This window comes from Bradyrhizobium sp. BRP19, assembly GCF_020194195.1.
GTDB lineage: Bacteria > Pseudomonadota > Alphaproteobacteria > Rhizobiales > Xanthobacteraceae > Bradyrhizobium > Bradyrhizobium yuanmingense.
Map to the genome: position 1 here is coordinate 169,360 of NZ_JADYVZ010000003.1, position 55,592 is coordinate 224,951.

At 65.2% G+C, this 55,592-nt stretch carries 58 protein-coding genes and 1 pseudogene (1 of these 59 running past the window's edge); 12 read left to right on the top strand and 47 right to left on the bottom strand.

Going from position 1 to position 55,592, the window contains the following annotated elements:
• The first annotated feature begins 125 nt into the window (after positions 1–125).
• Positions 126–1,610, top strand: coding sequence for a mannitol dehydrogenase family protein (locus I6F36_RS11025; RefSeq protein WP_225139183.1), 1,485 nt, complete (start codon positions 126–128; stop codon positions 1,608–1,610).
• A 95-nt stretch (positions 1,611–1,705) separates the two neighbouring features.
• Positions 1,706–2,113: a nuclear transport factor 2 family protein gene (locus I6F36_RS11030; protein WP_036007097.1), complete on the top strand. Its 408-nt coding sequence runs from the start codon at positions 1,706–1,708 to the stop codon at positions 2,111–2,113.
• A 24-nt stretch (positions 2,114–2,137) separates the two neighbouring features.
• On the opposite strand, the gene I6F36_RS11035 is transcribed toward I6F36_RS11030, so the two are convergent.
• The gene (locus I6F36_RS11035; RefSeq protein WP_225126149.1) at positions 2,138–2,893 is read right to left on the bottom strand and encodes an HAD family hydrolase; all 756 of its coding nucleotides are present in this window, start codon (positions 2,891–2,893) and stop codon (positions 2,138–2,140) included.
• Positions 2,894–3,048: 155 nt separating this feature from the next.
• Here I6F36_RS11035 and I6F36_RS11040 point away from each other — a divergent pair, with 155 nt between their 5' ends.
• The gene (locus I6F36_RS11040; protein ID WP_225126151.1) at positions 3,049–3,897 is read left to right on the top strand and encodes an SDR family oxidoreductase; all 849 of its coding nucleotides are present in this window, start codon (positions 3,049–3,051) and stop codon (positions 3,895–3,897) included.
• Between the two features lie 122 nt (positions 3,898–4,019).
• Positions 4,020–5,287, top strand: a pseudogene (locus I6F36_RS11045) (serine hydrolase domain-containing protein).
• Between the two features lie 55 nt (positions 5,288–5,342).
• On the opposite strand, the gene I6F36_RS11050 reads toward I6F36_RS11045, so the two are convergent.
• A complete protein-coding gene (locus I6F36_RS11050; RefSeq protein ID WP_225126155.1) occupies positions 5,343–6,230 on the bottom strand; it encodes a dienelactone hydrolase family protein in 888 nt (295 codons plus the stop codon).
• A gap of 616 nt (positions 6,231–6,846) precedes the next feature.
• Between I6F36_RS11050 and I6F36_RS11055 the strand changes: the two genes are divergently transcribed.
• On the top strand, positions 6,847–7,425 hold the full coding sequence (locus tag I6F36_RS11055) for a MarR family winged helix-turn-helix transcriptional regulator (protein ID WP_036007089.1): 579 nt from the start codon (positions 6,847–6,849) through the stop codon (positions 7,423–7,425).
• 12 nt (positions 7,426–7,437) lie between these two features.
• Here I6F36_RS11055 and I6F36_RS11060 read toward each other — a convergent pair whose 3' ends face one another.
• The gene (locus tag I6F36_RS11060; protein ID WP_036027405.1) at positions 7,438–8,394 is read right to left on the bottom strand and encodes a hypothetical protein; all 957 of its coding nucleotides are present in this window, start codon (positions 8,392–8,394) and stop codon (positions 7,438–7,440) included.
• Positions 8,395–9,207: 813 nt separating this feature from the next.
• On the opposite strand from I6F36_RS11060, the gene I6F36_RS11065 reads away from it, so the two are divergent.
• On the top strand, positions 9,208–9,978 hold the full coding sequence (locus I6F36_RS11065; protein WP_225171431.1) for a response regulator transcription factor: 771 nt from the start codon (positions 9,208–9,210) through the stop codon (positions 9,976–9,978).
• Between the two features lie 233 nt (positions 9,979–10,211).
• Here I6F36_RS11065 and I6F36_RS11070 read toward each other — a convergent pair whose 3' ends face one another.
• The 37 genes from I6F36_RS11070 to motA form a co-directional block, all read right to left on the bottom strand.
• Positions 10,212–10,670: a hypothetical protein gene (locus I6F36_RS11070; protein ID WP_036007081.1), complete on the bottom strand. Its 459-nt coding sequence runs from the start codon at positions 10,668–10,670 to the stop codon at positions 10,212–10,214.
• Positions 10,667–11,179, bottom strand: coding sequence for a hypothetical protein (locus I6F36_RS11075; protein WP_036027408.1), 513 nt, complete (start codon positions 11,177–11,179; stop codon positions 10,667–10,669). Before I6F36_RS11075 ends, I6F36_RS11070 begins: the two co-directional genes overlap by 4 nt.
• Positions 11,180–11,218: 39 nt before the next feature.
• Entirely contained in the window at positions 11,219–11,698 is a 480-nt protein-coding gene (locus I6F36_RS11080; protein WP_036027409.1) for a rod-binding protein, read from the bottom strand.
• On the bottom strand, positions 11,695–12,114 hold the full coding sequence (locus tag I6F36_RS11085; RefSeq protein WP_036007058.1) for a hypothetical protein: 420 nt from the start codon (positions 12,112–12,114) through the stop codon (positions 11,695–11,697). The genes I6F36_RS11080 and I6F36_RS11085 overlap by 4 nt, the downstream gene beginning before the upstream one ends.
• A 7-nt stretch (positions 12,115–12,121) precedes the next feature.
• Complete coding sequence (gene fliR, locus I6F36_RS11090; protein WP_036007054.1) at positions 12,122–12,874, bottom strand: flagellar biosynthesis protein FliR; 753 nt, start codon at positions 12,872–12,874, stop codon at positions 12,122–12,124.
• A complete protein-coding gene (flhA, locus tag I6F36_RS11095; protein ID WP_036027411.1) occupies positions 12,871–14,952 on the bottom strand; it encodes a flagellar biosynthesis protein FlhA in 2,082 nt (693 codons plus the stop codon). Before flhA ends, fliR begins: the two co-directional genes overlap by 4 nt.
• Before the next feature lie 75 nt (positions 14,953–15,027).
• Positions 15,028–15,294 (bottom strand): flagellar biosynthesis protein FliQ, encoded by a 267-nt coding sequence (fliQ, locus tag I6F36_RS11100; RefSeq protein WP_025034323.1) that lies wholly within the window; start codon positions 15,292–15,294, stop codon positions 15,028–15,030.
• Complete coding sequence (flgD, locus tag I6F36_RS11105; RefSeq protein WP_036007048.1) at positions 15,291–15,710, bottom strand: flagellar hook assembly protein FlgD; 420 nt, start codon at positions 15,708–15,710, stop codon at positions 15,291–15,293. Before flgD ends, fliQ begins: the two co-directional genes overlap by 4 nt.
• Positions 15,711–15,725: 15 nt before the next feature.
• On the bottom strand, positions 15,726–16,136 hold the full coding sequence (gene flbT, locus I6F36_RS11110; protein ID WP_036027412.1) for a flagellar biosynthesis repressor FlbT: 411 nt from the start codon (positions 16,134–16,136) through the stop codon (positions 15,726–15,728).
• The gene (flaF, locus tag I6F36_RS11115) at positions 16,136–16,480 is read right to left on the bottom strand and encodes a flagellar biosynthesis regulator FlaF (protein ID WP_036007043.1); all 345 of its coding nucleotides are present in this window, start codon (positions 16,478–16,480) and stop codon (positions 16,136–16,138) included. Before flaF ends, flbT begins: the two co-directional genes overlap by 1 nt.
• Positions 16,481–16,548: 68 nt before the next feature.
• Entirely contained in the window at positions 16,549–17,595 is a 1,047-nt protein-coding gene (locus I6F36_RS11120; protein WP_057030132.1) for a flagellar hook-associated family protein, read from the bottom strand.
• A 3-nt stretch (positions 17,596–17,598) separates the two neighbouring features.
• Positions 17,599–19,074, bottom strand: a complete 1,476-nt coding sequence (gene flgK / locus I6F36_RS11125) for a flagellar hook-associated protein FlgK (protein ID WP_225171432.1) — start codon at positions 19,072–19,074, stop codon at positions 17,599–17,601.
• Positions 19,075–19,108: 34 nt separating this feature from the next.
• On the bottom strand, positions 19,109–20,341 hold the full coding sequence (locus I6F36_RS11130; protein ID WP_225171433.1) for a flagellar hook protein FlgE: 1,233 nt from the start codon (positions 20,339–20,341) through the stop codon (positions 19,109–19,111).
• 106 nt (positions 20,342–20,447) lie between these two features.
• Positions 20,448–21,029, bottom strand: a complete 582-nt coding sequence (locus tag I6F36_RS11135) for a transglycosylase SLT domain-containing protein (protein WP_057030130.1) — start codon at positions 21,027–21,029, stop codon at positions 20,448–20,450.
• Positions 20,980–22,323, bottom strand: a complete 1,344-nt coding sequence (locus tag I6F36_RS11140; protein WP_225171434.1) for a flagellar hook-length control protein FliK — start codon at positions 22,321–22,323, stop codon at positions 20,980–20,982. The genes I6F36_RS11135 and I6F36_RS11140 overlap by 50 nt, the downstream gene beginning before the upstream one ends.
• Complete coding sequence (locus I6F36_RS11145; RefSeq protein ID WP_036007028.1) at positions 22,320–23,495, bottom strand: chemotaxis protein; 1,176 nt, start codon at positions 23,493–23,495, stop codon at positions 22,320–22,322. The genes I6F36_RS11140 and I6F36_RS11145 overlap by 4 nt, the downstream gene beginning before the upstream one ends.
• On the bottom strand, positions 23,492–24,805 hold the full coding sequence (locus tag I6F36_RS11150) for a MotB family protein (protein WP_225171435.1): 1,314 nt from the start codon (positions 24,803–24,805) through the stop codon (positions 23,492–23,494). Before I6F36_RS11150 ends, I6F36_RS11145 begins: the two co-directional genes overlap by 4 nt.
• A gap of 6 nt (positions 24,806–24,811) precedes the next feature.
• Positions 24,812–25,507, bottom strand: coding sequence for a hypothetical protein (locus tag I6F36_RS11155; protein WP_036027422.1), 696 nt, complete (start codon positions 25,505–25,507; stop codon positions 24,812–24,814).
• Positions 25,504–27,129 carry a flagellar basal-body MS-ring/collar protein FliF gene (gene fliF / locus I6F36_RS11160; protein ID WP_036046274.1) on the bottom strand — a complete coding sequence of 542 codons (1,626 nt, stop codon included), beginning with the start codon at positions 27,127–27,129 and terminating at the stop codon, positions 25,504–25,506. The genes I6F36_RS11155 and fliF overlap by 4 nt, the downstream gene beginning before the upstream one ends.
• Positions 27,130–27,425: 296 nt before the next feature.
• A complete protein-coding gene (locus tag I6F36_RS11165; RefSeq protein ID WP_036007019.1) occupies positions 27,426–28,340 on the bottom strand; it encodes a flagellin in 915 nt (304 codons plus the stop codon).
• A gap of 268 nt (positions 28,341–28,608) precedes the next feature.
• Complete coding sequence (locus tag I6F36_RS11170) at positions 28,609–29,517, bottom strand: flagellin (protein WP_057030125.1); 909 nt, start codon at positions 29,515–29,517, stop codon at positions 28,609–28,611.
• Positions 29,518–29,781: 264 nt separating this feature from the next.
• Positions 29,782–30,522 (bottom strand): flagellar type III secretion system pore protein FliP, encoded by a 741-nt coding sequence (gene fliP, locus I6F36_RS11175; RefSeq protein WP_225112060.1) that lies wholly within the window; start codon positions 30,520–30,522, stop codon positions 29,782–29,784.
• Entirely contained in the window at positions 30,519–30,962 is a 444-nt protein-coding gene (locus I6F36_RS11180; RefSeq protein ID WP_036027480.1) for a flagellar basal body-associated FliL family protein, read from the bottom strand. The genes fliP and I6F36_RS11180 overlap by 4 nt, the downstream gene beginning before the upstream one ends.
• A gap of 42 nt (positions 30,963–31,004) precedes the next feature.
• Entirely contained in the window at positions 31,005–31,712 is a 708-nt protein-coding gene (gene flgH / locus I6F36_RS11185) for a flagellar basal body L-ring protein FlgH (RefSeq protein ID WP_225126168.1), read from the bottom strand.
• The gene (locus I6F36_RS11190) at positions 31,713–32,459 is read right to left on the bottom strand and encodes a MotE family protein (RefSeq protein WP_225126169.1); all 747 of its coding nucleotides are present in this window, start codon (positions 32,457–32,459) and stop codon (positions 31,713–31,715) included. It abuts the gene before it with no gap.
• A gap of 67 nt (positions 32,460–32,526) precedes the next feature.
• Positions 32,527–33,657 (bottom strand): flagellar basal body P-ring protein FlgI, encoded by a 1,131-nt coding sequence (flgI, locus tag I6F36_RS11195; protein ID WP_036007006.1) that lies wholly within the window; start codon positions 33,655–33,657, stop codon positions 32,527–32,529.
• Complete coding sequence (gene flgA / locus I6F36_RS11200) at positions 33,654–34,130, bottom strand: flagellar basal body P-ring formation chaperone FlgA (protein WP_225126170.1); 477 nt, start codon at positions 34,128–34,130, stop codon at positions 33,654–33,656. Before flgA ends, flgI begins: the two co-directional genes overlap by 4 nt.
• Positions 34,131–34,143: 13 nt before the next feature.
• Positions 34,144–34,932 (bottom strand): flagellar basal-body rod protein FlgG, encoded by a 789-nt coding sequence (gene flgG, locus I6F36_RS11205; protein ID WP_036006992.1) that lies wholly within the window; start codon positions 34,930–34,932, stop codon positions 34,144–34,146.
• A gap of 18 nt (positions 34,933–34,950) precedes the next feature.
• Entirely contained in the window at positions 34,951–35,280 is a 330-nt protein-coding gene (locus I6F36_RS11210) for a flagellar hook-basal body complex protein FliE (protein ID WP_036006990.1), read from the bottom strand.
• A gap of 2 nt (positions 35,281–35,282) precedes the next feature.
• On the bottom strand, positions 35,283–35,699 hold the full coding sequence (flgC, locus tag I6F36_RS11215; RefSeq protein ID WP_036006988.1) for a flagellar basal body rod protein FlgC: 417 nt from the start codon (positions 35,697–35,699) through the stop codon (positions 35,283–35,285).
• Positions 35,700–35,710: 11 nt separating this feature from the next.
• Entirely contained in the window at positions 35,711–36,112 is a 402-nt protein-coding gene (flgB, locus tag I6F36_RS11220; protein WP_036027427.1) for a flagellar basal body rod protein FlgB, read from the bottom strand.
• A 64-nt stretch (positions 36,113–36,176) separates the two neighbouring features.
• The gene (gene flhB / locus I6F36_RS11225; RefSeq protein WP_225126171.1) at positions 36,177–37,262 is read right to left on the bottom strand and encodes a flagellar biosynthesis protein FlhB; all 1,086 of its coding nucleotides are present in this window, start codon (positions 37,260–37,262) and stop codon (positions 36,177–36,179) included.
• A gap of 13 nt (positions 37,263–37,275) precedes the next feature.
• Positions 37,276–38,316, bottom strand: a complete 1,041-nt coding sequence (locus I6F36_RS11230) for a flagellar motor switch protein FliG (protein WP_036027431.1) — start codon at positions 38,314–38,316, stop codon at positions 37,276–37,278.
• A 2-nt stretch (positions 38,317–38,318) separates the two neighbouring features.
• The gene (gene fliN / locus I6F36_RS11235; RefSeq protein ID WP_036006979.1) at positions 38,319–38,693 is read right to left on the bottom strand and encodes a flagellar motor switch protein FliN; all 375 of its coding nucleotides are present in this window, start codon (positions 38,691–38,693) and stop codon (positions 38,319–38,321) included.
• A gap of 76 nt (positions 38,694–38,769) precedes the next feature.
• Complete coding sequence (locus tag I6F36_RS11240; protein ID WP_036006976.1) at positions 38,770–39,084, bottom strand: hypothetical protein; 315 nt, start codon at positions 39,082–39,084, stop codon at positions 38,770–38,772.
• Positions 39,065–40,006, bottom strand: a complete 942-nt coding sequence (locus I6F36_RS11245; protein WP_036006973.1) for a flagellar motor switch protein FliM — start codon at positions 40,004–40,006, stop codon at positions 39,065–39,067. The genes I6F36_RS11240 and I6F36_RS11245 overlap by 20 nt, the downstream gene beginning before the upstream one ends.
• The gene (gene motA, locus I6F36_RS11250) at positions 40,003–40,899 is read right to left on the bottom strand and encodes a flagellar motor stator protein MotA (protein WP_225171437.1); all 897 of its coding nucleotides are present in this window, start codon (positions 40,897–40,899) and stop codon (positions 40,003–40,005) included. The genes I6F36_RS11245 and motA overlap by 4 nt, the downstream gene beginning before the upstream one ends.
• Positions 40,900–41,042: 143 nt before the next feature.
• Between motA and I6F36_RS11255 the strand changes: the two genes are divergently transcribed.
• The 5 genes from I6F36_RS11255 (at position 41,043) to I6F36_RS11275 (ending at position 47,467) form a co-directional block, all read left to right on the top strand.
• Positions 41,043–41,831, top strand: coding sequence for a DUF1217 domain-containing protein (locus I6F36_RS11255; protein WP_036006968.1), 789 nt, complete (start codon positions 41,043–41,045; stop codon positions 41,829–41,831).
• Between the two features lie 3 nt (positions 41,832–41,834).
• The gene (gene flgF, locus I6F36_RS11260) at positions 41,835–42,563 is read left to right on the top strand and encodes a flagellar basal-body rod protein FlgF (RefSeq protein ID WP_036027436.1); all 729 of its coding nucleotides are present in this window, start codon (positions 41,835–41,837) and stop codon (positions 42,561–42,563) included.
• Between the two features lie 40 nt (positions 42,564–42,603).
• Complete coding sequence (gene fliI, locus I6F36_RS11265) at positions 42,604–43,929, top strand: flagellar protein export ATPase FliI (RefSeq protein ID WP_225139202.1); 1,326 nt, start codon at positions 42,604–42,606, stop codon at positions 43,927–43,929.
• Between the two features lie 814 nt (positions 43,930–44,743).
• Positions 44,744–45,379, top strand: coding sequence for a MarR family winged helix-turn-helix transcriptional regulator (locus I6F36_RS11270; RefSeq protein WP_057030112.1), 636 nt, complete (start codon positions 44,744–44,746; stop codon positions 45,377–45,379).
• Between the two features lie 1,023 nt (positions 45,380–46,402).
• The gene (locus tag I6F36_RS11275; protein WP_036006955.1) at positions 46,403–47,467 is read left to right on the top strand and encodes a ketopantoate reductase family protein; all 1,065 of its coding nucleotides are present in this window, start codon (positions 46,403–46,405) and stop codon (positions 47,465–47,467) included.
• Between the two features lie 27 nt (positions 47,468–47,494).
• Here the strand turns inward: I6F36_RS11275 and I6F36_RS11280 are convergent, their stop codons facing one another.
• Complete coding sequence (locus tag I6F36_RS11280; RefSeq protein WP_225171438.1) at positions 47,495–48,079, bottom strand: LysE family translocator; 585 nt, start codon at positions 48,077–48,079, stop codon at positions 47,495–47,497.
• Positions 48,080–48,319: 240 nt separating this feature from the next.
• Between I6F36_RS11280 and I6F36_RS11285 the strand changes: the two genes are divergently transcribed.
• Positions 48,320–49,834: an ATP-binding protein gene (locus tag I6F36_RS11285; protein ID WP_225149181.1), complete on the top strand. Its 1,515-nt coding sequence runs from the start codon at positions 48,320–48,322 to the stop codon at positions 49,832–49,834.
• A 3-nt stretch (positions 49,835–49,837) separates the two neighbouring features.
• Here I6F36_RS11285 and I6F36_RS11290 read toward each other — a convergent pair whose 3' ends face one another.
• The 6 genes in view from I6F36_RS11290 to I6F36_RS11315 are tightly spaced (at most 58 nt apart) and all read right to left on the bottom strand, a layout consistent with a single transcriptional unit that may run on beyond the window.
• Positions 49,838–50,575, bottom strand: coding sequence for an ABC transporter ATP-binding protein (locus I6F36_RS11290; protein WP_036006942.1), 738 nt, complete (start codon positions 50,573–50,575; stop codon positions 49,838–49,840).
• Entirely contained in the window at positions 50,572–51,420 is an 849-nt protein-coding gene (locus I6F36_RS11295) for an ABC transporter ATP-binding protein (RefSeq protein WP_225171439.1), read from the bottom strand. The genes I6F36_RS11290 and I6F36_RS11295 overlap by 4 nt, the downstream gene beginning before the upstream one ends.
• Positions 51,420–53,243 carry an ABC transporter permease gene (locus I6F36_RS11300; protein WP_225171440.1) on the bottom strand — a complete coding sequence of 608 codons (1,824 nt, stop codon included), beginning with the start codon at positions 53,241–53,243 and terminating at the stop codon, positions 51,420–51,422. Before I6F36_RS11300 ends, I6F36_RS11295 begins: the two co-directional genes overlap by 1 nt.
• Before the next feature lie 54 nt (positions 53,244–53,297).
• Positions 53,298–54,455 (bottom strand): ABC transporter substrate-binding protein, encoded by a 1,158-nt coding sequence (locus tag I6F36_RS11305; protein WP_036027466.1) that lies wholly within the window; start codon positions 54,453–54,455, stop codon positions 53,298–53,300.
• Positions 54,456–54,513: 58 nt separating this feature from the next.
• Positions 54,514–55,089: an alkylhydroperoxidase domain protein gene (locus tag I6F36_RS11310; RefSeq protein ID WP_036006929.1), complete on the bottom strand. Its 576-nt coding sequence runs from the start codon at positions 55,087–55,089 to the stop codon at positions 54,514–54,516.
• Between the two features lie 11 nt (positions 55,090–55,100).
• On the bottom strand, positions 55,101–55,592 hold the 3' portion of the coding sequence (locus I6F36_RS11315) for a CMD domain protein (RefSeq protein WP_225171633.1). Its footprint extends 108 nt past the window's final position; the window shows 492 of its 600 coding nt (coding positions 109–600); the start codon falls outside the window, past its right edge — the gene reads right to left on this strand; its stop codon occupies positions 55,101–55,103.

Here is a 55,592-nt window from a genome sequence, read left to right on the forward strand (position 1 = left end):
GTCTCGCGCGGCGCCTCCGGCGCCCGCGACCCGCCAATTTTGGAGAATTGGTCTTACCAATTGACCGGAGCATTGACCTGATACGGACGCCATGTCAAGCAGCGGCAAAGCAAGGGGAGACGTCCATGCGCCAGAGCTCGATGCGCCTTGGTCGCGCCAATCTCGACCGCCTGGCACCTGCCATCCGCCGTCCGGCCTATGACCGATCGCGCGTCACGCCCGGCATCGTGCATCTCGGGCTCGGGGCGTTTCATCGTGCCCATCAGGCCGTCGTCATCGACGATTGCCTTGCTAGGGGCAGCATGTCCTGGGGCATCATCGGCGCGAGCCTGCGCAGCCCGGAGACGCGCGACGCCCTCGCCCCGCAGGACCATCTCTACACCGTCGCTGTGCGCGCCGCCGAAGGTACCGAGCACCGCGTGATCGGCGCCCTGCTCGACAGCGTCGTGGCGCGCGAGAAGCCGGCAGCCCTGGTCGAGCGGATGGCCGATCCCGCCATCCGCATCGTCTCGCTCACGGTGACCGAGAAGGGCTATTGCCACACGCCGCAGACCGGCGATCTCGACGAGCGGCATCCTGATGTCGTGCACGACCTCAACAATTTCGACGCGCCGCGCTCGGCGCCGGGCTTCATCGTCGCCGCGCTGGCACGCCGGCGGGCGCAGGGTCTTTCGCCCTTCACCGTGCTGTGCTGCGACAACCTCGCCGCCAACGGCCACACCGTGCAGCGGATCGTCACGCAGTTCGCCGCGCTGCGGTCCAGGGAACTTGGCAAGTGGATCGCCGACACGGTTGCGTTCCCCTCGACTATGGTCGACCGCATCGTGCCGGAGACGACGGATGCCGACCGCGATGCGGTCGCATCCGCGCTGGGCATGCGCGACGCTTGGCCTGTCATGACCGAGCCGTTCACGCAATGGGTGGTCGAGGACCGCTTCACCGCGGGCCGGCCGGACCTTGCCGCAGCGGGTATCGAGCTCGTCGGCGACGTCAAGCCGTTCGAGCTGATGAAGCTGCGGCTGCTCAACGCCAGCCATTCCGCGCTGGCCTATCTCGGCTATCTCTCCGGCTACGAGACCATCGCCGACACGATGCAGGATCCGCATTTTGCGCGCCTCGCCGCGCAGGTGATGGAAGAGGCCGCGGTGACGCTGACCATGCCATCAGGCACGGATCTCGCCGCCTATCGCGCCTCGCTGCTCAAGCGCTTCGCCAATCCGGCGCTGCACCATCGCACTTGGCAGATTGCCATGGACGGCTCGCAAAAGCTGCCGCAGCGGCTGCTCGGCGCGATGCAGGATCGCCTTGCCAGAGGCCTGCCCATCGCAACGCATGCGCTGGCGGTGGCCGGCTGGATCCGCTACGTCAGCGGCGTCGACGAGCAGGGACGGCCGATCGACGTGCGCGATCCATTCGCCGCCGAGTTCGCCGCGCTGGCGCGCGAGGCAGGACCCGTTGCCGAGCGCCTCGCGCCGGCACTGCTCGGGGTGGCGAAGGTGTTCGGGCCGCTCGGCGCCGAGCCGCGCCTGCGCGAGGCTGTCACCGCGGCGCTCGGCCGCCTCTATGCCGACGGCGCGCGGCGGGCCGTGGCAACGCACGTTTCAGCGTGACCACGACGCGGGCAGCATCCTGAATGCTGCACTGCGGCCAAAGTCGACGGAAAGTCGCGCTTGATTTTTGCCTGTCCTTGCCCCACCCGAGAGCGATGGGAAACGACACCAAGGTCATCGCCGCCAACGCGGCCTTTTACGCGGCATTCTCGACCGGCGACTTCGCCGGCATGGAACGGATGTGGGCGGATGACGACGGCATCTCCTGCATCCATCCCGGCTGGCCGGCCATCATCGGCCGCGCCACCGTGATCGGAAGCTGGCGCGACATCCTGCAAAACCCGCAGCGGCCGCAGATCGTCTGCGCCGAGCCGCAGGCCATCGTCGACGGCGACAGCGCCCGCGTGCTCTGCATCGAGATCGTCGACGGCACCGCGCTGGCTGCGGCGAACCATTTTCGCCGCGTCGGCGACGACTGGCGCCTGGTGCACCATCAGTCCAGTCCGATCGCACAGATTGTCGAGCAGGCCGAGGACGATAGAGCAAGTCACCGCGTCCACTGAGCACGGCGATCACGGCGCCGTGATCTACTGTGCATGGGGTTGTTTTTCAGCTTTTGTTTGGCGGGCCGAAAGTTCCGACAGATCGTCGAGCACGACATGCGCGCCGGTGAAGTCGTCGTCCCCGAAGAACGTGCTGCGGGTGATCAGAACCGGGACGCCGGCGCGCGAGGCCGCGATCAGACCGTTGGCGGAATCCTCAATCGCAACGCAATCGGATGCCTCGAGCTTCAGCCGCGCCAGAATCTCGAGATAGACGTCGGGCGCCGGCTTCTTGTGCCTGACGTCGTCGCCGGCGACGATCGCATCGAAATCCGCGGCCCAGCGTTTGCCCAGCGCCTGCGACAGCAGCGCATCGATATTGCCGTGCGATGTGGTGGTCGCAATCGCAAGCCGCTGGCCGCGCTCCTTCGCGGCCCTGAGCAAATCCGTCACGCCTGGCCGCAAGGGACAGCGGCCGGCCTCGACAAATTCGGCATAATGCGCGGTCTTGATGCGGTGAAGTTCTGCGATGTCCCCGTCCGACAAGGGCGGAGCGGTCACTAGCCTCTCGTGGTAGGCGCGCATGCGCTCCTTGCCGCCCGTCACCCGCAACAGGTCCTTGTAGACGGCGCGGTCCCACTGCCAGTCGAGACCGAGGCGGGCGAAGGCGAGATTGAAGGCCTGCCGATGCAGCTCCTCGGTTTCGGCCAGGGTGCCGTCGACGTCGAAGATCAGCGCGGCCGCGCGCCGGATCAGATCGGCGGCGTCCGCTGGCGACTGAACCAACGCTTCGGCCTGCATGATCGATGCCTCCCTTCCGGCGCTGCGTAAAGCGATCATCGGCCGAGCCGGAGGGCGAGACAAATCGCAATATCTTTTGCCGGACCCAAAAATCTCTTATGAGCGAACGGTGCGCGACGGCGCGAACGGGAACTTTCGATCTGCACAGGAGACGCATGCGGCTCTTCATCCTCGGCCTCGGCTACAGCGCGCGGCATTTCGTTCGCAAGCACGGCGGCAGCTTCTCGCATGTCGCCGGCACCGTGCGCGATCCCGCGCAGCGGAATGACCTCGCCGGGATCGAGGTGCATCCGTTTTCCGGCAGCCTTCCGTCGCCCGAGACGGTTGAACGGGTTCGCGACGCCGACGTCCTCCTGGTGTCGATCCCGCCCGGCAGCACCGGCGATCCCGCGATCGCGGCGTTTGGCGGCGTGCTGCAGGGAAGCCGCCGCAAGGTCGTCTATCTCTCCACCATCGGGGTGTACGGTGATCACGGCGGAGCGTGGGTCGACGAGAGCACGCCGCCGCAGGCCATCCTCGACCGCACGCGGATGCGGATCGCGGCGGAGCAAGCCTGGACGGATGCGGCGGGCGGCGATGCCGCGATCCTGCGGCTTGCGGGCATCTACGGTCCCGGCCGCAACGCGCTGGCGACACTGCGCGCGGGAACGGCGAGGCGCATCATCAAGCCGGGACAGGTGTTCAACCGCATCCACGTCGATGACATCGCGAGCGCGATCATCGCCGCTATTCATCACCAGGGCGGCGGCGTTTGGAACGTCTGCGACGACGAGCCGGCGCCGCCGCAGGACGTGATCGGCTATGCCGCGCAGCTGATGGGCGTGGCGCCGCCGCCGGAAGAAGCGTTCGCCACCGCCGAAATGTCGGCGATGGCGCGCAGCTTCTATGCCAGCAGCGCCCGCGTCTCCAACGAGAAACTGAAGCGCGAGCTCGGCGTCACGCTGGCCTGCCCCACCTATCGGCACGGCCTCGACGCTCTCTGGCGCGCAGGCGAAGGACGTTAGGGTTCCTGCGCTTCGATGCGTCCCAGACATGCCGCGCCCGCGCTTGACTTCCTGCCGGCGCGGTCGTGATCTAACCTTCGAGCGAGCCACCGCACAACGAGCTCGCCTCTTGGGAGAATGCAATGAACAAGACGATCGCCATGATCGCGGCAACGATTGCTGTCGTCACGCTCGGCGCCGCGCGCGCTGCGCCGCTGCCCGAAGCCAATCCCGACGATGTCGGATTTTCGAAGCAAGGCCTTGCACGCCTCGATAATTTCTTCGCGCGCGAGATCGCGGCCAAGCGCGTTCCCGGCGCAGTGGTCGCCATCGCGCGCGACGGCAAGCTCGTCCACTACAAGGCCTATGGCCTGCTCGATCCGGCCAAGGGCACGCCGATGCCGCTCGATGCGATCTTCGCGCTGGCCTCGATGACCAAGCCGATGGCCGCGGTCGCCGGCCTGACGCTGATGGAACAGGGTCGGCTGCCGCTCCAGGCCAAGCTGTCCGAATACTATCCGGGCTTCGCCGACATGAAGGTCGGCGTGCCTCAGGCGGACGGATCACTCAAGCTCGAACCGCAGGCCTCGCCGATCTTCATCCACGATCTCTACCGGCATACGTGGGGTTGATGTATGGCGGCCGCCCGGACTCATCGAGCCCCGTGGCGCGGCAATATCCTGATGGCATTGCGCCGGCGATCGACGGCGACACCCAGGCTTTTATCGATCGCATCACCAAGCTGCCGCTGGCGCAGCAGCCCTCGACCGCGTTCGAATACGGCTTTTCGATCGACGTGCTCGGCGCTGTCGTCGAGAAGGTGAGCGAGCAGAAGCTTGGCGACTATCTCGCTGCCAATGTCTGGCATCCGCTCGGCATGAAGGATGCGACCTTTCATCCGACCGAGGCGCAGCGCCCGCGCCTCGCCCGCCCCTTCCCGAACGATCCGCTGACGGGCAAGCCGCAGGCCATCAAGCTCCTGGACACCACAACCAAGTTCGATTGCGGCGGCGCCTGCTCGTTCGCGACGGTCGGCGACTACATCCGCTTCGGACAGATGTTGCTCAACGGCGGCGAGCTCGACGGGCAGCGCATTCTCGGTCCGAAGACCGTCCGTCACATGACGGCGAACCATCTCGGCCCCGAGATCAAGAACAACGTCGCCAATGTCGAGCCGCATCGCGGCGGCTTCGGCTTCGGCCTTTCGGTGGCGGTCCGGACCAGCGAAGGATTGTCGTCGGTCCCCGGCAATCCGGGCGAGTTCACCTGGAACGGAGCCTACGGGACGCAGTTCTTCTGCGATCCCAAGGACCGTCTCGTCGTCGTGGTGGGAACGGCGGCACCGGGTGAGCTCAGGAAGTATTATCGCGAGCAGGTCCAGGACATCGTCTACGGCGCGATGACGAAGTGAGACCGTCACATGAAAGAGAAAGGGCGGCCACTTGGGCCGCCCTCTTGATTGACCGTCAGCTCAACACGCCGTATTTCCTGAACCAGGCCTCTGCCTGCTTCCAGGCATCTTCCGCGGCGTCCTTGCGGTAGCTGCCGCGATAGTCGGCATGGAAGCCGTGCGGCGCTTCGGGGTAGATCTTGAAGTCGGCCGTCTTCTTGCTCTGCTCGAGCGCGGCCTTCATCTGCTCGACCTGCGCGGCGGGAATGCCGGTATCGGCGCCACCATAGAGGCCGAGCACCGGCGCCTTCATCTCGGGCGCGAGCTGCAGCGGGCTCTTCGGCCATAACGGGTTGGCTGGATCGACCAAGGTCCCGTAGAAGGCAACGCCCGCCTTGAGCGCACCGCTGTGGGCGGCATACTCCCAGACCGTGCGGCCACCCCGGCAGAAGCCGATGATGCCGAGCTTCGTCGTGTCGCCGCCTTTCGATCCTGCCCAGGCGACCGTCGCGTCCAGATCCGACAACAGCTCTGCGTCCGGCTTCGCATTCACCACCGGCAGCAGCTCCTTGATATCCGTGACCTTGGTCAGGTCGATGCCCTTGCGGAAATAATAGTCGGGCGCCACTGCGAACGCGCCGAGCTTGGCAAGGCGGCGCGTCACGTCCCGGATGTATTCGTGCAGCCCAAAGATTTCCATCGCCACGATGACCACCGGCGCCTTGGCGTTGCCGGCCGGGCGGGCGAAATAGGCGGGCATTTCCTCAGAGCCGACCTTGATCTTGGCATCGCCGGCCTGGAGGCCGCTGGTATCCGTCGTGATGATGTCGGCCCGGACCGGACCGGCCGCGAGCGTGTAGCCAGCGGCGACGGCAGCGGTGGCGCTCATGAATCCGCGGCGCGAGAGCGGGGCAACTTTCGTCAGTCCAACGACGTCGGATGTCATGGTGGTTTCAAAGCTCATCGATCTTCCCATTCCTGATTCCCATGCTGATGCCCCTCGGGCGCCGCATTCGCCAGTAATTGCCGGATAAACGCAAGTCACCAGCCTGCGAGCACGCGGCTCACCACTTCATCCCTTCGTTAGCGAGCGCCGGTGTCCGCTGCCCGCCGGAGCGTGGGCCGTGTACCGGACTTAACCGCCTGGCTGCACTGCACCGCAACATCCATTAACCGAAAGGAATGGTTCTTTGCCTGCCGGCCAGGCCGCTTGGCGCTGCGCAGAATGCGCCTGAGCGCAGACCCGACGGGCTCTGCCGCAACAAATAGCAATCGCAGCGACGATGGTGACACATCATGTTGCTTACGCATCGCTCATCATCACCAAATCACGTGCGAACCGCCGTCATTTGATTGAAATTTTCGGAGGATCTTGGCCGCGCGATTTACCCGGTCTTTCTTTGTGACACCCTAGTTCCACGGCCGGAAGTTCCATCTTCGGAAACGTAGAGGCTTCTTCCCGCGACGCGCGATGCTCGCCCGCAACGGACGGCGGAGCGCGAGCGGGTCTCATTCTCGTCCGCCCCGATTGCGCTACCCGAGGCCCAATTGAATAAACGTTTATGCGACCTGGAACTGAAATGAATTTGGCTCGTGAATCGATTGAACTGTTGGAGCAGGCCGCACGCATCCTGTGGTTCGAAGGCACCAAGCACGGTTTGCGCGACCGCGAATGGATGGCGCTGCGCTTCCTCTCCCGCGCCAACCGATTTTCCCGAACCCCCTCGGCGCTGGCGAGCTACGTCGGCACCACGCGCGGCACCGCCTCGTTCATCATCGGCGAGCTCGAGCGGCTCGGTTATCTCGAGCGGAAGCGCTCGGCCACGGACAAGCGTTCGGTGACGTTGAGCGTGACCCAGCAGGGCAAGAAGTTCCTGGTGCGCGATCCCGTCAACGTCCTCATCGAAGCGATTGGCGTTCTGGACGACGAGGTCAAGATCCGCTTCCGCGACACGTTCCGGCACGTGCTGGACCACTCCGATGCCGCCGAGCAGCGGCACCACACCGACGTCTGCAAGCGGTGCATCTTCCTGCGGGAGGATCGCGCCAATACCGACAGCAAGACGACGGCCGAGTTCAGCTGCCGCCTGTTTCGCGCACCGATCGCCGAAGCGGAGGTCGATCTGCTGTGCACCAGCTTCGAGCATCACCGCCAATAAAAGGCGGCTCGTTCAGGGCGTTGCCTTGCGCGACGAATAGATGACGCCGCCGCTTGATTCCACCACCAGGCGCCCGTTCTCGTTCCTGATCTCTTCGATGCGGCCAAGACCGGGCACCTGTTGTCCCAGCACGGCTTCGATGACACCGTTCGGGCCCTGCAGGATCGCAATTCCCTCATAGGCCTGACGGACCGACCAGCCCTTGATCGCCTTGCGCGGCGCCAATGCACGCTCGGGTGCAGGCACCGATCCCGTGAATTCGGGCGCGGCGACCGCGGCCATCATCGGCCCTTGCGCTGACACCGGCTGCGTCTGCACCGTCGCCGGCGCGGGAGCTTGGGCTTGGGCTTGCACCTGAGCGAGCTTGTCGAGCTTCACCGTAGAGGACGAGCTCACCCGCTCGATCCGGTCGAGATTCTCGGCAAACCGGCCGAAGCGATCGTTCGTGACCTTGCTGGATTGATCGACCGCGGTCCGCAAGCCATCGAGGTTTTCAGACACGCCCGACACTTGCTTGCGCAGTTGCGCGACGGTCTCGCGCAGAATCCTGATCTCCGCATTGGCCGCAACGTTGTTTGGCGCGGGCTGGGTGGTGAGATAGGCGATCACGCCGGTGCAGGCGCAGACCACCAGCATGGCAGCGACCGCCAGAGTTGCGAGCGGCGCGACCCAGGTCGGACGGGGTGGCGGCGGCTTCGCCACGATCACGGCCGGCTTGATCACGACCGGCGCCGGCTTCGGGATCGCCATCTTGTCGAGGCGGGCCTTGGCACGAATCCGCTTCAAGCCGTCGAGTGCCTCCTTTGCGAGAGCCTCGTCGCTCGCCGTCGCCGATACGCGCTTTGCACTCGCGGCAGGCTTGGTCGTCCGCGCCGCGTTGTCCATTGAATCGCTCGCCTCCGGCGCTGGCTTCGCCGCCGCGGAAGCGTCCGCGGTCGCGTTGGGACGAGCTTGTCCATCGGACAACATATGCTCCGTTCGGTTCGGTCTGTCGAGCGACGACGTTATCTGTCGAAGCTTGCCTGAAACGTGCGGGTCGAAAGCCGTTCATCGCGCGTGATGCGACGTCGCATGAGTCGATTGCGCCATACACGTGGCGATAGTGCGACTCGAAAGACACACACTCGCCAAGATTTCATCAAGCTGGAGGCGCGGCGCAGACGTGAGTCGAACTTCCGCATGCGGAAAAGCGAGTTCCAGAGTCAATCCGGGGTTGAAAACCCATCAATGTGCGTGCCTCGGAGCACCACCCGAAATAGCTGTAATTGTACGGGGATGCGGAACTATACAACCATCACAATGCAAAACTAGTTCAGTATCAAAATCAACTGATACGTTTCGATGCATCAAGAAACAACCAGAAACAAATCAACAGCATCAAGTGCGTGTAGCAATCGCTTTCTTTCGCACGCTTGATCGGGAATCGGCAATCGCTACGGTTCTACTCAAGTGATTCTCGCCAGTTGGCGAGGAGATCGACATGGTTCAGCAGTGTTCGGACGCGATGAGCAACTTGGCGCAACTGTTCTAGGTCGTTTCTCAATCTGCTCCGCGAGGTGATCAGTAAGACACCCGCCGAGCCTCACGCAGTAAGCGTTTCAGTATCGAGTTGAAGTAACAGGCCTGCGAGACGCAGGCACTGAACGCGTAGGGCTGCCCGCGAATATCGAAACCACAACAACGGTTCGCGGGATGGAATGTCGTCAAACAGCATCGTTGCCGAGCCGGCGCATCACAACAACCAACCGGCCGCAACAAGTGCGAAACAGGGGCGAAAGACTGATGTATATTATCGTTGATGATCGTGAGAGCGTCGCGAACAGCTATGTCGGAGGGCTCGTTCGCGAAGGCGTATCGTCGATCGGCTTCTCCTCCGGAGAATTCTGGGACTGGCTGCAATCTGCGAGCGAGTCCGATCTGGCGGCGGTGGACGCTTTTCTCCTCGGCGATTGCGATGCCCGCGGAAGCCTGCCGCGGGCGATGCGCAAGCGCTCCTCGGCTCCCATCATTGCCATGAGCGGCCAGAAGATGCTCAAGAACACGCTGGAGCTGTTCGAATCGGGCGTGGACGACGTCGTGCACGTGCCGATCCACCTGCGCGAGATCCTGGCACGAACGGCCGCGATCGCGCGCCGCCGGGTGGGCGAGCTGCCGAGGCCCTGCGAGAGCAGGATCCAGGTCTTCTTCAACGGCCGTGATCCCGAAATCGCGGGCCACGCCCTCACCCTGCCCCGCCGCGAACTGCGCATTCTCGAATATATGGTGGCCAACCACGGCAAGTGGATCACCAAGACGCAGATCTTCAATGCGGTCTACGGCATCTTCGAGTCCACCTTCGACGAGAGCGTGATCGAGAGCCACGTCAGCAAGCTGCGCAAGAAGCTCCGCGACCGCCTCGGCTTCGACGCGATCGTGGCAAGGCGTTACGTCGGCTACCGCCTCAACATCCCGGCGCGCGAAACTCTCGACGAGCCGGTGCAGGAGCTCGAGGACGTCGGCATCCTACTGAACAGGACGCAGGCCGCCCCCGCGGCATACCCGGCCGGCAACTGACACGGCAGGACAGCGCCACGAACCGGCAACGGCCTCTGCGAAGCAGCTTCGCGGAGGCCGTTACACTTTTGGCGGCGAGCTGAGCGCACGCCTCGTCCTTCGAGACGGCGCTGACGCGCCTCCTCAGGATGAGGCTAATCGGCCGCGGTGCGCGCTGAGACTGGCGCCGCGCATTCCGTCCTCATCCTGAGGAGCCGCGTAGCGGCCTCTCGAAGGATGGCCGCAGAAAAGAGCTACGGCTTCTGCTGGAATTCTTCCTTGGAGACGTAGTTGAAGTCCTCGACCAGGACGTCCTGGACAATGTCACCCTGCATCCGTTCGTTGACGCGCTGCTTGATGGCCGTCGTCAGGATGGCGAGGTCGTAACGGGCGAGCTTCCTGAAGTCGAGACGATCGTCGGCATAGATCCTGCGGAAGGCCTCGTCGACGACGAACGGCTCCGGCGGGACGTTCAGCTGGTGCATGGTCCGCGCCTCCATGGTGTAGACGAAGCGCGCGACGATGTAGCCCTGGACATTGCCGTTCTCGACCATCGGCACGCTCAGCGCCCGCGTCTTGTGATATTGCAACCCTTCGAGATATTCGTCCTTCGCCGGCAGCAGGCTGCCCTTCTCCTTCCAATAGGCGACGGCATAGCTCGTGCCCGCCGTGAGGATGCATACCCAGAGCCCGGCCAGCACCAGCCTGATCATTTTCCGTCCTGCGCCGTGCGACCGGTATAGGTGCCGTCGGACTCGGCGTCCTTGACCGCCTTGACGATGATGCTCGCGACTTCGCGGACCGCGTCGTAGTGCATCTCCAGAATGGACCGATTCCGCTCGAGCTTCTCGCGCAGCCGCTGAATCTCCTCGGTGATCTCGACCTCGCCGCCGAGGTGCATCCGCGCCCGCATCAGGCGGACGAACTCGAGCATGCTCCGGCTCTTCCGCGCGCTGAAATCGTCGAAATCGATCTTTTGGCCGGTCGCGAGCGCTGTCGTCTCCTCCTCGACGATACCTGCGAGCCGGCGGATTGCGGCCAGCAGGCCACGCATCTCGTCCGATCTCACCCTGTCCGCGGCGTCGACCCTTGCCTCGTCACCCCCGATCGGCAGCAGCACGGGCAGCAGCGCATCGCTCGCTGCGGCTTCCGTCGTCACCATCTCGGTGTCCGCGACCGCCTGGTCCATCGCCACGGCCACCGCGCCTTCTTGTGCCTGCATTGGAAATTCACCTCTCAACTTCTGTCACCCGTTCGCGGATCATGATTTGGCCTTCGCTGCGTCCGGTCCAGCCGGATGCGCGGCGGCGAGCTGCCGGGCGATGCCGACACCGTTGCCCTTTGCCAGCTGACTGCCGAGCTGCTCTGCAAGCATCGACTTCCAGACGCCGCCAGCCGTGCCCTTGCCAAAGACCTCCTCCGACTCCTTCGGCAACATCGTCTCGACGAAGGTCTGGAGGATGAAGGCCTCGAACTTCCGGTAAATCTCGCCGGATGCCGGCGCCTTGATCACCTGCACCGGCGCGCCATTCACGGCACCCGACTGCGCTTCCGCGTCTTTCGCCGCGGCTTGATCGGCGGTCGCCGCTTTGGCCTTGCCGACTTCCGCCTCCATCGTGGCGGCGAAATCGGCGTCCGACGATTTCAGCGCGTCGAGCTTCGCGGTCGCGGCGCGCTGCGTCGCGGGGTCCGCGGCTTCGAGGACGTCGAGGACGAGGTCGGGCGTCGCTGTCACGATCATGTCTTGTTCCGGTTGGCTGGCTGTGGCGTCCAGGCGTGCACGGTAAGGCTCGTTCCCGTCATGTCCTCGAGCGAGCGCTTCTCGGCATCGCGGAGCTTGTCTGCGAGTGCGGCCTTGGCGACCTCCTCCAGCTGTTTCACGCGGCGGGTCTCCCGGCGAACCTGGTCGAGCTGCTGCGCGGCCTGCGCCTGCACCGCACGGGCGCCGACGCTCGCCCTGTTGAGACGCCGCGCGATCGATTCGTTCGACGATCCCGCCGGCGGCTTTCCATCGTTCAAGGCTCCGACCAGCCATTCCTGCTCGTCCTGCAGGCTGCGCTCCTGCTGCCGCAATTGCGCGAGCTGCCATTCGGAGAGCCGGAGCTGCAGCTTCACCAGCGAGACCATCCGGCCGAGCTTGTCCGCGCGCGATGTCATGACCCGGTCACTCCGCCAGCCACGACGACACGCCCAGCATGAACTGCGTCAGCAGCTCGTCGCTGGTGAGGTAGAGCAGCAGGAAGCCGCCGAACAGCACGAAGGGCACCGAGATGAAATAGACCGGAATGGCCGGCGTCAGCTTGTTGATCAGGCCGACCGCCAGGTTGACGATGACCGAATAGACGATGAAAGGGCTCGAGATCCGCAGCGTCAGCACGAACGCTTCCGAAAGGCGGCCGACGAGCAGCTCGAGCGCGACGCTGCCGCCCAGCCTGCTGCCGGGCTTCCAGACGTCGTAGGAGTTCATCAGCCCGCGCAGCACCTGCCAGTGCTGGTCGGTCATGAAGAACAGCGTGGTGACGGCCGCCATGATCAGCGGCACCAGGGCCGGCGCCGGATCGGTGTCGGCGATCGGTGTGCCCGGGATGTTGCTCAGCCCGATCGCGCTCGCCATCATGGTCGCCATGGTCTGGAGGGCGAGGAAGAACACGCGCCCGCCGAGCCCGATGACGCTGCCGACCACGAGCTCGGAGCAGATCAGGAGCGCGAGCGTCAGGGGAGCCGCGTTGTCCGTGAGCGGCTTCAGGACGGCAATCAGGATCGGCGTCAGTGCAAACGTCGTGACCAGTGCGACGAACAGGCGCACCTGGGGCGGAACGTTGACGCTGGAATAGCCGGGCACCAGCATCAGGCAGGCGCCGATGCGGCAAAACACGATGAACGTCACCAGCACGCTGTCGGCGAGCCCTGAGATCACGATATGGCTCCGAGCGCCCTGATCTCGGCGCTGCGCGCGACTTCGACATGCGACAGGATCGGCAAAGTCGGGAACACCCGCTCCAGGATCATCCGGACATAGGGGCGCGCTTCCGGCGTCACTGCCAGCACCACGCTGGTGCCGCTCTCGGTGAATTTCCGGATCGCGGCGCTGGCTTCGGTCGCGAACTGCTCGATCAGGCGCGGGTCTGCGTCGAACTCGACGACGTCCCCCTTGGCATCGCGCTTCAGGCTCTGGTGGAAAGCGAGGTCCCAGCGGTTACCGAGACGAACCACGTTGAGCACGCCATTGTCGGAGAGATCGCCGCAGATCTGCTGGGCGAGCCGGGTCCGAACGTGCTCCGCCACCTGCTCGGAGCGCCGCACATGGGGCGCGATCTCGGCGATCGCCTCGAGGATCAGGTGAAGATTGCGAATGGAGACTCGCTCGGCAAGCAGGATCTTCAGGATCGCCAGCAGGCCCGAATAGGAGATCTGCGACGGGCAGAGATCCTCGACCAGGCGCTTGTATTCGGGATCGAGCCGGTCGAGCAGGGCACGCATGTCCTTGTAGGACAGCAGCTGGGCAAGGTTCGCCCTGATCACTTCGCTCAAATGCGTGAGCAGCACGGACAGATTGTCGACCGGCTTGCAGCCCTGCCGCTTGACTTCGTCGGTGAAGGCTTCCGTCACCCACAGCGCCTTCATGCCGAACGCAGGCTCGATCACCTCGTCGCCCGGCACGTCGGGCTTGCCGTCCTTATCGACCAGCACCAGCACCTCGCCGAGCCTGAGCTCGCCATGGGCAACGCGCGTGTCGTGAATCCTTATCTGGTAGCTCTTAGGATCGATCGACAGATTGTCCGTGAGCTTGATCTCGGGAATGACGAAGCCGTACTGCTTGGCGAATTTCTTGCGGATCTTGGCCACGCGGTGGGCAAGCTCGGTGCGCGAGCCCAACAGATGGATTGAAAGGTGGCCGCCGAGCGCCAGCTCGATCTCGGCGGTCTTGAGCTGCTCCTTGACGGACTCCTTGGCCTCAGCCTGCGCGCGCTCGTCGGCCTTGCGGGCCTCCTCCTTCTGCTTCAGCGCAGCCTGCCGCTTCGGCAACGAATAGCCGACGAAGGCCATGACACCCCCAAGCAGCACAAACGGCGCCATCGGCAGTCCCGGCATCAAAGCGAGCACGAACATCATCAGCGCGGCGGCCGACACCGCGCGCGGATAGCCGCCGAGCTGCCGCAGCACCGCCTGCTCCGCCGAGCCCGTGGTGCCGCCCTTGGAGACCAGGAGGCCCGCCGACAGCGACACGATCAGCGCCGGCATCTGCGACACCAGACCATCGCCGACGGAGAGCTTGGTGTAGACGTCGGCCGCGCGGGACAGAGTCAATCCGTGATGGGTGACGCCGATGACGATGCCGCCGAAGATGTTGATCGCGGTGATGATGAGACCGGCAATGGCGTCGCCACGGACGAATTTCGAGGCGCCGTCCATGGCGCCGAAGAACGCGCTCTCCTCTTCGAGCTCGCGGCGCCGTCGCTGCGCTTCCTTGTCGTCGATCAAGCCGGCGGACAGGTCCGCATCGATCGCCATCTGCTTGCCCGGGATGGCGTCCAGGGTGAAACGGGCGCCGACTTCGGCGATACGCGTCGCGCCCTTGGTGATCACGACGAAATTCACCGTCACCAGGATCGCGAAGATGATGAGACCGATCACGAAGTCGCCGCCCATGACGAACTTCGAGAAGCCTGCAACGACATGGCCCGCCGCATGTTCACCCTCCCCGCCCCGTGACAGGATCAGGCGCGTCGTCGCGATGTTCAGCGCCAGGCGCAGGATCGTCGCGATCAGCAGAACGGTCGGGAAAGCAGAGAAGTCGAGCGGGCGCTGAATCCACAGCGCCACCATCAGGATCAGGGCCGAAAGCGCGATCGAGAACGCGAGGCCGAGGTCGATCAGGATCGGAGGAATCGGCAGGAACAGGATCGTGAGCATGGTCACGATGCCGGCGGCGAAAAAGGCATCCGTTCCGAGGCGGCGCTGATTGGGCGGGCTAGCAGCTAACGTATCGGCCATTGGGTCACCGGCAGAGGGGTCCGCCCGCAATCTGCCGCGCAAAGCTTACGCGGGGATGGTGCCGGGCCGTCCGGATCAGAAGCCGCGCTCGATCCTGGAATAGACCATCTCAGTGAAGGTCGACAGATGCGCGCCGATGAAGGAGCCGGAGACGGCAACGACCAGGAGAATGACGATGATCTTCGGAACAAAGGTCAGCGTCACCTCCTGGATCTGGGTCAGCGCCTGGATCAGCGCGATGACGGTGCCGACCAGCATGGCTGCGCCGACCGCAGGCCCGGAGGCGACGATGATGGTCCAGATCGCCGCCTGGACGATATCGAGGGCGTCCCGCTCGTTCATGACTGGCTGATCGTGAGGCCCGGTCCGACCGCGACCTTGGTGCCGTCCTGAAGCGTCGCGATGGAGCCGTCGCTGTTGATGGAGACCGAGACGACCTTGCCGCTGAAGGTCGCGCCGGTCGAGTCGGTGAAGCTGACCGTCTTCCCGATCAGCCCGTTGGCCTGCGACAAGGACTGCGAGGACAGCAGCGCGTCCAGCTTCGCATTCGTCTGCATCGCCTGCTCGACCGTCGAGAGCTGGGCGAACTGGCTCATATACTGCGCGGTGTCCATGGGATTGGTCGGATCCTGGTTCTTCATCTGGGCGATGAGGAGCTGGAGAAACGTGTTGTAGTCCACGCTGTTGCTCGACGTCGTCGAGTTGGTGTCGGTCGAACTGGATCTGCTGGTGCTGTCGGTCGCGCTGGTGACGTTCATCTTGTCTCTCCGCTGTCAGGCAGCTTCGACTGGGGAAACGGCGGCGGCGCCGGCCAGGATGGCCTGCTCCACCGGAAACAACGCGCGAATCCGCTTGAGCGCCTCGAAATAGCGGGTCGCCCCAACCAGTTCGTGGATCGCGCCGAGCCCACCGAGCATCTCGCGGTTCTCGCAAACGGCACACAGGGCCGCGTGATGCTGGGCGTAGAGCGCCGCAGCGTCGCGAACGTCCGTCGGGTTCATCAGCATGAGCTGGACGATGAAATAGAGCTGCCGCAGGGCCGTGGTGGCGTCGGACGCCTGCATGACCTGCCCTTCGAGCAGGAACATCACGTCGTTGACGAGCTCGACGGAGACCTTGCGGTCGACGCGGAGCACCGCGCCGTTGATGTAGACCCGTTCGCCCGCGCGCAAGGAAATCTTCATTAAAGCGCGTCTCGGATCAGGCGGTTGATTTCGATGAGCTGCACCACGTCGCTGGACCGCTGCTCGCGGAGACGATCGGCTTCCTTGACCACCCACAGGCCGATCGAGATGATGTCGGCACGCAGCTTGTCCGGCAGGCCGTTGTCCGGGTGCGCGAGATCCTCGATGAAGATCGTCCACAGCCGCCGCACATAGAGCAGGCTCTCGACCTGATCCTCGGGGCTGAAACGTCCCTTCTGGATCCGCTCGAGCCGGTCGATGCCAAGGCTGAGTGCCTGCCGCTCACGGCTGCGCGCCTCATAGCCACTATCGTCAACGACCGCTTCATAGGCTTCAAACGTCATCAGGACCACTCTTCGCAGAAAACCGAACAACTGGACAAAGGTTACGAGCCTGACAGCGCAGCCTTGGCTCAGAGATAATTGATGAGGCTGATCTTCTGGAGCTGCGAGGTGAGCGCCAGCGCGGTCTGGATCTGTGTCTGCAGCGTATTGACGCGGACCGAGGCTTCGGTCGGGTCGACCGCTTCCATTCCGACGATCTGATTGTTCAGAATGTCCTGCTGCGTCTTGAGCTTGGCGGTTGCGGTGGTGACCCGTTGCTGAACCGTGCCGACGCTGCCGCCGAGCGCAGCGAGATCGTTGATGGCGTTGCCGACCAGCCCGATGGCCTTGTCCACGACGACCTGGAACGTCTCCTGGCTCAGCTTCACGTTCCCGAGATCGGCCATCATGGTGTAGGCCTCGGCGAGCCTGCGGAAGCCGATCTCGTTGGCGCTCACTGACGTGTCCGCGATCTCGGTGGTGGAGATTCGGCTTTGCATGGTCTGGTCCGTCGCCGAGGACCAGTTGGTGTTCCAGGCCGGGCTCGCGAACCCGGCATCGAAGGTGGTGTCCAGGAAGGTCTGCATCTGGGCCGGCGTAATGGTGGCCACGGCGGGCGAGGATTGCGGGAAGCCGAAGGCCGCGAGAAAATCGGCATCGACCTGGTTCTTGCTGGCCGAGCCCGCGGCGTACGGCGTGATGGGCGCGTTCTGCGTGTTGATGCCCGAGAACAGCGACGAGCCGTTATAGGAGACATTCAACGCGCCGATCAGGTCCTGGAGATTGGAGGATGCAGGCGGCAGGATGACGCGCCCGCCGCCGTCGGTGCTGCGGGCCGCGATCAGATCCTTGAGGAAGTCGGTCGCGGTCTTGTTGAGCTGGGTGATCCTGTTCTGCGTCACGTCCAGGCGTCCCGAGACGAGACCGTTGGTGTCGACGAGCTGGTCGGCAAAGCTCCAGTCCGCCCGCAGCGTGAGGTCGCTTCCCGTCGTCGCACCGAGTTCCAGACCAACGTCGTAGAAGCGGCCGGTGGTCGCTTCGGTCGAGGCCTTGCTCAGCGCCGCCTGGTTGTTCGTGATCGAATACCTCAACGACGAGGACAGCATCAGGGTGGAAACGTAATTCGCGCTCATCATGGCTCAGTTCCCCACGGCGGCCAGCAGGCTCTGCAGCATTTCATCGACGGTCGAGATGATCTTCGACGAGGCCGAATAGGTTCGCTCGACCTGGAGCATCAAGGCCATTTCGTCGTCCATGTTGACGCCGTTGACGTTTGACAACGCCGTGATGCTGCGGTTGAGCAATGTGCTCTGGTACTCGGAGTTGGCGTCGGCGGTCTTGCGCTGGTTTTCGATCCAGCTCGCCGATGATGATGCGAAGTCGATCAGGCTGCCGCTCGGCTTGCCTTGCGTCGTTGCATCGAACGGCTGCGCGGCATCCATGCCGCCGATGAGCTGCTGCAGTCGGGCCGAATAGCCGCCGTTGCCGGCGGTGTTGTATTGGTAGGCGGGGTTGCCGCTGATCGCGCCGTCGCGTAGCAAATTCGGGTTGCCGCCCAGGCTCGGATCGACCGAGGCCGCGACCGAGATCGTGCCGGCGAGGCCCACCGAGACGGTCGCGCTCGCCGGCATCGCCGGCGCGCCCGGATAGGTGAAGAGACCGGGAACGTCGGGCAGCGCCGCGGCGGTCTGATCGCTTTCCCTGAACGTATTGATCAGGCCGCGCGCGATTTCGTCGAGCTGGCCCTGATAGGTGACGGTGTCCTGGTCGCGCAGCTGGGCGAGGCCTGCGAGCTTGCCCGACTTCAGCGGCATCACCGAATTGGCGCCGGTCACCGGGACCCCGTCGATGTAGACGGCGTTGCCCGTGGTGCCGGCGGTGTAGGCATTCGTCGGCGCAAAGCTCACCGTCCGCGCCGTCTTGTCGAACAGCACCACGCCGCTGTCAGCGTAGAGCGCCGCGTCGCCGTTGGGGCGGATCGACATGTTGACGCCGACCTCCTGCGACAGTTGCGAGACGATGCTGTCGCGCTGATCGAGATAGTCGGTGATGTCGTCGCCGGAGATCGTGCCTTTCACGATCGCGGTGTTCACGGTCTCGAACCGGGAGAGCAACTGGTTGATATTCTGAACCGACGTCTTCATGTCGGCATCGGCGCTTTCGCGGACCGACTGCACGGTCCGGGTCGCCTGGTTGAGCGCGGTCGCCATGTCCTTGGCGGACGCGACGGCCGCCTGCGCCAGGGTGGCGTTGTCAGGGGCGTTGGCATATTTCTGCAACGCCTGCTTCAGCGCGTTGAGCTGCGCCGTCGGCGACTGGTCGAGCTCCGGATCGTCCACCGTCGCGGTGGCGATCTTCTGCAGGCCGTCATAGATCGCGGTCTGCTTGGCGGACGACGAGGTCGCGATCAGGACGTTGTTGTAGAGGCCCGAGCTGGCGGCGCGCTGGATCGCCGCGACATAGACGCCGGCGCCGGGCAGATTGTCCAGCACGGTGAGCTTGCGCGAATAGCCGGCGGCGCTGGCACCGGCGATGTTGCGCGAGATGACCGACGACTGAACGCTCGACGCCATGAGCGAGGAGCGAGCCGAGTTGAGAGCGGCGGTAAGCGACATGGCGTGCTCTTGCCCGAAACGAGCGCCGAGGAATTCAGCGCTTCAAGTTGACGACGACATCCAGCAGATCCGAGCCGGTCTGGAACGATTTCGAGTTCGCCGTGAAGCCGCGCTGGGCCTCGATCATGCCGGTGAGTTCGTCCGCAAGGTCGACGTTGGAGTCCTCCAGGGCACTGGACTGGATCGTGCCGAGCCCACCCGTGCCGGCATTTCCGACCTGCGCGTTGCCGGAATTCATGTTGGTCGAATAGACGTTGCCGGGCTCGGGCGTCAGATTGTCGGGGCTCGCGACGTCGGCGAGCATGATGGTGTAGAGCGTCAGCTGCTGCCCGTTCTTGAGGATCGCCGTCACATGGCCGGCATCGTCGATATCGACCTTGTCGATCGCCGAGGGAACGCTGCCATTGACAGTGGCCTTGAAGCTGAAGTCGGTGCCGACCTGGGTCAAGTTCGACAGGTCAAAGGTCATCGCCGCACCTCCGGGAACGGTGAAGGCGAGACCGGTCGGGCTCGCCGCGGCGAGCGCGCCCCTGCCGGCCGCCGTGGTGTCGAAGGTGAAAGTGGTGGCGCCGCCGAGCGAGGTGCCCGTCGCGGAGTCGTAGACCCCGATCTGCCAGGTATCCGAGCCGGCAGCCGTCGCCGTGTGGGACATATAGACGTCGAGCGTAACGGCCTGGCCGATATTGTTGTAGGCCACGATCGAGCTCTTCGATGAATATGACGCCGGGCCGGGCGGACCAGCAATGACAGCCGCTTTCGGATCCAAATTGCCGGTCGTGAGCGTTCCCGCCGTTGACGGCACCGGCACCTGCGAGACCTGGGCGATGTTGACGATCTGCATGCCGGACAGGCTGTTCTGCGAGAAATTGCTCACGTTCCCGGGCTGGCCGAGAAGATAAAAGCCGGCCCCGTTGACCAGATTGCCCTGGCTGTCGGGCACGAACGAGCCGGCCCGCGTCAGATATTGCTGCGTGTTGTTGGCGTTCGACACCACGAAGAAGCCATTGCCCTGGACGCGGAGGTCCGTGGTCGACGTGGTATACTGCGTATTGCCCCCGTCGCTGATGGCATAGCGGACCTTGGTTTCGACAGCGCCGGAATCGTAATTGCCGGAGCCACTCTTCAGGATCAGCGAGGAGAACTCCGTCGAAGCCCGCTTGTAGCCCGTCGTGTTGACGTTGGCGATGTTGTCCGAGACGGTCGACAGCTTGTTGGACTGCGCGTTCATCCCGGAAACGCCGGTGCGCATAACACCATACAGGCTCATGAATTGGGCTCCTTTGGTAGGTTGCAGCTACAATGGGGGTTCTTGCTTGCGCGGGGCTGATGATTGGGCGCGATGCACAACTTGTCGTGGTCCGGTCAGCTCTGCTTCAGCTCGTCTTCGGCTGGCAGAACGAGCGCGCCTTGTCCGTCCACGCGCCGAAACCGCTCGAGACGAGATGCGCAACGATGTGACAGACATAGCGCTTCTGCGCCGGCTGATTGTTGGGACCCGCGTTGTAGCGCGCGACAGCCATGGTCCAGCTGCCCTCGCGCTGCTTCAACTCCTTCAGGAACCGCGCGGCGTATTCGACGTTCCCCGCGGGATCGAACATCGCCCGGACCGAAGCGAACTTGTCGCCGTGATAATAATGGTTGATCTGCATGCAGCCGAGATCGATCAGCTTGATGCCTTTGCTGCGCATCGCCTCGAAATTCGCGATTGCATCGTTGATGTCCTTGGCGAACACGGTCTGGCCGTCGGCCCCGAGCGCGTAAGGATGGAGCGCGCCGCGCCGGCCGGTCTCGGTGAGGCCCACCGCATAGAGAATGCCGAGCGGAATCCCATGCTGCCGGGCCGCGCGCGTCATCTCGCGCTCGCAGGGGCGCGCAGTCTCGGCGGCGGCTTCCGAAGCGCTCGCGTTACAGATAAACAGGGCCGCGACGGTGATGCGGCGCCACGTCCTGCTCATGACGCGTCTCCTGGTTGAACTGGCGCTCCTGGCGAGCCTGTTTCGCGCCGCCGTCGGATTGCCCCGACGACGTGCCGGCACCGCCGAACGCGCCTTGCGACTGCGGCGAGGATTGTTGCTGGCCCGAGAGCTGGGGCTGGGACTGGCCGGAGCCGCTCTGGAATCCGTCCAGCGAGCCGTGCTGGACCGGCGCGACGTCGGCGACGTAGCCGGCCGACTGCATGAGCTCGCGGATCTGGTCGCGCTGCTGGTCGAGCATCTGGCTCGTGTCCTTGCGCTCGGCCGCGAGCTGGACGGACACTTCGGTGCCGACGAGACGCAGGCGCACCGTGACGTTGCCGAGCGCGGGCGGTTCGAGATTGACCGTCAGGATTCTGAGCGGCTGATCCGGTGCGTTGGTCTGGGATGCGGCGAGATCGGGTGCCGCCGACGCAGCCGGTGCCGAGGACTCCTTCAGTTCGGCGACGACGGCATTGGCAACCTGCTGCGGGGCGTTGAACTGCGCCGGTGGCAGATGGGTTTCCTGCTGGACCACGGTGACCTTGGTCGTCTCGGGTAGCGCGGCGCGCGCCGAAGCCTTGGCAGCGCGCTCGACATCGGCCGTGACCGCCTCGAAGCCGGGTGATGCCGGCCTTGCGCTCGAGGCTTCCGCACCTTGCGTCAGCGCAGATTGCGACGCCGCCATCGCTTGCGAAGCCGCCGCCTGCGAGCGCGCGCCGGCCGCGGCAGGACTGGATGGACCGGCATCGCCGGTCGCCGCCTTCACCGCGCCCGGTGCCTCGTGCTTCGCCGAGGGTGACCGCTCATCGCGCGCGGGCGCGTCCTTGTCTGCGGAGGGCACTTGCATCTGCGGCTTCACGGCAGACACAGCAGCGATCTCCTGCCCGACCATCACAGCGATGCCGGATTGATCCTGGCGATCTGTCCCGGTGAGATGATCGACCGGACGTGGTTGCTCCGCCAGCTTGTCGGACTTGGTGTCGGAGGTCTCGTCCATGGACTTTGGATCAGCAATGGTCGCGACGCGTTCGCGCAGCGCCGCCTCCTTCGGCTGCTCCTGCTCGGCCGGATGGATCGAACGCGTGCGCAGCGTTCCGGTCTTCGCGGCCGCCTCGCTGCCGTCTTCGCTCAGCGCCTGCTTGGCGAGATTCGAGACGGTGTGGAGCAGATCGTTGAAGGACGAGTTCGCCTGTGGTTTGGTCGCGGCACCCTTTGCCGCGCGCGACCCGCGCATGTTGAGACTCTCGGCGAGACCGTTGAAGAGCTGTCCGGAGGTTCCGCTGAGCTTGGTCATGGCCGGCGATCCTTGGTCAGGAGTTCGAGCTCCCCGAGCTGCTTCTGCGCGCGTGCGAGCGTCGCGGTCGATGACGCCAGATCGAGTCGCGCCGGCGTTGCCGGGGGCTTATCCGCCGCCGCGGCGGATCCGCCCGCGAACGGCTTGCGGACGTCGAGCGCGAGCTGCACCGTGGCATTGAGAAGGGGGACGTCGCGTTCGGGCAGCTTCGACCGGTCGAGCGCCTTCAGTTCGGCGAGACCGCCGTCATATTCGTCGGTGAGCACGCGCGAGGCGCCGCGGAGGAAATGGGCGCGCTCGCGTTCCGCCGATGTATCCGCGCTGAGGGTCAATGCCCGCTCGCCGGCCAGCCGGGTCACGGTCAGCCGTCCGCGCACCATCGCGGCGCGCGCCATCATGAGATAGAGCTTGAGGCGGCTGGCGCGATCGATCTGCTCGAGCAAGGCTGAGATCCGCGCAAAGCGGCGCTCGTCGAGTGCCAGGCTCGATTGCGTCAGCCCCGCGGAGAAGCGCTGCCAGAAATCGCCCGCATAGATCGAGTTGCGGTAATGGCGGATATAGGCCAGCGTCAGGAACTCGAACTTCTCGAAATCCTCCGCCTGCCCCACCAGCAGGATCTCGCGCCGCAGGGCCGCCTCCTCGACCAGCGTGCCGGGCAACAGCAGGCGCGCATCGTCCAGGCGCTCGATCGCGAGCGAGGCCTCGGCGCGCGCGAACAGCGCGCCCTGAACCAGCGCGACCTGTCCGCCCAGTCCCGAAGGAATCGTCCGCGGCTTGATCTCCTTGAGCAGCTCCCGTGCTTCCTCTTGGCGACCCTCGACATAGGCGAGCGCACCGTTGAACAGCCGCTCGTCGACGTTCAACTTGTCGCGCGGCAGTTTGCGGACGATTTGCGGCGCACCGCCGCTGAGCAGGTAGATAACGACCGCCTGGCCGTTCCGCGGATTGCTCCACACCGCGGGATCGGCCGCGAGAAACTTCTCGCCGATTTGCCGGATCAGCGCGATATGACTGCCATGTGCGGCGGTGTCGCCATTGGCGATGCCGTCCTGCACCGCTTGCAGCGCGCGGACGAGCTCATAGGGTTCGCTGCCCTGGGGTGCAGGCTGGGCAAGCGCATTTGCCGCGATGAACGGCAGCAGCAAGACGGCGCGGCGCAGCAGCCTGATCAAGGTCGCTTCTCCCGGATCAGGATTTCGATCCGGCGGTTCTGGGCGGCCGCCGGATCGTTCGGGAGCTTCGGCCGCCGATCGGCGTAACCTTCGATATGCTCGATCCGCCGCGCATCGACGCCGGAACGGACCAACATGTAATAGGCCATCTGCGCACGCGCGGTCGACAGCCTCCAATTGTCGTAGGTTTCCGATCGATACGGCCGATTGTCGGTATGCCCGCGGACGATGATCATGCCCTGGCGCTTCATCAGCAGCGGCCCGATCTTGTCGATCACGCGGATCAGCTCGGGCCGCGGCTCCGCCGAGCCGACCGCGAACATGCCGAAGCTCGCATCGTCGGTGAGGCTGACCAGGAGCCCTTCCTCGACCTGACGCACCTCGGCCGCCGGCCCCGCCCCTGCTTTGATGTCCGACAGCGCCTCCGCGACCGCGGACTGAAGCTGCTTGAGGGTGGGCTGCTGTGTTTGCGCCGCGTCGCGCGCCTCCGGCTCCTTCGCCGCATCGTTGGGACGAGCCTGCAGGGCGGTGCTCACCTGGACGCCAGCTTGGGCGCTGCCCTCGCGCGGCGACTGCGTCGGTGCGGCGCCCGGCGGCATCAGCGGCGACAGGCTTGCGGACGAGCTCTCCGGGCCCGGAGCCACGTTGCCGCCGGCATCATCCGTCCTGCTCCGGCGCGCCTGCACCTCGCCCGGATTTGCTCCGGCTGCGCCGTCTCGCGCGGAGGCATTCGGCTTCGGCTCGCTCTCGATGAAGCGATCGGCGTCCTTGGACGCCTGTGGCGCCAGCTTCCAATAGCCCGGATCGAATGGATCGCGATAGGCATCGCCTCCCTTGAGGCCGTCCTCTTCAGCGGAAGTCAGAGCGCCGGCGCGCCGCTGGCCCGTCGACTGGTTCGCGCTGTTGGCGATCTCGGCGAGCGTCGCATAGGGGTCACGGAACAGGACCTTCTCCTCGAAAGAGGCCGGCTTCTCAGCCGTCGGAGAATCGCCGCGCCTTTCCTCGTTCGTACCGGCCGGCTGACGCTTGCCGTCCTGGCCTTCGAACGACGACGGCTCCTTGTTGGAGAGATCCTTGAGGCCCTTTGGGGCAGGTGAGTTCTCAGCGAGCTTGATCGGATTGAAATAGCTCGCGACGACCTGCTTCTGGTCCTGGTTGAGCGCGTTGAGCAGCCACATGACCAGGAAGAACGCCATCATCGCGGTCATGAAGTCCGCATAGGCGATCTTCCAGACGCCGCCGTGATGCGCCTCCTCGGCGAAGGCGCTGCGGCGGCGGACGATCACGATCTCATGCTTGACCTCCTCCATGGCGGACTACCGGCGCGCCTCCTTGAGGCGTTCACTCCAGGCGGAGATCTGCGTCTCGATCACGGTCTGGTCGGCCACGACGCGCACCTCGAGCGTCTCGGCGGCCACGTATGCAATGCCCGTTCGCCTGGACGCCTCGAGCTGCGTCTTCACGAGGTCCAGCAGCTCGCTCGGGCCGGTGACCTTGAAGGCGGGCGCCGACGAGCTGCCGGTCAGCGCCGCGATCTGCTCGACCAGCGATCCGATCGCCTTGTCGCGCACCGCATCGGCGAGGAACGGCAGCAGGATCCGCGCCACGGAGCTTGCGATGTTGGTCTCGATCTCGCGGCAGGCCGCCTCGAAGCCGCTGACGATCGCGACTGCCTGCTGGTCGGACCATTTGGCCCGCTCTTCGCCGAGCCGGATCGCGCTGCGGACGCGCTCCTCGGCCAATTTGGCGTCGCCTTCCGCGACGCCCGCGGCATGGCCGCGCCGATAGGCATCGTCCAGGAGATTGACCGGCGGCGCTTCCGTCGCGGGCGCCGGGGACTGAGCCTGAAGCTGCGTGTGGGCCTGCGGCTGGGATTGAGGCTGCGGATCGCGCCTCGCCTCCTTCGGCCTGGTCAGCACGTCCTGGATTTTTGGAGGCGGGGGCGGCGGCGACGACTTGACCCGGCCATTCGCATCGAACTGCGTCAGGAGTTTTCCGATTGCCGCGTTCATGCCGCCTCCTCGCGTCGCATCCAGTCTTTAAGGATCGCCGCCGCCTGCATCTGGTCGAGCCGGACGATCTGCTCGAGCCGCTTCTGCGGCGTTCGCTGCATCTTGCCTTCGAGGTCTTCGACGAGGTTGAGCTCGGCCTCCTCGCCGTCGGGCAGCGCAAGGGCCGCCGAGGCCTCGAGCTGGGCGGCCTCGGCCGCCTCGGCCTGCTCCTGCTCCGCGCGATGGGTCAGGATGCCGTTGACCGCCGGCCGCAGCCCGAACCAGACGAGCATCGAAGCCACGGCCAGGATCGTGATCGCGTTGATGACGCTGCCGAGCTGCTTGTTGATCATCTCGACGAAGCTGATCGGCGGCACCGGCGCCAGCTCACGCGAGCCCTCGATGAAATCGACGGCCGTCACCTGGATCTGGTCGCCGCGCGCCTTGTCCAATCCGCCCGCGGTCGCCGCGAGCTGGCTGATCTCGGCGAGCTTGCTGTCGATGATGGCCTGGTTGCTCTTGTCGCCGAGATCGGCAACCAGCCGAGCTCGATTCACCAGGACGGCGATGAACAGCTTCTTGACCGAATAGCCGTCGCTGACCGTCGTTGTGGTCTTGGAGGAGACCTCGAAATTGGTGACGTCCTCGCGGCGGGTCTTGTCCTCGCTGGAGTTCTTGCCGCCGCCCGCATTCACCTGCTGGTCGGGGAGATTCTGCTGCACCGTAGTCGGCGACGAGCGGTCGGCGTTCTGCGAGGATTCCTTCTCGCGTACGGCCCGCACCGAGCGCTCGGCGCGGTTCTCGGGATCGTAGACCGTCTCGTTGATCTGCCGCTTGTCGGTGGACAGCTGCGGAGCGACGCTCACCTCGAAGTTGTCGAGGCCCAGATACGGCGTCAGCGCCTTGCGGATGCTCTCCTGCACCATGCCGCTGACCGTCTTCTGCAGGCTCGCCATCTTGGTCGGCGCGGCGCTGGCTTCGTCCTCTTCGGCGAGCAGCATCGAGCCGTCGGCGTCGAGCACCGTCACCTTGTCGCGGCTCATGCCGGGAATGGCGGCGGCGACGAGATGCCGGATCGACTGCGCCGTGCGCGCCTCGATCGCGCCGTCGGTGCGCAGCACGACCGATGCCGAAGGCGGCTGCTGCGTGGCGCGGAACGAGCCGCGCACCGGCAGCACGATATGCACGCGCGCCGCCTTCACGCCCTTCATCAGCTGGACGGTGCGGGCGATCTCGCCTTCGAGCGCGCGCAGCTTGGTGACCTCCTGCATGAACGAGGTCAGCCCGAGCGAGCCGATCTTGTCGAACAGCTCGTAACCGGAATTGGCGCTGGTCGGCAGCCCCTTCTCGGCAAGCAGCATCCGCGCCTGCATGGTCTGGCTCGGACGCACCGAGACCGCATCGCCGGCGGAATTGACGTCGAAGGTGATGTTCTGCTCGCGCAGTGCCGCGCCGATGCGCGTCACATCTTCGCGGGTGAGGCCGGTGTAGAGCGTTTCGAACTCGGGGCGGCTGAGATAATAGGCGCCGCCGACGACGGTGACGAGAACCGCAAAACCGATCAGTCCCAAGGCCATCAGGCGTCGCGGCCCAAGCTCCAGCAGATTGTTGAGCAGTTGCTGTACCTGCGCACGACTGAGCATATGACCTCGTACCAATGCGAATGGTGACGACACTCAGCTGCCAACCTTGTCTGAAGGTTGCGCGAGGCGCGAATGTGTGGGTTCGCTGGCAAGGCGTTGCAATTATGCAAGACGAGGCGACGCAATCGGTTTGGCAGGCGCGAGCGAGCGCTCGGGCGCACGGCAGCCCGACCGGCCGCGGCATGTCGCAAGACGTATGACGAAGGTTCGATTGCCGGCATATCGCGTGTCGGCGCCCACCATCACGGCGGGGACCGTGCTCCCTGAGGGAGCACGGTCGTTTTCGAAAGCGCCGCTTAGCCGCGGAACAGCGACAGGATGCTCTGGCTGTTCTGGTTGGCGATCGAGAGCGCCTGAACGCCGAGCTGCTGTTGGGTCTGCAGAGCCTGCAGGCGGGTCGATTCCGCATTCATGTCGGCGTCGACGAGCTGGCCGACGCCGCGATCCACGGAGTCCATCAGGGTCTTGACGAATTCCGTGTTGGTCGAGATGCGGTTCTTGACCGCGCCGAGATCGGCAGCGGCCGAGGCCACCGAGTTGATCGCCGCCGTGACCTGCGCGATGTAGCCATCGAGCGTGGTCTGATCGGCCGCCGAGTCGGTCAGCGCGGCGATGTTGATCGTGTCGACCGAGGCGCTGCCGGCCACGGTGTCCAGAATGCCGGTCTGCGTGGTCGAGTAGAGCGTGTAATTGGCGGTCGTCACCGTGATCGAGCCGATGGTGGGCGTGCCGCCGACACGCGAGTAGGACGAGACGAGGTTGAAGCTCGTCGGGGTGGTGCCCGTCGTGGTGCTCAGCCAGTTGATGCCGTTGAAGGTGGCCGAATTGGCCTTCAGCTTCATGTCCTGCTGGATCTGGGTGATGTCGGCCTGGATCTTGGTGCGGTCGATACCGGCGGTCTTGGCTTCGACCAGCAGCGCCTGGAGCTTGGTCAGACCCGAGTCCTTGTCGCCGATCACCGAGGTCAGAGCGGTGTATTCGGTGTCGACGGTCGCAGCCGACAGGCCGAGCGAGTCGGAGACCGCGGACAGCGCGGCGTTGTCGGAGCGCATCGAGGTCGCAATCGACCAATAGGCAGCGTTGTCCGAGGCGGTGGACACGCGCTGACCGGTGGAAATCCGGTTCTGCGTGGTGGCGAGTTGCGTGCTGACAGACCGCAGGGTCTGCAGCGCGGTCATGGCGGAGGAGTTGGTGAGAAGACTAGAACCCATTTTGATGTCCCTTTGAAGATTGACTTGAGTTGGGGACATACCGGGCTTGCACCGGTACGACAGGGCGGCGTCATGCCTTTGGGCGTGCCGCAAACGCGGGTTCAAGGCCCAATCTGTCGTAGCGGCGAGGTTAGCGAGCGAAGCTTGTGCGGGGCTTGTGGCCCTGTGTTCCGGCCGCAACAGGCGGCCGGACTTGGGCGCGCGTGGCTGCCTAAGCGAAAGGGCCGCGCTTCGCGAGAAGCGCGGCCCTCCCCCGATGACTTCCGTCTTAGCGGAACAGCGACAGGATGCTCTGGCTGCTGTTGTTGGCGATCGAGAGCGCCTGCACGCCGAGCTGCTGCTGGACCTGAAGGGCGGCCAGGCGGGTGGATTCCGCGTTCATGTCGGCGTCGACGAGCTGACCGACACCGCGGTCAACCGAGTCCATCAGCGACTTCACGAAGTTCGTGTTGGTCGAGATACGGTTCTTGACGGCACCGAGATTGGCGGCGGCCGAGGCCACCGAGTTGATCGCAGTCGTGACCTGCGCGATGTAGCCATCGAGCGTGGTCTGGTCGGCCGCCGAGTCGGTCAGCGCGGCGATGTTGATCGTGTCGACCGACGCACTGCCAGCCACAGTATCCAGAATGCCGGTCTGCGTGGTCGAGTAGAGCGTGTAGTTGGCCGTCGTCACCGTGATCGAGCCGATGGTGGGCGTGCCGCCGACGCGCGAGTAGGATGACACGAGGCTGAAGCTCGTCGGGGTGGTACCCGTCGTGGTGCTCAGCCAGTTGATGCCGTTGAAGGTCGCCGAGTTGGCCTTCAGCTTCATGTCCTGCTGGATCTGGGTGATGTCCGCCTGGATCTTGGTGCGGTCGATACCTGCAGTCTTGGACTGGACCAGCAGCGCCTGGAGCTTGGTCAGACCCGAGTCCTTGTCGCCGATCACCGAGGTCAGAGCGGTGTATTCGGTGTCGACGGTCGCGGCAGACAGGCCGAGCGAGTCGGACACCGCCGAGAGCGCGGCGTTGTCGGAGCGCATCGACGTTGCGATCGACCAATAGGCGGCGTTGTCCGACGCGGTGGCGACGCGCTGGCCGGTCGAGATCCGGTTCTGCGTGGTGGAGAGTTGCGAACCCACAGACCGCAGGGTCTGGAGTGCGGTCATGGCAGTCGAGTTCGTAAGCAGGCTTGACATTGCGAATGTCCCTTTATGTACGCGTTTACATTTTCACGAGGGGACATACCGGGCTTTCACCGGTACGGAAGGGCGGCATCATGCCTTTGGACCGATCTGTGTGGGTCCAACCCGCCGTGCCGCATTGCTAGCACGCCGAATCTTGCTTCCGGATTAAGACGAGCTTGAATTCCGCAGCAAAATCATATGGTTAAAATTACGCGCCGCTAACCATATCCAGCGCGTTTCGTTTAACCATAATCGGCCGGCGGGCGCTCGCGGCGCTCACGAGAACGAGCGGACCAGCCCGGAGGCCAGCAGATTCCAGCCGTCGATCAGCACGAAGAACAGCATCTTGAACGGCAGCGCGAGGATCGTCGGCGGCATCATCATCATGCCCATCGACATGGTCAGCGTCGCCACGATCATGTCGATCACCAGGAACGGCAGGATGATGAGGAATCCGATCTCGAACGAGCGCCGGAGCTCGGAGATCATGAAGGCCGGAATGATGACGCGCAGATCGACCCGCTTGTCGTCGAACTTCCTGCGGAAGCTTTCGGCGGCGAGCGCTTCGAAAGTCTGGAGATCCTTGTCGCGGACATGGGCCAGCATGAACTCGCGGAACGGATCGGTGATCTTCAGATATGCTTCCTCTTCCGAGATCTCGTTCTTCATCAGCGGCTGGACGCCGGTTTCCCAGGCCCGGTCGAAGGTCGGCGCCATGACATAGAAGGTCATGAACAGCGCGAGACTGATCAGCACCAGGTTGGCAGGCGTGGTCTGGAGGCCGAGACCTGCGCGCAGGAACGACAACGCCACCGCAAATCGCGTGAAGCTCGTCACCATGATCAGCAGCCCCGGCGCCACCGACAGCACCGTGATCAGCGCCATCAGTTGGATGATCCGGCCGCTGGTCGAGCCGTTTCCGGGCGGCAGCAGGGAATTCAGGTCCGGAATCTGGGCCAGCGCCGCTTCGGGCAGCACGACCAGAACCAGCGCGAGCAGCAGGACTTTCACCCTCACTGGATCACCAGCGTCTCGATGATCAATTCGCGGACCTTGCCTGACGAGCGGATATTGGCGCGCTCGGTCAGGTCGTCGCGCAGATGCTGGAGCCCGCGCGATCCTTCGAACTGCGCGACCGTCGCCGACCGCAGATAGGTCACGATGTCCTCGCTGATGTGGGCGGCCAGAATGCCGGCATCCTCGTCGCTCATGCTGTCGGTCACCATAGAGGCTTCGATGCGCGCCCAATTGTTGGCCGGCGCGGCGAGATTGGTCACGATCGGGGACAATTTCCGGAGCCGCGCACTGCCGGTGTAGCTCGACGCGATCGGCGGGGACGTGGCGTTCTTCTTCGCGTCGGCAACCCGCTCGGCGGTCGCGATCAGATGCAGACCGGCAATCGCGCCCGCGCCGATCGCGATCAGGGTCAGCACGACGATGGCGGCGATCAGGCGCATGGCGTCCCCTGGCATCGCAACGCGCCCCGGCCGGCGCCGGTCTCAGAACGGTGCCACGGCGTCATAGATCCGGTGTCCCCATCCAGGCTGCTGCACGTCCGACAGATTTCCGCGCCCGCCATAGGACACGCGCGCCTCGGCGATCTTGTCGTAGGAGATGGTGTTGGCCCGCGAGATGTCGCGCGGACGCACGATGCCGCCGACCTTGAGCACGCGCATCTCCGTGTTGACGCGAAATTCCTGCGAGCCGCTGATCATCATGTTGCCGTTGGGCAGCACGTCGGTGACGACGGCCGCGATCGAGAGCCTGATGTCCTCGGTGCGGTCGATCTGGCCGTTGCCCTTGATCTGGGTATTGGTGCTGAGATTGGCGTTGGCCGAACCCGTGTCGTTCCATCCAGCGATGTCCATCAGCCAGTCGAGCCCGAACTTGACCTGCGAATCGCGCGAGCGGCCGGTCTTGTTGTCGAGCTTGGCCTTGTCCTGCATCGAGATGATCACCGTCACGACGTCGCCGGTGCGGCGGGCGCGCGGATCGCGGTAGAGATCGGTGCCGTCGTCCCAGGTCGAGCGATAGCTGACGGGCGTGCGCATGCGCGGCGTCACCGGGATCGGATCGGCCTGCATCCGCAGGCCGCTGCCGACAGGCGACATCTGTGGACCGGTCAGGACTTCGGCCGGATCATGGTAGCACCCGGCCACGAGCACGGAGGCCGCGAGCAGCGAGAGGATGAGGATCGGCTTGGTCATCTATTTGCTCTTTCCGTCGTCCACGCGACGCATGCCGCCGAGCAGGTCTGCGAGGTGCGCCGCGCGTGCCGTGTCCATCTCGTTGAAGATCGCGCTCGAGCTGCGCGGGCTGAGCTTGGCGAGCACGGCGGCAGCGGTCTCGTCGGCCATGCCGGCGATCTGCGTCGCCGCAGCTTCGGGCTTCATGCGCGAATAGATCTCGACGACGCTCGCTTCGGCCTTCTTCAGGAAGTCGTCGCGCAGCGCCATCCACTTCTCGTATTCGGCGCGCTTGGCCTCGACCTCGGCGATGCGCTCGCGCAGCAGGCTCTCGGCCTTCTCGAGCTCCTTGAGCTGCCAGGCCAGCCTGGCATCGACGGCGGGATCGGCGACGTTGCTGCAGAACAGCGCGATTTCGTTGTCCGGGGGCGGCGCAGCCTGCGGCGGTGCAGGCTTCGGCGGCGCCGTGACGCTGCCAGGCTTGGCCGGACGGGCAGGCGCCGGTGTCTCCGGCACCGCACCGGTGACCGCGGGGCCCGAATCTTCGGCCGCCCATGCCGTGGCCCGGACCGAAGAGTTGTCGACAGGTGTCGCGGTGGCCGACGGCTGCGGCTTCTGCGGTCCGCCCGCGCGGGCGCGGGCGAAGGAGAGCAGGTTGAGCGGTTTCGACGGCTTGGCCTCGTCCAAGGCGAGCGCGGGCGAGGCGCTCGCGAGCATTGCTGCCGCGGCCAGCAGGAGGAGTTTGCCTTTGTGATCCAGCTTCAGCATCGGGCCGCGTGCGATTCTCGCTTCAGACCTGAGCATTGAGCGACCAAGCTTGCACGACGCTTGCGCATCATTGCACGATGACGTCGGCCTGGAGCGCGCCTGCCGTCTTGATCGCCTGCAGGATCGCGATGATCCCCGATGGCTTCAGGCCAATCTGGTTCAGCCCGCGCACCAAGCGCTGGAGATCGACCCCGCTCAGGATCGCCACCTGCGATCCGGCCTCGTTGGCTTCGACCACGGTCTGCGGGACGACCACCGTCTGTCCCCGCGAGAACGGCGCCGGCTGCGACACAACCGGCATCTCCGTGACGCGAACCGTCAGATTGCCGTGGGTCACGGCAACGGTGGATATCCGCACGTCGCGCCCGATCACGACCGTGCCGGTGCGCTCGTTGATCACGACCCGCGCCGGCGTATCCGGCTCGACCACCAATTCGCCGATCTCGGCGAGGAAGCGGACAGGGCCGACATGACGCGGCTTCGACAGCACGATGGTGCGGTAGTCGCGCTCGAAGGCGATCTGCGCGCGGTAGCGACCGCCGGCGTAGCGGTTGACAGCGTCGAGGATGCGCGTTGCGGTGACGAAGTCCGGGTTCTTCAGCTGTAGCACCAGGAACTCCATCTCGTGGAGACTTCCCTGCACCTCGCGTTCGACCAGCGCACCGTTCGGGATGCGCCCGGCCGTCGGCGTGCCCTGGCTGACGTTCTGCGCCTGGCCTCCGACGCTGTAGCCGGCAACCGTGATCGCGCCCTGTGCCACCGCATAGACGGCGCCGTCCGCCGCACGCAGCGACGTCATCACCAATGTGCCGCCGAGCAGCGACGTCGCATCGCCGAGCGAGGACACGGTGACGTCCATGCGCTCGCCGGGCCCGATCGAAGGCGGCAGGTCCGCCGTCACCATCACCGCTGCGACGTTGCGCGTGCGCAGCGTGGTCGGACGCGGGGGATTGTTGGTGCTCGTGGTCTCGTTCCTGACGTTGATGCCCATGTTCTCGAGCATCGACTGCAGGGACTGTTCGGTGAACGGAGCGTTGCGCAGCGTGTCGCCGGTACCGTTGAGGCCGATGACGAGGCCGTAGCCGACGATCTGGTTCTCGCGCAAACCCTTGATGTCCGCGATGTCCTTGATGCGGACGGCGGCCTGGGCGCCGGCGGCCGACACCAGCAGCATGAGCGCAAGCAGGAGCCTGGTCATGACCCGTCCATGACCTTGACGCTGCCGTCCGGCTGGACGACGCCCCTGATGATCACGCCGGTGTCCGTGTTGCGCACGGGGATCAGCGCGCCGGCCGCACCCGACTGCATGGCCGAGCCGTAAGTGACGATGGACAGGCCGCTGTCCTCGACCACGACCTTGACCATGGCGCCGCGCGCGACGGTCCAGGGGTCCTCCACCGCATTGGTTGGAATGGGCTGGCCCGGCAACAGCGCGCGCCGCGCCATGCGACCGACCAGGATCTGGCGTCCCTCGATGAACATTGCGACGCCGAGCAGGCTCGGCGCGAAGGCGCGCTCGGTGATCATCTCCTCGCGGATCATCTCGCCGGCGCGGATCGAGACGGCCGGTACGGGAAGCCGCTTCTCCTCGGCCGCGGCGGCCCGCGCCGCGGCGAGAACCAGCAGCACGGCGGCCAACCCGCGCACGATCAGGCCCACCCTGTTCAACATCGAGACACCGGAACTAGCGCATGCCCTTCGAGACCGTCTGGGCCATTTCATCCGAGGCCTGGATGACCTTGGCATTCATTTCGTAGGCACGCTGTGCCGAGATCAACTCGGTGATTTCCTTGACCGGGTCGACGTTCGAGGCCTCGAGCCATTTCTGGTTGATCTTGCCATAGCCGGCATCGCCCGGCAGACCGACGACCGGCGTGCCGGACGCCGTGGTCTCCTTGTAGAGATTGCTGCCCAGCGGCTCGAGACCCGCTTCATTGGCGAAGTTGGCGAGGTTGAGCTGGCCGATCTGCCGCGGATTCACTTCCGTGTCGAGCTTGGCAAACACCTGGCCGGTCTGGTTGACCGTGACCTCGACCGTCCCCTGCGGGATGGTGATCGCGGGATCCAGCAGGTAACCGTCGATCGTGACCAGCTGAGCGTTGGCGTTGACGTTGAACGAGCCCGCACGGGTGTATTGCACCTCATTGTTGGGGCCGAGCACCTGAAACCAGCCACGTCCGTTGATCGCGAGATCATAGGGATTGCCCGTCTGCGTCAGCGCGCCCTGGATGTGCAGCTTGCGGATCGCCGCGGACTTGACGCCGAGGCCGAGATTGGCACCTTCCGGAATCGGCGACGAGCCGTTGGTGTTCGCGACCCCCTGCATGCGGTCCATCTGGTAGAACAGATCGGTGAACTCCGCGCGCGCCCGCTTGTAGGAGGTCGAGTTGATGTTGGCGATGTTGTTCGCGATGACTTCGATGTTGGTCTGCTGGGCGTTCATGCCCGTGGCCGCAATGGCGAGCGATTTCACTGGTCCCACTCCTTCAGATCAAATCGACATCCGAACGACTTCCTGGTAGGCCTGGACGACCTTGTCGCGAACCGCGACCGCCGTCTGCAGGGCCTGCTCGGCCGACATCAGCGCCTCCACGACGCGGCGCGTCGATTCCTTGCCCTGCATTGCCGAGATCGATGCCGCCTCGCCCGCCTTCAGCGTCCCGATCGCATCCGACGTCACCTGCTTCATCACCGATTCGAAGCCAACGTCGTCACTGGTCTGGATCGCGGTGGTCGCCGCCGGCGAGACGGCCTGCGTCTCGGTCGCACGGCTCGCGGCTTGCCCTGCGGAAATCGCGGTGGATGAAATCGCCTCAAGCATGGTCAGCTCCTCAAGAGATCGATGGTCATGCCGAGCATGGACCTCACCTGCTTCACGACCTGGAGATTGGCCTCATAGGAGCGGTTGACCTCCCGCATGTCGGCCATCTCGATCATCATGTTCACGTTCGGCAGCTTGACGTAGCCCGCCTTGTCGGCGGCGGGATGCCCCGGATCGTATTCCACCCGGTAAGGCGTGGTGTCGACCCCGATCTCCTTGACCTTCGCGAGCTGCGCGCCCGAGGCGCGATCCATCGCCGCATCGAAGGTGATGGTCTTGCGCTGATACGGATCGGCGCCGGCGGCGCGCCCCGTCGAGGTGGCGTTCGCGAGATTCTCCGAGACGATGCGCATGCGCGTCGACTGCGCTTCGAGCCCGGAGCTTGCGACCGTCAGCGAGGCGCTCAATGAGTCCAGCATGTCAATTCACCTCAGGCCTTTGCACTCGACAGCACCATGCGGTGAAACGACCGGACGATCGCCGCGTTCATCGAATAGTCGCGATTGACGTCGCTGCCCTTGATCATTTCCTGCTCGAGGCTGACGGAGTTGCCGGAGTGAACCACTTCCCAGCTGTCCTTCTTCGCGGTCGCCCGCGTGTCGGTCTCGGCTGCGGCCAATTGCATGTGCGAAGGCGACGTCGTCGCAAGCCTCACCGGCATGCCATCGAGCACCTTGTTGAACGGCTCGACGTCGCGCGCCCGAAAGCCCGGCGTGTTGGCGTTGGCGACGTTGGTGGCGATGGTCGACTGACGCAGCTCGAGATAGCGCGCCTGCGACGATGCGAGTTCGAAGAGAAAAAGCGGTCCCACGACGGCCCCATTCTGATCCATTCGGGACGAGCCTAGGGCGTTAAGCTTTCGTCAAGCTGTTGCGCGAAGCACCATCCTCGGAAATCTATCGAACGTTCTCGGGCCGCGCCGCCTGCTTGGATTGGAGGAAGTAGATGATCTCGGCAACGGGCCGGAAGAATTCCGCCGGAATCACCTGATCGACCTGGACTGCCTCGTAGAGCGCGCGCGCCAGCGCCTTATTTTCGATGACGGGGATTCGGTTCTGCTCGGCAATCTCGCGGATCTTCAGCGCGATCACGTCCATGCCCTTGGCCACGACCAGCGGCGCGGCGTTTTCCTCGCGCTTGTAGCGCAGCGCGATCGCGAAGTGCGTCGGATTGGCAATCACCAGCGTCGCGCGCGAGGCCGAGGCGATCATGCGCTGGCGCGAACGGTCGCGCGCCAGCGAGCGCAGGCGCGCCTTGATCAGGGGATCGCCTTCCGCCTGCTTGTGCTCGTCCTTGATCTCCTGCTTGGTCATGCGCAGCTCGCGCCGCCAGTGGAAGCGCGCCCAGGCGAGATCGATCGCCACCAGCACGATGGTGGCGATGCAGATCGCCGAGACGATGCGCATCGCGATGTTGAGGATCATCTCCGGCAGCGCGACCGGGTCGGTGTACATGGCCTCGAACGCCCTCGCTTCGGACGCGCGCAGCACGAAGGCGACCACGGCGGTCACCGCGGCGAGCTTGAACAACGACTTGGCGAACTCGATCAGGCCCTGCGTCCCGAACAACCGCTTCCAGCCGCTGACGGGAGAGATTCGCGACAAGTCAGGCTTGATCCGCTCGAGCACCAGGCGCGGCGCGTTTTGCAGCAGCGAGGCCGCGAGCCCGAACACCACCAGGATGACCACCAAGGGCACCAGGAACCGCAGCGCCTGCAGGCCGACCACGGTGAGCAGGTTCTGCGCGTCCGCACCGGTCGAGAGCGGGAAGCCCTCGGGATCGTCGAGCAGGCTCTTCAGCGTCGGCGTCAATTGCTGCACGCCCTGGCCGATCAGGAATGCCTGGATCACCATCAGCGCGGCCATCGAGGCGAAAATGGAGGCCTCCCGAGAGACCGGAATCTTGCCCTGTTCGAGCGCATCGCGGACTTTCTTCTCGGTCGGCTCTTCTGTCTTGCTCTCCTGATCGGATGTTTCTGCCATGCCCGTTCAGCGGTCAGCGGAAGACCAGCCCATCCTCCTGCTCGGGGTTGAGCTCGATTTCGCCCTTCTCCGCGAGGTCGAGTGCAAGGTCGGTGATCACACGGCGCGCCTCGAGCACGTCGCGCTGGTTCGACGGCTCGCCGATCGCGAGCTCGGCCTCGACGACGCGGCGGACGCGCGAGGCGACCGCGGACAGGATCACCTCGCGGAAATGCTTGTCGGTGCCCTTCAGTGCGACCACGATGCGGTCGGTCGGAACCTGGTCGAAGATCATGGTGCGCGCCTTCGGCGCCAGGTTGATGACGTCGTCGAAGGTGAACAACAGCTCCTTTAGCACCTCGGCCGACTTCGGACGCTTCTCCGACAGGCTCTTCAGGATGTCCTCGATGTGGCCGCGCTCCATCTTGTTGATGATGTCGGCGACGCGGGCGTAGGTGTCGGCGCCGAGGTTGCGGGCGAAATTCAGCGTCAGATCTTCGTGCAGCGTCTTTTCGAGGACCTTCATCGCGTCATCAACGATCGGCTTGAGGCTGAGCACGCGCCGCATCAACTCGTTGCGCAGACTCGACGGCAGCTGGCTCATGACCTTGGCGGCGCAGGACGGCTTGACTTTGGACAGGATGAGCGCCGCGGTCTGCGGATGCTCCTTGGACAGGTAGGTGGCCAGCGAATTTTCCGACACCGACGAGACGCGGTCCCACACAGAGCGGCTCGAATTGCCGAGTAGGTCCGTCATGATCGCCGAAACCTGATCGGCCGGAAGCACGTCGCCGAGCACCGCTTCCAGGCCACCGAGGGTGCCGAGAATGTTCGCGCCCATCGAGAACTGCTGGGCGAACTCCTCGACGATCCCCTCGAGCTCCTGCGCGGTGATCGGCCGCAGCTCCGCCGCCGCCTTGGTGACGATGCGGATCTCCTGCGGCTCGAACTGCTGAAGCACGCTCGCCGCCGCCTGCCGGCCCATGGCCAGCAGGAGCGCGGCGACCTTTTCCGTGCCGCCCAGCGTGGTAACGCCTCGCTGCTTGACGGGAGCGATGCCGACCGGTGCCGCCATGGTCAGGTATCACCCTGCCCCAGCGGTCCGACGATCTCCGTGAGTGAGACGCCGAAGCGGGAATTGTCCTCTTCGACGACGACCACCTCGCCGCGGGCGACGATGCGGCCGTTGACGACGACGTCGACGGGCTCCCCGACCCGGTGATCGAGCGGAACCACCGCGCCGCGTCCGAGCTTCATCAGGTTCGCCACCGGAATGGTCGCCGATCCCAGCACCACCTGCATGGTGACGGGAATGCGCAAGATGGCGTCGACATTGGCGAACTTGCCGGTCTCCTCGGCCGTGCGCTGGGCGATCTCGGCCAGGCGTTCCAGCGGTGACGTCTCGGTCTCAGCCGATGCAGGTGCAGACTCGTAGTCGAATGATTGCGCCATATGGTATCGCCTCTTGGTACTTCCGCTGCCGGAGCGCCGTGGCGTTCCGGCCGTATTGCTCTGCCGGTGCCGGCATTCAGTGCTTGTTCAGCTCGGCGGTCGCGGCCGTCGCCGCGGGTGCGAGCCCGCTGCGCGCATCGAGCGCTGCGATCGCCTCGTGAGCCTGATCGATCTTCGTGCTCAGCACGTTGGCGAGGCGTCCGAGATTCGCCGTGGAATCGTGCGCCGCGGTGATGACCGTGTCGAAGGCACCCGCGGTCTCGTGCATGATGGTTGAGAATTCGCCCTGATAGCTGCGCAGCCGCGCCAGCTCGCGATGCATCCTGGTCACCCGCAGGCTGGTGAAGGCGAGCGCAACCAGCAGCACGATATCAACGAGATAGGATATCATCGACGAACTCCCGCTTCTGATCGACGGGATCTGCCACCTGCATGGCGTAATAGCCGTCGAGCTGGCCGATCTGACACCAGAACAACACCTGATTGTTGCTTTCGAGACGGGCCAGCGTGCGCGGCGTGGCCTCGAGCTCGAGCACCTGCCCGACCTCGAACTTCACGACGTCGCCGAGCGTCACCATCTTCTCGTCGAGGACGGCGCTGAGGGTCACCTCGGTCCGCTGCACCTCGCTTTCCATCTGTTCGCGCCAGCGTGGGTCGGCGGCGCGACCGTCGCTGACGACCACGTGAGCGAGCTTCTGACGCAGCGGGTTGAGCGCGGAGTGCGGAATGATCAGGAACATCTGACCGCCGCGGTAGAGTGCCTGCACCATCATGTTCGCGCAGATCGACATGTTGCTGGCGCGTCCGATCGCCAGCGACGCCATCGCGGTCTCGACACGCTCGACGCGGAAGGTGACGTTGGACGTTCCGGCGAAGGCGCCTTGCAGCGCCTTGGCGAACCGCTCGAACAGCGCCTGGACCAGCCGTATCTCAATGTTCGAGAACGTCCGTTCGACGTCAAGCGGCGGTTCCGCTCCGTCAGAGCCGAACATCGCCTCGACCATCGTGAATACGAAGTCGCGGTCGAGCATGATAATGACGCGCGAATCCCACTGCTCAGCATAGAGCACGGCCGCGACCGCGTTGCCCTCGTAGTCCTTGATGATGTCGCCGAGCGGATCGTTGGTGATGCCGTTGACCGAGAAATAGCAGGGCGTTCCGGCCATCGGCTGCAGGCTGTCGGTGCACGATGCCGCCATGCGATCGAAGATCACATTGAGCATCGGCATACGCTCGATCGATATGCCGGCAGCGTCCAGCAGGTAGTTCGGCAGCTGCTTGCGCTGGTCGACTTCTGCGTCTTCCATCATCATGCGCGCGCCGCCTTGGGTTCAGCGTCGGCAGCGACGGGCTTGGGACCTGCGATCGTCTCGTTTTCGACGACGTCGATCGAGGGACGCTCGCTGCTGGAGATCATCTTGCGGCCGTGCTCGACGGCGATCTGCGGCATGGCACCGTTCATGAATGCCAGCAGCGTCTGCTTGACGATGATGTAGGGCCGACACTTCTTCTCGCGCGTCATCTTGATCTTGATCGCGAAGGGCGAAAGCACGCCATAGGACAGGAAGATGCCTGCGAAGGTGCCTACCAGGGCTGCACCGATAAAGCCGCCCAATAGCTTCGGCGACTGGTCGAGCGCGCCCATCGCCTTGATGACGCCAAGCACGGCGGCGACGATGCCGAGCGCCGGCAGCGCCTCGGACACCGTCACCAGCGCATGATAGGGCGCCAGCTTGCCTTTCACGATGGTATGGATCTCCTCGTCCATCAGCGCCTCGATCTCGTGCGTGCGCGCATTGCCCATGATGATCAGGCGGACATAGTCGCAGATGAACTGGAGCAGCGAGGGATCTCCGAGCACGCTGGGGAACGCCTTGAAGATTTCGGAGGAGGCGGGATCGTCGATATGCGCCTCGACTTCGTTGCGCCCCTTGCCCCGCAGCTCGCGCATCAGAGCGTGGAGCGCGCCGAGCAAGTCAAGGTAGTAGCGCTGGCCGGGCACCGCGCCGGTGATGGCCTGCATGCAGGCGACGCCCGTGTCCACCACCGTCTTCCATGGATTGGCCACGATGAAGGTGCCGACCGCGGTTCCGATGATGATCACGAACTCCCACGGCTGCATGAGCACGGCCAGGTGCCCGCCCATGGCGGCAAAGCCGCCGAGCAGCGCCGCTACCGTGATGAAAATCCCCACGAAACTGCCCAACGCGCCGCTCCATCGCCGATCCCACCTGGAATACCTAGTCGGCGACGCTTGCGCGAAGCTGGCTTCGAGGTCGCCAGCCCCGCGCAAGCAATTGGCGGCAGCTTGAAGCGGGGTCGCGACCTGCGGCCAGAGGGGCGCGTGTCATGCTATCCACCATCGCGGACTACACCAGGCTGACCAAGGACATGGGCAAGTCGCTGACGCAGGTCGCGAAGCAGCCGGACGTCAGCCGCGACACCGACTATTTCCTCGGCCATATCGGCAAAGTGAAGACCATCGACGATTTCCTGAAGGACTATCGTCTCTATTCCTATGCGATGAAGGCCTATGGCCTCAGCGACATGACCTACGCCAAGGCGTTCATGCGCAAGGTGCTGACCGAGGGGGTCACGAGCAAGGACGCCTTCGCCAACAAGCTGACCGACACCCGCTACCGGCAATTCGCGACCGCCTTCAATTTCGCCGCACTCGGCGACAAGGCGACCCAGACCGCCGCGGCCACGACCGGCACCGCGACCCAGTACGTCACGCAGACGATGGAGGAGAAGGCCGGCGATCAGAACGAAGGCCTGCGTTTGGCGCTGTATTTCACCCGCAAGGCTTCCACGATCACGACCGCCTACCAGATCCTGGCCGACAAGGCGCTGACGCAGGTGGTGCAGACCGCGCTCGGCCTGCCGTCGACGATCAGCGCGGCGAACATCGACGCCCAGGCCAAGATGATCGCGGACAAGATCAAGCTCACCGACTTCCAGGATCCGGCCAAGGTGACCAAGTTCGTGCAGCGCTTTGCGGCGATGTGGGATGCGACCCAGGCCCGGAACGACAGCTCGACCAATCCCGCGCTGGTCCTGATCGCCGGCGCCGCGACGTCGGTCAGCATGGATACCAACGTGCTCACGACGCTTCAGAACATCAAGTTCAACAGGTAAGTCATGCAATCGGCTCTCTATGTGGGATTGTCGGCGCAGGTCGCCCTCGAAAAGCGCCTCCAGACGATCGCCAACAACGTCGCCAACGTCAACACGGCCGCGTTCCGCACCGACGTGGTGAAGTTCGAGACCGTGCTGTCCAAGGCCGGTCCGACGCCGGTGGCGTTCTCCTCGCCCGGCGACAACATCATCTCGCGCGAGATGGGCAACATTACCGAGAGCGGCAACCCGCTGGACGTCGCCGTGGTCGGCCAGGGCTGGATCGCCTTCGCCGGTCCGAACGGCACGGTCTACACGCGCGACGGCCGGCTCCAGATCGCCCCCAACGGCGATCTTCAGACCGTGAGCGGCTTTCCGATCGTCGATTCCGGGGGCGCGCAGATCACGCTCGACCCGAACGGCGGACCGATCTCGATCGCGCGCAGCGGCGCGATCATCCAGGACAACAACGAGATCGGCACCATCGGCCTGTTCAGCATTCCGGCCGACGCCAATCTCGAACGCTACGGCAATTCAGGCGTGACGCCCGACCGGCCTGCGACCGCCATCGCGGACTTCTCCCGGGACGGCTTCAAGCAGGGCTATGTCGAAGGCTCCGGCGCCAATCCGATGCTCGAACTGACGCGGCTGATCTCGGCCTCGCGCGCTTTCGATGGCACCAACTCGATGATCGAGGGCACCGAGAGCTCGCTGCAGAACGCGATCCGGACCCTCGGCGAACCCGGCAAGTAGATTGCGCGCCAAGCGCGCAGGATGAGGTTGGACGGTTTCCTTGAACGCTCTTCGGCAACTCGAGTGGGCGCTGCTGGAGCTTCAGCAGAGCACTCCCCTGGCAAGCGTCAGTGGCGCGATCTCCGAGATCGCGCCGACGCATTTCCGCGTCTCCGGCCTGTCGCGCTTCGTCAGGCTCGGCGAGCTCATCGGCGTCGATTGCGGCGGTAAGCGCCAGATCGGCGAGGTGGTGCGGATCGACAGCGAGGGCATCATCGCCAAGCCGTTCGACCGGCAATTTGGCGGCGGGCTCGGCTCGGCGGCCTACCGGATGCCGCCGCTGTCCTTCGCGCCCGATCCGAGCTGGAAGGGCCGCGTCATCAACGCCCTCGGCGCGCCGCTGGACGGACAGGGGCCGCTCACGCAAGGGTCGCAGGCGGTCTCGACGGAGGCGGAGGCGCCGTCGGCCATGAAGCGTGCGCGCGTGCACAAGCCGCTGCGCACCGGCGTACGCGTCATCGACCTGTTCGCGCCGGTCTGCGCCGGCCAGCGCGTCGGCATCTTTGCCGGATCGGGCGTCGGCAAATCGACGCTGCTCGCGATGCTCGCCCGCAGCCAGGGCTTCGACACCGTCGTGCTGGCCCTGGTCGGCGAGCGCGGCCGCGAGGTGCGCGAGTTCATCGAGGACGTGCTGGGCAACGACCGTCATCGCGCTGTCACAATCGTGTCGACGGGCGACGAAAGCCCGATGATGCGGCGACTGGCGCCGAAGACGGCGATGGCGGTCGCCGAATATTTCCGCGACCGCGGCGAATCGGTCCTGCTGATGGTGGATTCGATCACCCGTTTTGCCCACGCCGCCCGCGAGGTCGCGCTCGCCGCCGGCGAGCCCGCGGTGGCGCGCGGCTACGCGCCGACGGTCTTCACCGATCTGCCGCGCCTGCTCGAGCGCGCCGGTCCGGGCGAGGAGGGATCCGGCACCATCACCGGGATCTTCTCCGTGCTGGTCGACGGCGACGATCACAACGAGCCGATCGCCGACACCATCCGCGGCACGCTCGATGGGCACATCGTGCTCTCAAGGCACATCGCCGACCAGGCGCGCTATCCGGCCGTCGATGTTCTGGCCTCGGTCTCCCGCCTCGCCCACAACGTCTGGGACCCCGAGGAGCGCGAATTGGTGAGCAAGCTGCGCGCCATGATCGCGAAATACGAGGACACGCGCGACCTTCGCCTGATGGGCGGCTATCAGCCGGGACGTGATTCGGGCCTCGACCAGGCGGTCGAGATGGTTCCGCGAATCTACAACGCGATGCGACAGGGCGCATCGGCCCCGCCGAGCGCCGATCCGTTCCGCGAGCTTCGGGACATGCTCAAGGGCGACTGACGGGTGGAGAGGGTGAGGCGCCTGCCGTCCGCCCGGCCCGTGGTTTTCGACAAGAGATTGCGCATGTCGCTACGCTTCCAGCGCATGCACGTGCACACCGGCTCACCGATTTTCGTCGTGAGCGAATTCGCTGCTCGGGTGTGCACGAGCTGGCAAGCGCTGTGCAAGCGATCGAAGAGTCTATTCTGCAAGCAGGACGGGAACAACCGCCGCGTGCAATTCCAATGAGTTCCCTCGACGATTCCGCGGCAGACCGCACAAGTTGTGGATGACGTGCCGCCAAACGTCATCGTGATGCACAAGCTTCGATCAGTTTGCATCAACGCAAGACAACAACGCGCGTGCAATCAAACTCTCACATTATCGAGTGCATATTACTCGCCGCGCCATGTATTGCGTTCACCATCATGTGTTCCGAACAACGAGATTGCCTTTGAACGTTACATTCGCCTGCGACGACATCCAGCCTGTGAGAGGGTCTCTACTTGATTTTGTTGAGAAGCTCATCCATCGTTTTGGTTGAGTATAAGAAACGTCTGCTTGTGACTTGAACTTTGGGGGCTCCGGTTGAGCTACTCCGATCCACCGTTTGCCGGCGACGGCAACCCGAGCTCCCGCGCGACGACCACGCCGTTGGCATGCCATCAGCGATACGGCTTCTCGCTGCGGACGATGCGACGCTCATCGGCCGAGGTCGGGCGCGGTGCGATCCGCGCCATTGTGCGAGAGTTCGACAGGGCATGCTCGTCTGACACTCAGGGCGCAAAGCGGCTTCGGGACGCCGCAGACGAAGTTCCGGGGACGAGGTAGATTCATGCCATTGGCGCGGGAAGCCGTCGAGCTGCTGGTTCAGGCGGCGCGGGCTTGGTATTTCGAAGGCAATCAGCATGGATTGCGCGATCGGGAATGGATGGCGCTGCGCTTTCTCGGGCGCGCCAACAGGTTTTCGCGCACGCCGTCCGCACTGGCCGGCTTCATCGGCGCCACACGCGCGACGGCGTCGCAGATCGTGAAGACTCTGGAGAGCAAGTCGTTCCTGGTGCGAAAGCCGTCGCATGAGGACAAGCGTTCCGTCGTCCTGCACGTCACGTCCCAAGGTGAGAAGTGCCTGAGCCAGCACGACCCGATCAATCACGTGGTCAACGCGGTGACGTCGCTCGGGACCGAGGAGTGCATCAGGCTGCGCGACTCTCTCCGCGAGATCCTCAATCACCTCGATGCTGCCCATCAGCGGCTCGAAGCGAGCATCTGCCGGGACTGCATGTTTCTCGCAGAGCGCGGGCCGGGCACCGGCAAGGGGCGTGGAAACGCCGAATTCATGTGCCGGCTCTATCGTGCTCCGATCTCGCTCGAGGAGACCGAGCTGCTCTGCACCAGCTTCGAGCGCACGCGTGACCGCCCCAAGATCGAGCAGCATCTCGACCGCGAGCGCATGGCGAGCCAGGGCTGAGGCCGCCAAGAAGCGGCGCTCCATCAACGTCATTGCGAGCGAAGCGAAGCAATGACGGAGTATGAGGCGATAGCTCGCTCTCCGAGTGACGGCTGTCATTCCCCGCGAAGGCGGGGAATCCAGTACGCCGCGGCCTCTGCATTGAACAACTGTCGTCTCGGAGTACTGGATCGCCCGGTCAAGCCGGGCGATGACAGCGAGTGTGTGGTCGCAGACGTGCATATTCATTCTCGCGACTGATTTCGCCCGAGCTTTGCTTCGTCTCGCCGCCCTCATCGGCAAGAGGGCGCAGGGAAGACCGCGTGCTGACATCGCACCCGCGGTCCGCTGCGCAAAACGCACACGCAGAAAACCGCACAGCAGCATACAGGTGGTGCCAATCACTCGGCCTTCCCTGCGCGATGGTCGGACGGCTTATGCCGTGCTCTCCCGGGAGCCGAGTTCCTTCTGGCCTCCCTCACCCTCGCAAAAGTCACCGGCACCGCGCCGGTTGACGCCAATGCCGCATTCGCGAGAGCTTGACCGTAGCAACGACGGCCAGGACCACACGGTTTTGCCGTACGCACGGCCCGCCATTTCGCCCGCAGTATTCCCTGACACCGTCGACAGCGCCGGAAACTTACAGACGAGACGAAACCTAGCAGCGCCGCTCGTCCGCGCGCGGCCGCGAGCTCACCGGGGACTACCCTCCCTGCCCGCACCTTTCGCGCCCGACGCTGCCGCGTCCACCGCAAGCCCGGCTCGCGACAATGACGACCTCATGATCGCCCCTCGAGATTGAGCCGGGATGACCGACACATACGACAAATCCGAATTTCGGTAAAGAAGAATATCTTTGCTTCACTGGGTTGACACGAGACCGAAACAGGCCGCCAGGCTGGCCCTCGAACCCGCGGGGACCAGACGCACCCTTGTATGCATTATCCCAGTTGCCATTCCCCTGCGCTTCGCTTTACATGCCCTCAACTGCCCCGCGGAACGGCCGGGGCCGGAAAAATCACACAGATTTCCAGGGGACGGAGCATGGCGCGCAACATATTGATTCTTGGGGCTTCTTACGGCTCCCTGCTGGGCACGAAGCTGCTGATGGCCGGGCACAACGTGACCCTGGTCTGCCGCGCAAAGACTGCGGAGCTGATCAACCGCGACGGTACCGAGGTTCGCATCAAGCTACGCGACGAGGCGGTGCACCGGGCGATCTTCTCCCGCAACCTCCCTGGCAAGCTCGACGCGGTGACGCCGGCCAATGTCGACCTCTCCCGCTACGATCTGGTCGGCCTCGCGATGCAGGAGCCGCAATACACCAACCACACGGTGCGCGTCCTCATGGTCAAGATTGCCGCGGCGAAGCTGCCGTGCCTGTCGATCATGAACATGCCGCCCCTGCCCTACCTGAAGCGGATTCCGGCACTCGCCGACATGGATCTCGAGGAGGCCTACACCAATGCGCAGGTGTGGGAGCGGTTTGAGCCCGGGCTGGTGACGCTGTGCTCGCCCGACCCGCAGGCCTTCCGGCCGCCGGAAGAGGCCGCCAACGTGCTGCATGTCGGCCTGCCCACCAACTTCAAGGCGTCGGTCTTCGCCGACGAGAAGCACAACAAGCTGCTGCGCGAGCTGGAGGCCGACATCGACGCGGTGACGCTCGACGGCCACGACGTGCCGGTGAAGCTGAAAGTGTTCGATTCCCTGTTCGTGCCGCTGGCGAAATGGTCGATGCTGCTGACCGGCAATTACCGCTGCATCACGCCGAACGAGCCGCAGTCGATCCGCGACGCCGTGCACGGCGATCTCAATCGTTCGCAGACGATCTACGACCATGTCGATGCGATCGCCCGCCGCCTCGGCGCCGATCCGCAGGACCAGGTGCCGTTCGCGAAGTACGCCAAGGCCGCGGAGAGCCTGCTCAAGCCGTCATCGGCGGCGCGCGCGGTCGCGAGCGGTGCGCCCTTCATCGAACGCGTCGACCTGCTGGTGAAGCTGATCTCGCATCAGCTCGGCGTGCCCAACGCCGAGATCGACCGCACCGTCGACACGGTGGACCAGAAGCTGAACGAGAAGATCGTGCAGGGCGGCTCCGGCGCGCAGTAGTGCGGCGCGCCCCGGCAACGCCGGCGCTCAGGCAACCAGGAAGGATTGCAGCCAGATCAGCCCGGTCACCGCGACCAGCGTGACTGCGCCGGTGCGTGTGACGAGGTCAGGGCGCCCGAGGCGACGGGCGCCGCGTCCGAGCGTTGCGCCGAGAATGATCCACGCGGCGCCGGCGGTGAGAATCTGGAGCGCGATCGCGCCGAGCCACGGCAGCAGTTCGAGCGGCCCGGCCCCAAGCGGCAGCAGCAGGAACGCGAAGACCAGTGCTTTCGGGTTGAGCAGCGTCGTCAGCAGCACCTGGCCGAACGTCACCGCAGCGCCGTCGCGCAGCTCGCGCGTATTGACGCGCCAGAGCATGACCGCGAGGCACAGGATGTAGATGGTCACGGCGACGCGGAGCAGCAGCGCCGCAATCGGGATGTCGCTGATGACCGGACCGAGCGCCAGCCGCAGCACCGCGATCGCCAGCAGATAGCCGCACAGTTCCGCCGCAAGCAGATGAAGGGAGCGCGAGATGCCCGCTCCGGCCCCCGATGTCGCCAGCAGGGTGTTGGTCGGCCCCGGCACCGCCAGCAGGAAATAGGTCGCCGTGAAGAAGGTCAGAAAGGTCATACGGCCAGATAGCAGCTCTCGAACCCGTCGATCTTGATCTGCGTCATTTGGCCGAGCGATGGCGATCTGCACCATCTTCCCCGAGCCGAGGCCTTTCGGCACCGGGTTCCTGCCGCTCGCGGCGGATGCTTTCCGGTTTTGGCGTGGGCAACACCACCTGATTCGCGCTGGAGCGCTCGACGCGCCGCGGCTGGATTGATAAGCCGCTGTCCGCGAATGACGGGACTTTGAGTCGGGGACATGACGGTTGCGATCGAGATGGGGCAGACCACGGCAGGCGCCGCGGCCGCCATGGACCTCGAGGAACTGCTGGCGACCCGTCTCCTGGTGCAGGGCAATTCGGGCTCCGGCAAGTCGCATCTGCTGCGGCGGCTGCTGGAACAGAGCGCACCCTGGGTGCAGCAGGCCATCATCGATCCCGAGGGCGACTTCGTCACGCTGGCCGAGCGCTTCGGCCATCTGGTGATCGAGGCCGAGGATCACACCGAGCGCGGCCTCCAGGTCGCGGGCGAGCGCGCGCGGCTGCATCGCGTCTCCACCGTGCTCAATCTCGAAGGGCTGGATGCCGAGAACCAGATGCGGCGCGCGGCTGCCTTCCTCGGCGGGATGTTCGACGTCGACCGCGATCATTGGTACCCGATGCTGGTGGTCGTGGACGAGGCGCAGCTGTTTGCGCCGGCGGTGGCGGGCGAAGTCTCGGACGAAGCACGCAAGCTCTCGCTCGGCGCCATGACCAATCTGATGTGCCGCGGCCGCAAGCGCGGGCTTGCCGGCATCATCGCAACCCAGCGCCTGGCCAAGCTCGCCAAGAACGTCGCGGCCGAAGCCTCGAACTTCCTGATGGGGCGGACCTTCCTCGACATCGACATGGCCCGCGCCGCCGACCTGCTCGGCATGGAGCGGCGGCAGGCGGAGGCCTTCCGCGATCTCGAGCGCGGTCAGTTCATGGCGCTGGGACCTGCGTTGTCGCGCCGGCCGCTGCGCCTCAACATCGGCCCGACCGAGACCAGCCCGCGCAATTCGACACCGCGGCTGATGCCGCTGCCGGAAGCCACGCTTGAAGATGCCCGCGCGGTCATCCTCGCCGCACCGCCGCCCGATGCCAGCCGGCCGCAGCGACGGCCGGCTCCGGATCTGCTCGAGCAGCTTCGCGCGGCGAAGGCCGCCGCGGTGCCGGAGATTCGGGTCGAAGTGGTCGAGGCTCCCGTCAGTGCCGAAGAGCTCGCCGAGCGGCGCGAGCGCGTGGATCGCACGCTGCGTGCCGTGATGGCCGAGCCCGATGCCGGCTTCCGCGCCATCGGCGTGCTCTATCAGGAGTTCGTGGTTCGCTGCCGCATCGAGGGGTTAGGGGCGGCGGTGCCCGATCTCAACGAATTCCGTCGCATGCTGACGCATGCGCGCGCCGGGCTCGGGACGGATCTCACCGAAGACGACGCCTGGCAGGACGTGGCGCTGCGCGCCTCGATCCTGCCCGACGACATGCAGGGCGTGTTCATGATGATCGCGCGCGCGGCGAAGGAAGGCTGGCCCTGCCCCGGCGATGCCGCGATCGCCCGTGCCTACGGCTCGCACTCGCTGCGCCGCGCGCAGCGCCTGCTCGGCTACATGGAGGAACAGGGCCTGATCGTCGTCCAGCTCGACGGCGGCGGCCGCCGGATCGTGACGCTGGTTGAGCTCGCCTGGGCGACCGCGCCGGGCGATCCCAACGGCGATCATCAGCCGGCGGAGCAGGTCGCGAGCGCGGCGTCGGCTTGAGCGTCAGGCCGCCTCGGAGCCGCCGAGATAGGCGTCGCGGATGCGGGGGTCGTCCTTCAGTGCGCGCGCGGGGCCAGACAGCACGATCTTGCCGGTCTGCAGCACATAGGCCTCGTGCGCGATCTCGAGCGCGAGGCTGGCGTTCTGCTCGACCATGAAAACCGAGACGCCCGCCTGGTTGATGCTGCGGATCAGCTCCAGCACGCGATCGACATAAAGCGGCGACAGGCCCATGGTCGGCTCGTCCATCACGATCATGCGCGGGCGGCTCATCAGCGCGCGCGCCATCGCCACCATCTGCTGCTCGCCGCCGGACAGCGAGCCGGCGCGCTGCGACAGCCGTTGGCCGAGCTTCGGGAACAGCGTCAGCATCCTGTCGAGATCCTGCGCGATGGCGTCGCGGTCGTTGCGCACGAAGGCGCCCATCAGGATGTTCTCGCGCACGCTCATGTCGGCGAACAGCCGCCGCGCCTCCGGCACCGAGGCGATACCGCGGCGGACGATCTGCGGCGTGGTGAGCCCGATCAGCGAAGCGCCGTCGAACGTCACCTCGCCCGAGCGCGGCTTCACCAGCCCTAAGATGATCTTCATCGTGGTCGACTTGCCGCTCGCGTTGCCGCCGAGCAGGCAGACGATGTGGCCGCGCGCGACCGTGATCGACAGGTCGAAATGCACCTGGGCCTGACCGTAGAAGGTGTTGACATCAGACAAAGCCAGCAGTGCTTCGGGTGCGCTCGTCATGCCGCGCTCTCCTGCTCCGTCGTCCCTGACAGTCCGTGGCCGAGATAGGCCTCGATCACCTTGGGATCGGTTCGCACCTGCTCGCCCGGCCCTTCCGCGATCTTCTTGCCCTCGTCCATGACGATGACGCGATCGGACAGGCGCATCACCATCTCCAGCTTGTGCTCGATCAGCAGGATGGTCAGCCCTTCGGCTTTCAATTCGGCGACGAGCCCCTGCATCTCCGCGGTCTCGGTCGGGTTCATGCCGGCGGTGGGCTCGTCGAGCAGCAGCAGCCGCGGCTTCAGCGCGAGCGCACGCGCGATCTCGACGCGGCGGCGGTTGGCGTAAGACAGACTATAGGCGGGCTGGTCGATGCGCGGCAGCAGCCGTTCGCCGAAACGCGCGAGGATGGCCTTCACCTCCTCGCGCAGCCGCTCCTCCTCGGCCCTGACGCGCGAGGGACGCAGCAGGGCCAGACCCAATTCCAGCAGCGGGCCGATCACCGGCACGGCCGGCTTCACGGCGCGCAGCCGCGTGTGCGCGCCGATCAGGACATTGTCCATGACGCTGAGATTGCCGAACACGCGGCCGAGCTGGAAGGTGCGCGCGATGCCTTCGGCCGCGAGCCGCTCCGGCGACAGGCCGGTGACGTCCTGCCCTTCGAAGCTGACTGCGCCGGCATCGGGCCGGTCCAGCCCGGTGACGAGATTGAACAGCGTCGTCTTGCCGGCGCCGTTCGGGCCGATGATGCTGATCAGCTCGCCCCTGCCAAGGTCGAGGTCGATGGCGTCGACCGCGGTGAGGCCGCCGAAACGGCGCGTCAGGCCGCGCAGGGACAGCATGGCGTGAAGCTGCTTCTCCATCAGACCGTCCCCAACAGGCCCTGCGGCCTGAACCGCACCAGCAGCAAGAGAACGATGCCGTAGATCAGGATGCGGTACTCGGCCGCGATCCGGAACACCTCGGGCAGGCCGACCAGCGCCACCGACCCGACGATCGCGCCGACGACGTTGCCGAGGCCGCCGAGGATCACGACGGTCAGCGCCAGGATGGATTGCTGCGTGTTGAAGGTCTCGTGGTTGATGTAGGAATAGAGATGTGCGGCGATGCCGCCGCTGACGCCGGCGGCGAAGCCGCCGAAGATGAAGGCGATCGACTTGTAGCGGTTTAGGCTGAGGCCATAGGCGCGCGCGGCGATGTCGTCGTCGCGGATGGCGCGAAAGCTGCGGCCGAGATGCGAGGTAAGCAGCCGTCCCTGCAGCAGCGCCAGCACGACCATCATCGCAAGGCTGAACCAATAGACCGAGGTCGGGCTGATCAGGTCATAGCCGAACAGCGACAGCGGCGGAATGCCGGAGATGCCGATCGGGCCGCGCGTCACGCTCTCCCAGTTCAGGATCACCAGCGCCACGATCTCGCCGATCGCGAGCGTCGCGATCGACACGTAATGCCCGCGCAGGCGGAAGGACGGCGAGATCAGGAGCGTGCCGAGCGCGGCGCTCATCAGGCCACCGCCGATGACGGCAAGTCCGGCCGGAACGGCCAGCGTCAGCGACAGCAATGCGGAGGTGTAGGCGCCGATCGCAAGCAGCGCAGCATGCCCGAGAGAGACCTGCCCCATCGTGCCCGCAACCAGCGTCAGGCTGAGCGCGAGCATACCGAGCAGCCAGGCGTTGATCAGGGTCTGGAGCACGTAGAAGGACACCGGAAACAGCGGCAGGATCGCAAAGCCGGCAACCGCGACCAACAGCGCCCAGCGGGGAATATTCACCGGGCGGCTCGGCGCGATGAACGTGCCGGTGAGCGGCTCGGGCGGCGCCTGCCGTGCGCTGACGAACAGGCCGTTCGGCCGCAGCACGAGCACGACGACGAGCAGCAGGAACGCGAACAAGTTGCGGTAGCTGGTGCCGAGCACAGCGACGCCGTAGCTCTCGACGAGGCCCAGCAGCAGGCTGCCGATCACCGCGCCCGGCACGTTGCCGGCGCCGCCGACGACTTCCGCGACAACGCCCTTGAGCGTCGCCTGAAGGCTCATCGCCGTGTCGATCTGGTTGTAGTACATGCCGACCAGCATGCCGGAGACGCCGCCGAGCGCCGCCGCGATACCGAACACGGCCTGATTGACCCGGTTGACGTCGACGCCCATCTGCATGGCGGCGTCGCGGTCCTGCGCGGTGGCACGCACGGCCCAGCCGAGCTTGGTGTAACGCAGGAACACGAACAGCAGCAGCGCACTGGTGAGGCCGACGCCGGCAATGAGCAGATCAAGCGGCCCGATCGTCCCGCCACCGACCTGGAAGCGGACATCGGGCAACTGGCTCGGCAGCGCGCGCGGATTGGGCGAGAAGATCAGCATCACCAGTTGGTCGAGCACGAAGCTGATGCCGATGGTCGCGAGCAGCGGCGCGATGCGCACCGAGTTTTGCAGCGGCCGTAGACCGAACCGCTCGATGATCAGACCGACGATCGCCGCGGCCACGGCGACCACGATGATGGTGAGAGGCAGCGGCGTGTGCAGTTGCACCACCGCGATCCAGCCGATATAGGCGCCGACCAGATAGATCGAGCCTTGCGCGAAGTTGATCAGCCGGCTGACGCCGAAGATCAGCGCGAGCCCGACTGCAACGAGCGCGTAGACATTGCCGACGATCAGCCCGTTGATGGTGTGGTCGAGCCAGGAGGACACGCAGTATTCCTAATCAGGGAGAAAGCGGCCGGAGCGATCGCTTCGGCCATCACATCAGGTCGGCTTGCCGTCCCACAGCGCGAACTGACCCTTGCGCACGACGAGCTCGGCGTTCATGGCGCCCTTGACGCGGCGGCTCTCGACGTCGAACGTCGCCTGACCGAAGATGACGCTGGAGACGTCCTTCACCTTGGCGAAGGCATCGCGGATGGCGCGGCGGTCGGTGCCGCCGATCTTCACCACGGCAGCGGCCATGTTCATCGCGTCATAGGAATAGGCATTGAAGGCGTCGGGCTCCTGCCCGTTGTACTTGGCCTTGAAGCCGTCGATGAACTTCCTCACCTCGGGCCGCGGATCTTGCGGGAAATAGCGCGTGCCGAGATGGACGTCCTCGACCGCCTCGCCCCCGAGCTCGATGAATTTCGGCGAATACACCGAGCTGGCCGCGCAGATCGTCTGCTTCAGGCCGACCTGGCGGGCCTGGCGCGCGATCAGCGCGCCGTCGGAATAATAGGAGATCAGGATCAGGCCGTCCGGGCTGGCGTCGCGCACGCGCACCAGAGTGGAGCGGAAGTCGCGTTCCTCGGCGATGTAGCCCTCGGTGATCGCGACCTCGGCGCCGTATTCCTTGGCCGCCTTGACGAAATGGTCGCGGCTGGTGCGGCCCCAATCGGTGTTGAGGTGCAGCACCGCAAGCTTCTTCAGGCCGAGCCGCCTGACGGCGTAGGACGCCAGCAGCGGCTGCTCGTCGGCCTGGCTCACGGACGTGCTCCACATGAAGTCACCGCCCTTGGTGAAGTCGGGGTGCGAATTGGTGAAGCCGAACTGCACCAGGCCGCCGCGCTGATAGATCGGGGAGGCCGCCATCGAGGCGGGACTGGAGAAATCGCCGAGCTCCATGACGATGCGGGGATCGGAGACGAATTTCTGGGCGATCGCGACCGACTGGCGCGGATCGCTCTGGCTGTCCTCGAACTGGTAGGCGAGCTTGCGGCCGTTTATGCCGCCGGCGGCGTGAATCTCGTCGAGCGCGAGATCAAAGCCCTGCTTCCATTGCGCGCCATATTGCGCGTTCGGTCCCGTGAGGGGGCCGCTGACCCCGAGCAGGATCGGCTCGGCGGATTGCGCCAGTGCGGCGCGCGAGAAGGCCGTGCCCGCCATCATGGCGGCGAGCGAACCTTTGACCAGGGTACGGCGATCGATGTTGCTCATTCACGGCTCCATCCATTCAATGTTGATACAGCAGCAATTCTCGTGCCGGTAAGATTGCCTATTTCGAGGGCTCGCCGAGCGACAGCATCAGCCGGTTCGCCCAGTTGAAGAACGAGGCGCCGTTGATGACGTCGACGATCTCGGCGTCGTCGAGACCGGCGCGGCGCAGCTCGGCGATATTGTCAGGCCCGAATGCGATCGGCGTTGCGGCCAACGCCACCGAGGCCTTGACCACCGCATTCCAGCGCTCACCGAGATCGGCCCCAACGCCCTCGTCAAGCAGACGCTGCACGTCGTCGCGGCGCTTGGAATAGGTGCTGGCGAAGCGCGCATGCACGGAGGCGCAATAGATGCAGCCGTTGTAGCGCGAGGTCGCCGCAGCTGCGAGCTCGCGCTCGGCGCGCGGCAGGCCGTCGGCGACGTTGTAGAAGATGTCCTTGTCGGTCTTGGTGCGGGCCTCCAGAACTTCGGGATCGCGCACCAAGAGACGAAAATATTCCGACTTGGCGCGGGCGCGGTCGACGAGGCCGGCGTAGTGCCGCTCGGTCAGCTCGGCCTCGGGCAGCGGGTCGATCCACGAGACCCAGCCGAGCTCGTCCTGGGTGAAGACGACGGGCGGATTGACGGTGCTCATGATTGGGCCTCCTACGCGCTTGCCGCGGCGAGCGTGCGCAAGCCGCTGACGACGCGCACCTGGAACGACAGGAATGCAACGAGCTGGGACAACGTGACGATGCCGGTGGATGACCAGCCGGCAGCCAGCAGCGCCTTCATGTCGGCGGACGCGGCATCGCGCGGGTGGAAGAGAAGCAGATGCGCGTGCTCCAATGCTGCGACCAGCCTGGCGCCGAGGACAGGCTTGCGCTCCGCACTGACGCGATAGATCAAGCCGGCCTTGTTCTCGATCGACAACGGACCGGCCGGATAGGCGCCGTATGGGCCGGAGGTCTTGCCGCGCTCGATCTCGGCGTTGATCGCATCGAGCAGAGGCGCGCCATCCGCAGTCGCGGCAAGCTTGTCGCGATAGAAGGCGGCGACGGGGGACTCGCCATGGAGCCCGGTCGCGAAGGCCGCGACCACCGCGCGCTCGGCAAGCGAAAAATCGCCGGCCTCGATCGGCTCGAACAAAGCGAGATA

Coding starts and splice junctions, on each gene's coding strand:
- I6F36_RS11025 (WP_225139183.1), top strand. CDS start 126: ATGCGCCAGAGCTCGATGCGCCTTGGTCGCGCCAATCTCGACCGCCTG.
- I6F36_RS11030 (WP_036007097.1), top strand. CDS start 1,706: ATGGGAAACGACACCAAGGTCATCGCCGCCAACGCGGCCTTTTACGCG.
- I6F36_RS11035 (WP_225126149.1), bottom strand. CDS start 2,893: ATGCAGGCCGAAGCGTTGGTTCAGTCGCCAGCGGACGCCGCCGATCTG.
- I6F36_RS11040 (WP_225126151.1), top strand. CDS start 3,049: ATGCGGCTCTTCATCCTCGGCCTCGGCTACAGCGCGCGGCATTTCGTT.
- I6F36_RS11050 (WP_225126155.1), bottom strand. CDS start 6,230: ATGAGCTTTGAAACCACCATGACATCCGACGTCGTTGGACTGACGAAA.
- I6F36_RS11055 (WP_036007089.1), top strand. CDS start 6,847: ATGAATTTGGCTCGTGAATCGATTGAACTGTTGGAGCAGGCCGCACGC.
- I6F36_RS11060 (WP_036027405.1), bottom strand. CDS start 8,394: ATGTTGTCCGATGGACAAGCTCGTCCCAACGCGACCGCGGACGCTTCC.
- I6F36_RS11065 (WP_225171431.1), top strand. CDS start 9,208: ATGTATATTATCGTTGATGATCGTGAGAGCGTCGCGAACAGCTATGTC.
- I6F36_RS11070 (WP_036007081.1), bottom strand. CDS start 10,670: ATGATCAGGCTGGTGCTGGCCGGGCTCTGGGTATGCATCCTCACGGCG.
- I6F36_RS11075 (WP_036027408.1), bottom strand. CDS start 11,179: ATGCAGGCACAAGAAGGCGCGGTGGCCGTGGCGATGGACCAGGCGGTC.
- I6F36_RS11080 (WP_036027409.1), bottom strand. CDS start 11,698: ATGATCGTGACAGCGACGCCCGACCTCGTCCTCGACGTCCTCGAAGCC.
- I6F36_RS11085 (WP_036007058.1), bottom strand. CDS start 12,114: ATGACATCGCGCGCGGACAAGCTCGGCCGGATGGTCTCGCTGGTGAAG.
- flhA (WP_036027411.1), bottom strand. CDS start 14,952: ATGGCCGATACGTTAGCTGCTAGCCCGCCCAATCAGCGCCGCCTCGGA.
- fliQ (WP_025034323.1), bottom strand. CDS start 15,294: ATGAACGAGCGGGACGCCCTCGATATCGTCCAGGCGGCGATCTGGACC.
- flgD (WP_036007048.1), bottom strand. CDS start 15,710: ATGAACGTCACCAGCGCGACCGACAGCACCAGCAGATCCAGTTCGACC.
- flbT (WP_036027412.1), bottom strand. CDS start 16,136: ATGAAGATTTCCTTGCGCGCGGGCGAACGGGTCTACATCAACGGCGCG.
- flaF (WP_036007043.1), bottom strand. CDS start 16,480: ATGACGTTTGAAGCCTATGAAGCGGTCGTTGACGATAGTGGCTATGAG.
- I6F36_RS11120 (WP_057030132.1), bottom strand. CDS start 17,595: ATGATGAGCGCGAATTACGTTTCCACCCTGATGCTGTCCTCGTCGTTG.
- flgK (WP_225171432.1), bottom strand. CDS start 19,074: ATGTCGCTTACCGCCGCTCTCAACTCGGCTCGCTCCTCGCTCATGGCG.
- I6F36_RS11130 (WP_225171433.1), bottom strand. CDS start 20,341: ATGAGCCTGTATGGTGTTATGCGCACCGGCGTTTCCGGGATGAACGCG.
- I6F36_RS11135 (WP_057030130.1), bottom strand. CDS start 21,029: ATGAGCAGGACGTGGCGCCGCATCACCGTCGCGGCCCTGTTTATCTGT.
- I6F36_RS11140 (WP_225171434.1), bottom strand. CDS start 22,323: ATGACCAAGCTCAGCGGAACCTCCGGACAGCTCTTCAACGGTCTCGCC.
- I6F36_RS11150 (WP_225171435.1), bottom strand. CDS start 24,805: ATGGAGGAGGTCAAGCATGAGATCGTGATCGTCCGCCGCCGCAGCGCC.
- I6F36_RS11155 (WP_036027422.1), bottom strand. CDS start 25,507: ATGAACGCGGCAATCGGAAAACTCCTGACGCAGTTCGATGCGAATGGC.
- fliF (WP_036046274.1), bottom strand. CDS start 27,129: ATGCTCAGTCGTGCGCAGGTACAGCAACTGCTCAACAATCTGCTGGAG.
- I6F36_RS11165 (WP_036007019.1), bottom strand. CDS start 28,340: ATGGGTTCTAGTCTTCTCACCAACTCCTCCGCCATGACCGCGCTGCAG.
- I6F36_RS11170 (WP_057030125.1), bottom strand. CDS start 29,517: ATGTCAAGCCTGCTTACGAACTCGACTGCCATGACCGCACTCCAGACC.
- I6F36_RS11180 (WP_036027480.1), bottom strand. CDS start 30,962: ATGCGCCTGATCGCCGCCATCGTCGTGCTGACCCTGATCGCGATCGGC.
- flgH (WP_225126168.1), bottom strand. CDS start 31,712: ATGACCAAGCCGATCCTCATCCTCTCGCTGCTCGCGGCCTCCGTGCTC.
- I6F36_RS11190 (WP_225126169.1), bottom strand. CDS start 32,459: ATGCTGAAGCTGGATCACAAAGGCAAACTCCTCCTGCTGGCCGCGGCA.
- flgI (WP_036007006.1), bottom strand. CDS start 33,657: ATGACCAGGCTCCTGCTTGCGCTCATGCTGCTGGTGTCGGCCGCCGGC.
- flgA (WP_225126170.1), bottom strand. CDS start 34,130: ATGTTGAACAGGGTGGGCCTGATCGTGCGCGGGTTGGCCGCCGTGCTG.
- I6F36_RS11210 (WP_036006990.1), bottom strand. CDS start 35,280: ATGCTTGAGGCGATTTCATCCACCGCGATTTCCGCAGGGCAAGCCGCG.
- flgC (WP_036006988.1), bottom strand. CDS start 35,699: ATGCTGGACTCATTGAGCGCCTCGCTGACGGTCGCAAGCTCCGGGCTC.
- flgB (WP_036027427.1), bottom strand. CDS start 36,112: ATGGATCAGAATGGGGCCGTCGTGGGACCGCTTTTTCTCTTCGAACTC.
- flhB (WP_225126171.1), bottom strand. CDS start 37,262: ATGGCAGAAACATCCGATCAGGAGAGCAAGACAGAAGAGCCGACCGAG.
- I6F36_RS11230 (WP_036027431.1), bottom strand. CDS start 38,316: ATGGCGGCACCGGTCGGCATCGCTCCCGTCAAGCAGCGAGGCGTTACC.
- fliN (WP_036006979.1), bottom strand. CDS start 38,693: ATGGCGCAATCATTCGACTACGAGTCTGCACCTGCATCGGCTGAGACC.
- I6F36_RS11240 (WP_036006976.1), bottom strand. CDS start 39,084: ATGATATCCTATCTCGTTGATATCGTGCTGCTGGTTGCGCTCGCCTTC.
- I6F36_RS11245 (WP_036006973.1), bottom strand. CDS start 40,006: ATGATGATGGAAGACGCAGAAGTCGACCAGCGCAAGCAGCTGCCGAAC.
- I6F36_RS11255 (WP_036006968.1), top strand. CDS start 41,043: ATGCTATCCACCATCGCGGACTACACCAGGCTGACCAAGGACATGGGC.
- flgF (WP_036027436.1), top strand. CDS start 41,835: ATGCAATCGGCTCTCTATGTGGGATTGTCGGCGCAGGTCGCCCTCGAA.
- I6F36_RS11270 (WP_057030112.1), top strand. CDS start 44,744: ATGCCATTGGCGCGGGAAGCCGTCGAGCTGCTGGTTCAGGCGGCGCGG.
- I6F36_RS11275 (WP_036006955.1), top strand. CDS start 46,403: ATGGCGCGCAACATATTGATTCTTGGGGCTTCTTACGGCTCCCTGCTG.
- I6F36_RS11280 (WP_225171438.1), bottom strand. CDS start 48,079: ATGACCTTTCTGACCTTCTTCACGGCGACCTATTTCCTGCTGGCGGTG.
- I6F36_RS11285 (WP_225149181.1), top strand. CDS start 48,320: ATGACGGTTGCGATCGAGATGGGGCAGACCACGGCAGGCGCCGCGGCC.
- I6F36_RS11290 (WP_036006942.1), bottom strand. CDS start 50,575: ATGACGAGCGCACCCGAAGCACTGCTGGCTTTGTCTGATGTCAACACC.
- I6F36_RS11295 (WP_225171439.1), bottom strand. CDS start 51,420: ATGGAGAAGCAGCTTCACGCCATGCTGTCCCTGCGCGGCCTGACGCGC.
- I6F36_RS11305 (WP_036027466.1), bottom strand. CDS start 54,455: ATGAGCAACATCGATCGCCGTACCCTGGTCAAAGGTTCGCTCGCCGCC.
- I6F36_RS11310 (WP_036006929.1), bottom strand. CDS start 55,089: ATGAGCACCGTCAATCCGCCCGTCGTCTTCACCCAGGACGAGCTCGGC.